The sequence below is a fragment of the Paenibacillus sp. GQ49 genome (genome assembly GCF_059759055.1).
The window spans coordinates 57,672-113,266 of record NZ_JCAXEL010000022.1 but is presented as its reverse complement, the minus strand read 5'-3'; the positions used below and the strand labels follow the sequence as shown (position 1 = coordinate 113,266).

Below are 55,595 nucleotides of genomic sequence, written 5' to 3'. Positions count from 1 at the left end.
AAAGCCGCTATAATAGCGGCTCTGTTTCGTTCATTTCATTTAGCTTACGTGAAGCTTGGCATAAGTTATAATATATTTCGCTCCATTTGTTGCATTAATTGCCTCAATATCAGCCGATCTTCCGAAGAAATGGATTGAAGTAGTTTCTCTTGCTGCTCTCTCCATTTATACTCAACCGGTTTTTCTAATTCTTTGCCCTTATCGGTTAGAAAGATACGCATGATCCTTGCATCCTGTACATCACGTTTGCGATATATAAATCCGTTCTGCTCCAGTGATTTGACCATGTTCGTAACCGTTGGTGGTTCGCATTTCATATGTTCACTTAGTTGCATCTGTGTTACCCCATCACCCAACCACAGCCGATACAACAAATTATCTTGTCCTACATAGAGATTAAGTTCCCGAAGAGATTCACTATAATTTCGACGCATTTGGGAGGAAATTCGATCTAAAGACTGTCGAATTTCACAATCTACTGTATCTGTCATGAACGATCCCTCCCTAACATCCGAATTATATTTAGCAGACTAAATGTATCATGGAGATATACAGGTGTCAATTCACCTATGGTAACGATGAAACCAAGAGTCTTGGAAGGATGAAATTAATGCTCTGTTGTTGCTTGGCTCGCCATATCGTTAAGTTGCGTTACAAAGGCTCCTTCATTCGGACCTTGATTATCACGAATCATTTTCGCTTGTTCCACGAGAACTTCTTCAGCATCCGTACCGAGTAATCGTATGGTTTCTTTAATGAATGCTTCAAGTGGCATCGCATGTGGATCGTCACTAAGATCTGCCATGAGTTCTGTTTGAACCCCAGGTGGTATAATTTCTAATACTTTTACTGTTGTATTTTTAAGCAAATAACGTTGTGATAAGGTATAAGAATGGAGCGCTGCTTTGGTCGCGGAATACACTGCAGTCGCTGCGTACGGAATAAACCCGATTGAAGAAGTCGTATTAATGATCACAGCTTCTTCTTTAGACTTCAAATGTTCAATTAATGAAGATGTCATTCGAATGGGTCCAAGCAAGTTTGTTGAGACCGTTGAAACCAGAATCTCTTCGTCAATCACACCCGTAGCCTCATCGAAAAGCATGATGCCGGCGTTATTAACTAAGACATTCAAATCAGGGAAGTCCCGAATAAGTTGCTTAGCCGTTGCCTCAATACTGGAAAGATCCTGTATGTCCAGTTCAACTGCAGACATTCCGGGATTAGCACTAAGTACTTCCTCCAGACGCTCTTTTCTTCTACCCGAGATGATTACTTTGTTTCCAAGCTTGTGTAAAGCTTCTGCCAATGCACGTCCAATTCCTGAGCCGCCACCTGTAATGAAGATCGTGTTTCCTGTAAGTTTCATTTTAAAATCCCTCCAATATTTAGTTTTCTTAATCACTTTGTAGTTTTATTATTTACACTGTTAGATGAAATCGTTACTTACTATTAACCTTGCACTTTAAAGTTTCTGAATGTACTAACCACCTTCTTAGTATTATACTATTACAACAATAGTTGCTTTAGTAGTTCAATTGTATCCGGAACATCATTGAGGAACAACCAACAATGCGAGTCTTTTGTTGGTTTAAAAAAGGGAGATAGATTCATGGGACTTAAAGTAAGAAATATTCGTACAACTCGAACAAGAGAATCCATTTTCGAGGCGCTTTTCGAACTGATGGAAGAAAAAGATTTTGATAAAATCACCATACAAAACTTAACGGAACGGGCCCAAATCAATAGGGCAACATTCTATGCTCATTTCCAGGATAAATATGAATTGTTGGATGAGATTATAAAAAAATCAGCAGAAGAACTTATTCAACAACATACTAATGGTGTGTGTGCATTTACCAAAGACAATATGATGCACTTGGTATTCGCAGCATTTGAGTATCATCAACAAGTCAAAAAGAAATGTCGACGGAACTATAATAAAATTATTCCTCTTCTCTCTTCAAAATTAGTCATTGCACTTAAGCGGTATTTGGATCTTTGTATGCAGGACATAAACTCTGATGAACGTACTTTGTACGCACAAATCTATGCAAACATGATTAATGAAGCAGTTACTCTGCATACTGCGGAACAAACTAAACTAACAGAACGAAGTATAGCAGAGCATATTGTTCGAATGATGCACCAAAACTAAACGATAAAATGAGAGCAACATCAGTAGCCACTGTTACTAATGTTGCTCTCATTTCATCTCATAGTTTTGAAGAGGCATCAAACCAAGGAATTTTAGGTCTGCACGGTTTCAGCCTACAATAGCTTTTCGTCAAGTATTCACACTATAATTCTGACTCATATCGAGGAAAGCAGATCGAAAGAATGTGAACAACTCTAAAGTTCAGGAAGATTGGATTTATCGTAAAGCTTATTTTTTGGCAAAACCTTGCTTGTTCAAATAGTCCATCATCTGCGGCTGAATACTTCTCTGTAGATGATCCTGGATATGGTCACTCCATCCTTTTACTTTTTTCACAGTGAAAGGGGCTCTCGTCGGTCGATTTTCATAATACTTCAACATCGTTTCATCATAGATAGCTAATTTCTCTTGATCAAGAGATTGATACTGATTCTCAAGTAAAACCATGGATTGAGGCAGCCGAGGTTTAAGCTCAGGTTTATCTCCATCTGGATGACCGATGCACAGCCCCACTAAAGGAATGACATACTTGGGTAAACCCAATACGTCGGATAGTTCGCTAATATTAGCTCTGACCGCACCAATGAACACTCCGCCAAGTCCCAGCGATTCAGCCGCGGTTAACGCATTTTGTGCCATCAGGCCAGCATCGAATGAACCAATCAACAGAAATTCAATATATTCAATATCCACATCCGGAGCGATTTCATGATTTCGGTTGAAATCTGCACAGAAGATCCAGAATTCTGCCGCTTCTTCAATATAGGGTTGATCGACACACAGATGTCTGACTTTTTTTCGAAGAACTGGATCTGTGATGCGAATAATGGATACCGCCTGCAGAAGACTGAACGATGAAGTTTGATTCGCTGCCTGAAATATTGCATCTATTTGTTCCTCAGTCAGGGGTTGAGATGTGTAAGAACGAAACGATGTATGATTATGAAGCAATTCGAGTGTGTTATTCATTAAAAACCTCTCCTTTATTCTTTGATTCCATATTCTCTCGTAATATTTTCCTTCATATTCTTTTTGGTTAGGATTAGAAATATTGACGTTCACCTGTCTGTGCTGATTTTTCGACGGCATCCAGTAACTGATGTAGTTTCACCGCATCCGCGAAAGTAGGTGCTAAGGTAGTGCCTTCCTGAATATCTTGGGCGAACTTACGATAAGCCTGAGCCATGTTCAGAACAAATCCGGAGTCGTTATATAGAGAATGTGGAGCCGAGTAATAGGCATCGGGAATGGTTAGTTCGCGAAGCTCGTTGTCCGTAGATCCTGCACCGCGTAATTGATGTGATCCGAATTGAATGGATGCGGGGGCGCTCAGAACAATCGTGCCGTTGTCTCCGAAGATTCCAAGTGTAAGTCCTGTCTGATGTTTAACTCCACCTTGAATATGGACACTGGCTGCTGCCCCATTAGTCAATTTCCCTGTAATCATGATCTGATCATCCGTTGTTTTCTTGATGACTTTCTGAATATCAACCAATTCAACTTCTGGAAACTGTTGAGCTGTGGTAGCAGACAATTCTGTAAAGTCCCCAAGCATGTAAGTGAAGGCATCCAGATTATGGCCCCCTACAATGGTCAGCAAGTTCCCTCCAACTTTTCGGTCATACAAATACGCAGTCGACTTGTCACCAACGCCACCCATGCCATCTATAGCGATCTTCAGGTTGGCAGATAACACTTTACCGATATAACCTTCTGTCAATAAATCTTTTACATATTGAATGGCCGGGGCTTGTCTAGCCTGTAATCCAATCGCATTTGGCAGTTGGGCAGATGATACCCATTCCTGCATTTCAAGCGCTTCCTCTGTATTCGAACCCAAAGGCCATTCACAATAGATTGGTTTGCCAGCAGGCACGACGGCTTTAACGGCGTTATAATGTTCCTTGACGTTAATACTTACAACAACCATATCCACATCAGGGTGCTGAGCCAACTCCTCCATATTATCAAAGCCATGATCTGCCCGGAAAGCTTCTGCGCTTTTCTTCGCACTAGCCATATTGCTTGTCCCCACTGCTGTAAGCTCAAACTCATCCAAATGCTCAATAGCTGGAATGTGTGTACCACTCGCCCACCCATTATTAATGGAAGCCCCTATGATTCCTGTACGAATTTTCTTACTCAATGTATAACATCTCCTTTATTTTAAATAACAAATTTCTGATTGTTACTTCGTGTATTGATTTTCAGGGTAAGGTAGACCTAAATTCCCCCGAAGTGTGTCATCCTCATATTCCTTGCGGAATATGCCTTTATCTTGCAAGATGGGAACAACCAATTTAATAAAGTCTTTAAATCCTGCTGGATGATCTTGTCTAATGAGCAAGATATCCATGACGCCTGCTCTATACCAATGTTCGATTTGTTCGGCAACGTGATCCGCCGATCCTATTAACCCAGGTTTCGGCATTCGATAACCTTGTGGCATCCATGATTCGATTTCCCTTAGCTTTTCGAGAGCCTCTTTCTCCGTTTTACCAACGATCGGGTTGTGAGAAGGCATCATCAACAGATCATGTGGTGAACGCCCTTGATTTTGAACTTTACGTGTCAGTTCAGCAGTGAATGCCTTGAGGTATTCCAGATCATGTCCAGGTGCCATGATGACTTCAGCATGCTGTGCAGCAATATCCATGAACTCCGGGGAAGTGCCGGCTTGAAAGACCACCGGTCTGCCTTGCTTCGATCGACTGATATTTAAAGGACCCTCCACGGAGAAGTAATTCCCGTTATAATGTAGAGGATGCATCTTACGCGGATCATAAAATACCCCACGTTCCTTATCACGTATAAAGGCATCGTCTTCATACGAATCCCAAAGGCCTTCAACAATTTCCAAAAACTCTTTTTTCATGGGATAAAGATCTGCTTTTCTTAAATGGGACCGACTGTAATTGGCTAACCCTCCCGGATTCGAGGTGATCGCATTCCACCCTGCTCTGCCCTTGCTAATCTTATCGAGTGAGGCGATTTGCCTGGCAACTGTAAAGGGATCAGCATATGAAGTCGCTATGGTTGCAGCCAAGCCAATGGAATGTGTTACCATACTTAGTGCAGACAAAATGGATACGCCCTCAAACATACTTAGATAGTGTGGGATCATGCCAGGTCCAATATGACTTACGTCTGCCAAAAAGATGAGATCGAACTTTGCCTGTTCAAGTTGTATGGCTTTCTGTACGTAATACTCAATATTTTCACTGGCATCTGCTGGAATAGCGGGGTGTTTCCAACCCGTGTGATTCCAACCCACGCCATCAATAATTCCCCCTAATTTAAGCTTTCTTTCTTCCATAGTTGAATGATCTCCTTTTCACGAGTTCACTTATTCCCCTGTGATAAACCTAATTCTTTTGCCAATAATTCATGGCCTTTCTTGCGGCTCTCTTGATTCGGATAAAAGTCTGCAATCATAATTTCGTCCACTAAACTTGCTTTCGCAAGCTGCCAAAGGTGCTCCGCAACTTGTTCGACACTTCCAATCACAAAGCGATCTTTATTACGTTCCCTGGCCAGCTCTTCATGAGGCGTATAGGTGTGATTTTTGGCTTCTTCCGGTGTAGGGAAAGTAAGGTATCTCGTCCCCGTACTCATTTGTGCCCACATTAACTCAGCTGGTCCTGCGATATATTTAGCCTCTTCTTCCGTTTCGGCTGTAATAACGATTGTCGCTAACATACTTTGAGGTTCCGTAAAATAAGACGAAGGCTTAAAATTCGCATGATAAGCTCTCAACACAGGAATAGTCAGTTGCGGTGCCAAATGTGCAGCAAATACAAACCCTAATCCTTTTTCCAAGGCAAAATGTAATCCACCCTCGCTAGATCCTAGCATAAACAGATCTGGAACCATGGAATGATCTCCCGGAGGATGGATGGAACTAAACGGGTGGTTTTCTTTGAAGTCACGGGCAAAGAAAGAAAGCAGGTTATCTAATTGCTCTGGAAAATCATTCACTTCCATTAATTCTTGAGACCTCAACAATGCCAACATGGTTCTGCCATCCGTGCCTGAAGCTCGTCCAATCCCGAGGTCAATCCGCCCTGGATATAATCCTTCGAGGAGCGTAAAGTTTTCCATCACTTTCAAGGCACTGTGATTCGGCAACATGATGCCACCTGAGCCTACTCGAATGCTTTTGGTATGAGCTGCCGCATGCAAGCTCAGTAAATCTGGTGAGGTACTCATCAAGTTTTTGGTGTTATGGTGTTCTGTAAACCAATATCTGTTAAACCCCCACTGTTCTGCGAATTGAACCATTTCTGTCACGTTCTGAAGGCTTTCTGAAGCCTCAGATCCTGCATAGATATGAACAAATTCCAAAATCGAAAGTTTTAGTCCATTTGCTGTATTCACATCGGATACACCTTTCTGAGTTATATTTATTATTTAGCTTGCTAACTATAGGATTAAAAAATATAATAATTACTTAGCCTACTAACTATAAAACCAAATGAGTTTATATTTTTACACTTTAGTCAAACTAAAATGGTTTTGTTTTGATTCTTGAACCAATCATAAGTGTATTCGTTTCGTTTGCAAAGAAGGCAATTTAAATGAACATAGTACATCTTTTTGTACCTTTGGATCAGGAGTGATATGAATGAGAGTTTGCAATGAAGGATTTGAACAAGAGTTTATAGATGGAAAAAGTGACATGTACGCCATTGCTTTTACTCAGAATGTCCTTTCTGGGCGTTGGAAATATTTTATCTTATGGTACCTAAAAGACGAAACACGGCGATATACGGATATCAAAAAATTCCTTGGAGATCTGTCTCAAGGCTCCCTCACAAAGCAGCTTAAAGAGTTAGAGAATGATGGTGTTATTCAACGCGATGTATATCCGGAAGTTCCTCCGCGAGTTGAGTATTCGTTAACAGACAAGGGAATGAAGTTACTACCGATCCTTGAAAAGATGGAGGACTTTGGCAAAGAATACGGCTAAGCATTTAAACTAGGCTTCCATATTACTTATCTTTGTTAAAGGGGGGATGATATGTTTTTCTTCTTTTTTTTCCCCTTGCTTTTGGTACTGTTCTGACTATTGCCTCTGTTCGACTTCTCCTTATAGACAAATAAAGTTGCTATTATAGCAACTTTATTAAAAGACATTTTTAGATTTCTTAAGTATTTTCAGGGTCATAAATTCCGTAACCATTCTTGCCATTCTTTTTAATCTTGTACATGGCTCCATCCGCATGTCTCAGAAGTTCGGAAGGCTCCTGTCCATGCTTGGGAAATAGGCTGATACCAATACTCATCGAAAGGTTGATATAGTTTCCGGCAATTTTGAAATGGGTACTGAATGCAGCTTCCAATCTTTTGGCGATGACTTCAGCATCGTGATCATCTTTCAGATGGCTTAAAATGATGAATTCGTCCCCGCCAAGCCGAGCTACAGTGTCCGCACTTGGAATTGTTTCACTTAATCGCTTTGCCATTTCCAGCAATACTTGATCGCCAACATGGTGTCCATATGTATCATTCACTTGTTTAAACCCATCAGCATCCACAAACATGACGGCTAGTTTGTTATGGTTTCTTTGGGCATTACTGATGGCCCAGGCAAGACGGTCATTATAAGCAAGACGATTAGGCAGACCTGTAAGTGGATCATGCAAAGACAAATGCTTGCTGATTTTCTCGGAGATTTTGATTTTGGCGTACTCCGTCTCCAGTTCTTTGATCAGATTTTTAAGTTTATATACCCTGGTATTGGTGTTAGTCATGTCAGTAATCTGAATAAGGGCATAACTCCGATCTTCATGATAGAGCGGTTCAACATGCATATTTTGTCTGAATAATTGTTCATCCTCTCCTTCATTAGGAAGAATGAATGCCTTATGTAACGCGCTTGAGCAAAATCTGCTCTGTCCATGATACAGCGCATTTTGCAAAATATTTAAATACATGTTCGACTTAAACCGTGGGCAGACCTCAAGCAGATTCAAGCCTACTACCTCTTCTACATTCTTGCCCGTAAAGCGCTCCAACCAGGCATTCCACACAACAATTTTCAAATGCCTGTCCACGATCATTATTCCCATATGGGCTTTGTTCAAAGCTTGTGAAATAAGATTATCCATTGCCCGCCTCCAACAAAGCGTCCATTTTGGCCAGCAGGCTCGATATGGAGTTCATACTCAGTGCTATGACAATGATACCTGTCACATCCGTATCGGCAAGTAAAAACGAGGTATGTAAAACCAGGACATAAACTTCATTCTGAAGCAATATTTGTTGATCGGAATTAGTGACATAGATCAGTTCAATATCAGGCAGGACGTATTCCAGTTTGATCTCCAGGAAATTACCGAATTCTCCAATAATGGCGTTAAGCAGGACATTGCTAACTTCCTTCAAAACGTCCAAATCCGTGTCCATCAGGTTCGGATCGTTCGGTATAATGCTCTCACCCAGTTCTCCAAGACAGATGTTTGCCAATACTTTAGCCTGCTCAACAGGAAACATCAGAAATGCTTTTCCCTGAAATTCGTATCCAAACTGTAAGGATGACCTAAACAGGTGACCTTCACTGAAGAAAATGTTGTATCTTCGATCTCCAGGATCAACATCGGATATGGAGATTAGTTCCACTTCCGGAATATTCAAAACGATACGCTTATCTACAATCTCTGACAACATGTTAGCCGCTTGTCCCACGTAAACGTTCACTAGTTCAGTAAGCAAATCCTTCTGTAAATCATTCAGCATGATAGGCCGCCTGAATCAGTTGAATCATAGTAGTTGCCTTCTCGGCGGTTAAAGGTTTATTCAAAAAACCAGAAATGCCTAACATTTCAACTTCATCCCTAGTTGTCTTCTGAATATCTGCAGATAAGATAATAATTTTGACATTGCTATCCGTTTCTCGAATCATACGAAGCATTTCTTGTCCGTTCAAACCAGGCATCAGCAGGTCAGTGGTTATAAAATCAGGTTGAAATTCCTTAAATAGGTTGTATCCTTGCTCTCCATTGTTAGCAATCTGAATCTCGCATTCTGGAATATGATCAACAATCAGCTTTGTAAGCAATTTCTGTACGAAAATGGAGTCTTCCACGATTAATACTTTCATTTTCTCTTCAGTCTCCTTGATAAAATGGTAAGAGCTCGGGATGGTCAGGCGCTGTGGACAGTTCTTGATATAGGGCTTTCGCGCGCAGTGGCACCCTGAAAAGAGACTGACAGGTGAATCAAGTAAATATAAATTATAGTAACTTTAATTTAATTGTCAACAACATTATTGAATAAGTTAGATTCGTGTGCAATTGACATACTACGGCCCATCGTTAAAAAAACATAAAAAAACGGTCACCTAGTGACCGTTTTTGATCGGTTATCTGGAACTGCATTAAGTTTACTCTTTTACCCCTCCAAGCTGCAAGCCATGAACGAAATACTTCTGCAAAAATGGATATACGACTAAGATGGGCAATGCGGCAACAATCGTAATCGCTGCCCGAATAGATACAGGTGTGACCATGTTGCGCGCAGCGCCAAGATCTGCACCATTGGCAACGGCTGCACTGCTGTTGGAATTCATAGAAGATGATAATAGTTTCATCAACTCATATTGCAGCGTGCTGAGGTTTTGTTTGGAAGATGCATACAGAAACGTATCAAACCAAGAGTTCCATTGACCGACTGCAATGAACAGTGCAACAGTAGCCAGAACCGGTTGGCACAGTGGTAGAATAATGGAAATGAATGTTCTGAAATCTCCAGCACCATCAATTTTGGCGGATTCTATCAATCCCTCGGGTAGTGTCTGGATATAGGTACGAATAACAATCATATTAAAGGCACTGATCAGCCCAGGAATAATGTACACCAGGAAGTTGTTTAACAAATGCAAATCTTTCATTAGGAAGTAAGTTGGAATAAGACCTGCACTAAAATACATCGTAAGAACAACTGTAATGGTAATGGGCTTTCGTAATATATAATCTTTTCGGCTTAGTGTGTAAGCCAGCATGGAGGTTAAGAATAGACTTAAAACTGTCCCCAAAACCGTTCTCGCCACAGATATACCAAAGGCGCTGAAGATGGTCCCTCCTGCAAATACTGCTCTGTAGTTTTGATCTGTCCATACCCGAGGCCACAGATAAATCCCACCCCGGATGGTGTCATTACCGGCATTGAATGATACGGCGAGTGTATTCACAAACGGATACAGGGTAACAATCGCGATTGCGATCATCAGTATACCATTTAACGTATGGAAGACAATCGGTTCAAGCCGAGATTTATTGATTCCCATCTCTAGTCCCCCTTATATTAATCGGTCTTCCCCGAGCCGTTTGGAAATTGAATTCGCCGCAAAGATCAGCGTGATACTTACTACTGTTTTGAAGATACCTGCCGCAGTAGCCAGTGAATAATTCCCGATCTGTAGTCCGTATTTCAGGACAAATATATCTATCGTCTGTGACCAGTCAACAACCACACCATTACCTAACAGATACTGAACCTCGAATCCAGCTTCCAAAATCCAGCCCATATTCATGATCAGCAAAATGATAACAATGGATTTGATTCCGGGTAAGGTCACATACAGCATTTTCTTATATCGGTTCGCACCATCAATCTCTGCCGCTTCATAGAGGGAAGGATCGATAGACGTGATGGCCGCCAAATAAATAATGGCATTCCAGCCAACTTCTTTCCATACATGGGATGCGCCTACAATGCCCCAGAAGTATTCCGGAACGCTAAGCCACATGATGGGTTCTTGAATGATATGCAGCTTCATGAGTACCACATTCACAATACCACCATCTACAGATAGTGAACTTGCTACGATACCTGTCACAATAATCCATGAGAGAAAGTGAGGTAAATACGATATTGTTTGAATGGTTCGTTTATAAAACTTATGTTTGATCTCATTAAGTAAAATGGCAAATATAATTGCTGTCGCAAATCCGAGCACCATATTGATGACGCTCATCGCAATGGTATTACGAAGCACGTTAAGAAATGCATCGTCTGTTAACAAAAACTTAAAGTGTTTGAGCCCGACCCATTCCTGCTGCGTGAAACTCTTGGCAGGACTGTAATTCTGAAAGGCCATAACCCAGCCCCAAATGGGATAATACGAGAATACGAGAATGTACGCAACGATGGGCAATGACATGAACATGAGTTGTCTTTGTCCGCGCAATCGTTTTAACAGTGGTGTTTTGGGAACGACTGTACGGGTGGTTTGCTCTGGTATGGCTCCAGGCGTGTTCGCCATCTTTCACTCCTCCTATTGGCTTGCAGCGACTTTAAGCATGATGTCTCGGAAGGCACTCGCCTGAGTAATCCTTTGGTTGATACCTTCCGAGAGAATCATTGCCGCATTTTTTTATTTAACAGACCAGTTCTCGATTCTCCATTTCAGTTGTTCATTAATCCGGTCTTCATAGGATTTGACATCGATTTTCTTGTAAGCGTCTACATATTCAGTCCAAATGTTATCGAACTCATCCGGTCTTGACATGATCGCCTTAGGCAAGAATTTCAACGAAGTGTCTGTCATTTGTTTGTTCGCTACCGCAGCATCAGAGCCTTCTTTCAGATCGACCTGCCATGCTGGATAGTACACTGGATTTTCTGGTGCAGGAGAGAAGAAGTCACTCCACGTTTTGAAGCCATAAGCATCAAGAAGTTCTTTGTCTTCCGGTTTGAGGTTGTCATAGAATTCCTCAGGTTGGTTGATCGCTCCAATCGCATTGCCATCTTCAAATGTTCCTTCGAGCTTCGGTGCAGCAGCGTAGAAACCTTCAGCTTTGTTAACCAATCTCCATGCCGGATCATCCTGCTCTGTCCGTTGCTCTGGTGTACGATAGAATCTTCCCTCTTCATTCACTTGATAGTCTACACCCTCTTCACCCCATGACAAGAGCTTCTGGTACTTCTCGTCCATAAGCTTATCGAGGAATTTGATGAGTGCGACAGGATCTTCAGCATCTTTACTGATACCAAAACCATTGTTCAAGTTAATGACCGGACGATCCAGATAATGATCTGTGATACTTGTATCATAGACTAGCGGGAAGCCTACGTATGTCTGACCAATTTTCCCCTGTGCGACGAGTGGGTCTTCACCAGCTTGGAAATTCCAGTGCTGGTCGAACATACTAAGCACACGTCCCGAAGAAATTTTGGCCAGATATTGATCGTAGTTCTGAACAAAGGCTTCTTTATCCAGCAATCCCTCGTTGTACAGATTGTTTAGTTCTTTATAATACCGTTTGGAGATATCTTTGTCGGCAAAAACGGTTGCGACTCCACTATCATCTACGACTACGCCCCCGTCGTTGGGGTGACCCGTAAGATGTTCAGGTGGGTTAAGCAAAGGGAACGTACGCCAGTCTGAAGCCAATGTAGTGAAACCAATCGTCGGTTGACCATCAATCGTTGGATTCTTGGCTGCATAATCACGGATCAACTTTGTGAAATCATCCAACGTTTTAGGAGTGGGGTATCCGGCATCCTTCAGTATGGATTTTTGAATCCAGAATGCAGGACCAGAATAATAGTTACTAATAAACTCCCCTGTATACACTCCATAGTTAGGCAACCAGTAAATATGTCCATCACTGGAGTCTTTCATCCGGTTCCAGTCTTTACCGAAATGTTTCTTCAGATTAGGTGCATGCTCTTCAATGAGATCTTCGAGCGGAATAACCGCACCGGCTGAGACCAATTTGGTGTCTGCTGTGATCAAGTCAGGGAAATCGCCACCGGCAATCATAACGCCGAGCTTCTGTTGAAGATCACCCACAAGAAACTCCATCTCAAGATTGACGCCGAGTTCATCCTGGATCTTCTTGTAGATTCGGTTATCTTTAGCTGGCGCCTGATTTGGCGTTCCGATAAAGGCCGTGATGTTCAGTACCTCTTTCCCATCCTTTGTAGTCGCTTTCTCATTGTCACCGCTGCATCCTGCAAGTGCCAAACTCAAAGCCAGAACGAGTGATACGGAACCCCAAAGCTTCTTTTTCTTAAGTCCCCCCATGTACTTGCCCTCCTTGGAAGTGGTATGTCTTACTGTTTTTAGTATGAAGAAATGTATGCGGTTACAAAATATATACATTTAAGGTCTACCCCCCTGTAATTGTAGGTCTTATTCAGGAGGGGTTCTTCTTTTTCATGGATCAATTCGCATACTTTTGCCTGTATTCTACTGGTTTCATGGCTGTTCGTTTTTCGAAGTGTCTGAGAAAATGCTGGTAACTGCGGTACCCAACTTGCTCTGCAATCGCACTGGATGTTTGATTCGTCTGCTGGAGCAGACGCTTCGCTTCTTCCATTCTTAGATCATGTACTACCTCAATTACACCCTTACCATACTTTCGCAAAAAGGATTGCCCTAAATGGACAGGATTCACGTAGAATCGTTCTGCGAGCTCCTGGATCGTAAATGTCTCTCTGTAATGCATCTGCACATATTCAGCAACCGTCGCCTGTATGCCACCCATTTGCCTCTCCCTGAAAACAGCCAGTTCTGACTTGCATTGCAAACAGAAATGTTCCAGATTGTTAGCAACCTCTTCTATATTTCGATGGCCCTTCTCCAGAATTCCGCTCGCCAATTCGTTCATTAGAGCATTAGGTTCTCCTCCTAGTTCTCTACACAGGGACAGTCCGCGGAATATAATGTGGGTAGAGAAAATATGTACAATCTCTGGCGCAGCCTTCATCTGTACAAACAGTTCAAAAGCACTCCGAATTGCAGACGAGAGTTCCTCTACAGAACCGTTTTCAAGCAGATCGCAAATGTGGTCCACTTCTGATAGCGTTTCCGGATCAAACTGCCAATTCTCCAGCTGGATATCTTCGGCAAACAAAAGACGCTCTTGATTAAAAAACAAATAACGCCCAACTTCCTGAGCAGAACGGAAGGATTCAGATAAATGCTCCAGTTTGTTGACCGTTAATCCAACCGCGATATGAATATCTTCGCAGCCGTTATGTTGCATGTTGTTCATCAAACGCTGGGTAAAAACTTTAATTGCTTCAAATGTCTCATTTCTATCATTCGTTTCCTCCCCCCATACAACTCCCAACGAGTCTCTTGTTCTATCTATCACATAACAGCAAGTTGTTTCTTCAGCCGTTTGTTCAACTACTGAACAGACTTCCTGAATATCTCCCTGAAAGGCTATCCGCAGGTATGCCCAATGGGACTTGTTTAAACGAAGAAGGAACTCCGACATCTCCTCCTCCGATATATTTTGCTTATCCTTAATCAGTGCAGTCAAAAACGCTTTGATCCTTTGCTCGGTTGCATGTTCTCTTATACGCTCCTGGGTTTCACGCTCCTGCAATTGCATACGGAGACGGACCAACATATCCTCTGCTTCTGTACTGTCAACCGGTTTGGTTAAATAATTGGATACACCTAATCGAATAGCTTGTCTGGCATAATTAAAGTCACTGTATCCACTCGTGATGACAAACAGCACAGACTCATGTTCCAATCGTCGTGCTTCTTCTACAAGTTCCAGCCCATTCATCACAGGCATACGAATGTCTGTCACCACGAGATCAGGTCGATCTTGTTCCATCATCCGAATGGCTTCCTCCCCGTTGGCGCACACGCCTTTGATTTCAAAACCATACTTTTCCCAATTGATCAGAAGCTGTAAACCTTCAATGGCATACGGTTCATCATCGACTAACAGTACTTTGTACATGAGAGTTTACCTCCTATTTCCTCTGTTCCAGCTTGGAGATCGGTATACGGTACCCTGCAATGGTTTCCTTTCCAGGTACACTGCTTAGATCAAATATTGCATTTCCTTCATAAAAGAGTTCCAACCTGCGGTAGACATTACGAAGTCCTACATGCTCGCCGTTCCGAGGTCTTTCAGAACGAATATCTCGCAGGAGCTCGGTTAGTCTCCCTGCATCCATACCGATTCCATTATCGATCACCTGAATAACCAGTTCAGAAGCGTTTCGTCTCGCCGTTATCTTGATCTCTCTTCCATTTTTTCGCGCCTGCAAGCCGTGTTTACAGGCATTTTCGACGAGCGGTTGAATACTCATTCGGGGAATGAGCAATGAAGCTGCATCAGGATCAACCTCGAAGGTGTAATCAAACAGCTCTCCAAAGCGAAACTTCTCAATCTGGAGATAAAGATTCGTAAATTGCAGCTCTTCTTGCAAAGGAATCAGATTGTCAGAATGACTGAGCAACTGTCTCATCAGCTTGGACAGACTTTTGATAATCTCAATTACTTCTGTATATCCATTCTTTGTACTAACGACCAGCAAGGCATTCAATGTGTTAAATAAAAAATGGGGATTCATCTGACTCTGGAGCATGGACAATTCAGTCCTCACTTGATCCAGCTCCAGATCTTTTTGACGGATTTCCAGTTTATATACGTCATTAATCAGCGTATGAATTTTACCAATCATGATGTTAAATGTACGAATAAGCCCGCCAATTTCGTCGCGGCCTTCGTGAATTTCAATCAGATCGAATCGTTCGTTACGAACCTTCTCCATATGTCTGGATAATTTGCGAATCCGATAGTGGTAGGAACGCAAAATAATATAGATCAATACAGAGGGGACCACGATACTTAATGCGAGCAACCCCAGAATTGACTTAAAGGCTTCTTGCAGCAGATGGTCAAGGTGACGTGTATCGGCAACTCCAATCAATTTCCAACCCTTTAGGTAGGCTAGATTCCCCAACGATTTTTCGAGCGTGTAAGCAGAATCCCCAGATTCCTTGAGCATTGATTCATTATCAGGTGGGTATAAGTCGGTTTCGCTGAATTCCCCACTTGAAACGACAGTTCGATTGTTGCTGTCCACCAGACGCAGCTGAAGGCTGTCTGATTCACGATTTAAAATGCTATACACCCGGTTAACTTCCAGATCAATCTTGGAATACTTCGCATAATTCGCATACGAGGTATACGTATCCATTTTGCCAATCACACTGATCCTTCTTCCCGCGTTAAATCCGGATGGCTCAATATAATCAACGACAAGAATGCCTCCACTGGTGGATTTCAGCTGTTTCAATCCAGGGAGTACATTCTTGTCTTTCATCACGATATAATGACTGCCCGTCTGAATGGTATCGTTATCCGTATAGATACGCACCTCCAGAATATTCGCTGACATATACCGTGTTAATTTATCTCGCAGGAATGCATGGTACACGTTGTAATAATCAACGGGGGAGTGATAGGTCCGATCCAGTGCCTCATAGAGCGAATCGTCTGCTGCAATAATTCGGCTCAGAGCAACGCTCTCATCAATCATGCCAAGCAGTTCCCCCGCAGCCCTGTCGATGGATTTACGCAGATTTTCCTGTTCTCTAATCTTGATATCCGCAGAGGTACGTTGATAAAAGAAGATATTAATCGTTATTACAGGAAGGAGAATACTAAGTACATAAATAAGCAGAAATTTGGAGCGGAGAGGAATATCATTAACCTTACGGAACATCCAGAATTTATGACGCATATGATCACCCTTGGTTTTTGTTTTTATAGACTGACGGAAGCTCCCCTGTATGCGCTCTGAACTTTTGGGTGAAATATTCAGCATCATGATATCCTAGCCTGAATGCAATGTCAGTGATCTTCATATTGGTACGTCGCAGGAGTTTACGGGCCTCCTCAACACGAAGCTGGTGCACATAGTCACTGAAACTGACCCCCATCTCCCGCTTGAACTGTTGACCCAGATAGGCAGAATTCACGTGAATACGATTAGCTACATCTTGTAATTTAATTTTACTTCGATAGTGCTGCTTCAATTCATTCACTGCTTCTGCAACCAGCACTCCCATACCCGTCTTTTGCTTCAATTCAGACTGGGAAAGTTGCTTGGACAGTCGAGCACACAGGTCTTGCAATGTGCCGGAAGACCAACTCGCAGCCTCATGCCATTCTTTTTCACATAGTATTTCTCTACAACCCTCTCTTTTTCCATATTTTCGTAGCAACTCCCCATGAATATATCGAATGACATGATGTATCCATTCCAACGATACCTCTGCTTTCTCACTCTTCTCTAACAGTGCACTCACTGCAATATCGATGGAATACGTGTTTTCTGCTTCAATCAACGCCAAGATCTCTTTGGAGATGTTCATCATTTGCTCTAAATTATATTCTTCGCTTGTCCGATATTCATTAAGATGATTGTCATAGACTTCATCTGTAACCATGACTCCATTTTGCTGTTTTTCCTCATTTCTGCGTTTGTCCAGAGGTTCAATCATTTCCATAAGGATTTGATGAATTTCCTCGGGAACAAGAGGTTTAAGCACATACTGATCGACCTGATACCGTATGGCTTGCTTCGCGTAATTAAAATCCGAGTATCCTGTAACGATAACGATTTTAGAGGTATAGGCGAGATCTTCTCGCAAGGTGTGAATCAAACCAAGACCATCCATAACAGGCATTTGAATATCAGTGACGACAAGGTCCGGTTCAACCGAGTTGAATAAAGCAAGTGCTTCCTCCCCATCCGTTGCCGTTCCGCAAAGTTCATATCCACAAGCTTGCCAGTCAATCATCGTTCTCCATCCTTCTAGCATAAACGGCTCATCATCCGCGACAATGACCTTGTACATTAGCTCACCTCACTTTTATCCTTGATCAGCTGCATGTATTTTATCTATATCAATAGGCAGATTCCAGTTGTTCTGAAAACGCTAAACAGCAGAACAACAGCAGGATTGTTGTCTGCTCGCACAACTTGGAGAACAAAATTCCTACCAGTCTCATCGTCATTAATCAATAACATAGAAATGGTTCCATCGGACCGTACTATATGAACGCTCCGATTGTAGCGAAGCGCCGGGAGAACAATTCAAGTGTAACGCTTACATTTTGGTACAACAACCTGTTAAACTATAGGTTTTCACCCGACAAAGTATAGGTTTAGCTCAGAAGTAATCTATTGTCAGGAAAAAGAGTTTTCATTCTCCACGCACAATACGGAATCCTTGATCGGGACCAAAACCATTTGCATCAAATTTGCCTCGAAATGATATTTCATTGTTATTGACACCGCCGATCCAGCCTCCGCCTTTCACAACTCGCCAAGTTTGATTTGGACTCTCCGAATCGCTGTACCAGTCCCAGCACCATTCTCTCACATTCCCAGACATATCATAGATTCCTAACTCATTCGCCTTCTGAGTTCCGACTTTTTTGGTTTGATTACGATTGCTCTCAATAGCGGGCCAGCTCCAGTCACCCGTCAGAATGTTCTCGCCGGCATTTACCCAGTACCAAGCAACTTCATCAGGATTGTTACTTCCGCTGTATGTGTAATTTAAGCTCTTTTGACCTCCGCTTGCAGCGTATTCCCATTCTGCCTCTGTGGGTAAACGGTAACCGTTGGCGTCCTCGTTGATCGTTACATTCCATTTTATAGTGTCGTTTTCATTGTGATTATTCGTGTCCTGGTTGTCTTTATCTATATTGTAATAAGGTTTCAGGTTTTCTTTTATACTTTTTTGATTACAGTATTCCACTGCGTCATACCAGCTGACCATTTCAACAGGCAGGTCATCTCCCTTGAAGCCAGAAGGGTTTTCCCCCATAACCTCCATCCATTCTTTTTGAGTTACTTCGTATTTGCCAATATAGAAGGAATCCAGCGTTTCATTCCTATCAATCTGACTCGGCTTACTGCTCTTGAAGGCTCCCCCTTCGACAAATACCAAGTCATCGTTTACTGTGGTATTACTTGCTGAACAAGCACTCAGACTAACAACTATAGCGATTAAAGTTAACCATACCATCTTCATTCAATTATTCTCCTTTACTAGCTTAAATCCGGCAACGTCGAGGTCCGTTAGTCTGGAGAATAACGTTACTCAACGCTACCGGAAAATTGAATTTAAATACAGGTGCAGAAGTTAAACTGCATCACATCATTTTTACCAAACCGTCACGTTTGCGCTTCCGCTACTTTGATAACCTTCCGTTGCCATCACCTGATAGGACCAGCTGTTGCCTAAGTACATCCCTTTGCTCGCCCATGCATTCACATGATTACTGAACGTGATGGTAGAATTGACTCCGGTCGGTCTCTTGGACTGTCTAACACTCCAATATTGAGGGAAAGTCTGAGTACCATCAATGGAAGGTGCATTGTATCTCATCGTTGTATAGATGTCATATGTGCCGCCATCACTAGTCATCGAGCCCTTATACGTTCCGGTAGGACGATACGTTCCCCAGCTATCCACCACGTAATATTCAATTAGAGCGTTTCTAGTCCAACCATAGAAGGTGAGATAGCCGTTACCTGAAGGAGAGAATACGCCGGCATTATAATTGACCACTCGATTAGGCGTACCGTATGTCCACCCTTTCCCGACAACAAAGTTCCCGGTATTTTGCCAATTCACGCTGTAATTCCCGCCCGATCCATTCACGGCGTTGACCGTTCCTCCACCATCTGTCCAATTTTGCCAATAATCTGTTGCTGCGCTCGATGTGGCTGCGAAGACACCAAAACTCATGGCAGATGCGAGAACAACGGTTAACAATTTTTTGCTAAATTTAAACATAGATTATACCTCCTGATATTTTAATAGATTTGGTTGATGCTACAATCCGATATGAATGTTCTTCAGCAAATTCACTTGAAAAGACGTTGCGAAAACAGATACAGATCGTTCTTCCACACGGGCCAATCATGTCCTCCACTTTCCTCATGCCAAATATGAGGTACTCCGTGTTGCGCCAGATATTGGTGAACCCCAAGACTAATCTCTATAAGATTGTCCTGTTCACCGCAAGAGATCCATAACAGCGAGAGTAATGAAGGCGCTTTCGAAAGATCAGGGACAAGTAGCTCCGGACTTCTGGTATTTGGGGCTGCGGAGAAAGCACCGATCCATGCAAAATGGTCTAGATTACTTAATCCGATATTTAAGGATTGACCTCCGCCCATGGATAAACCAGCAATCGCCCTTTTGTCCCGGCTTTTATGCAAAGGGTAGTTCGACTCCATGTAAGGTATCAAATCGTTGAGCAGATCGGATTCAAACCGTTTAAATGCTTTGATTTTCTCAGGTTCAAACAGGTCTCCTTCGGCTCGGTCATTCGACATTGCGCGACCGTTGGGGAAAACAATAACCATCGGCTCAAGCAAATTATCGTTGTACAGATTATCGAGAATAATTTGCGGAGAACCATGAGTATGCCATTCGGTTTCGTCTCCACCAATACCATGCAAAAGAAAAAGTACAGGATACATCGTTGTCGAAGAAAATTCTGGTGGGGTGTACACCATCGCTTTACGGGAATTGCCAACCGTGGTGGAAGGATACTCTACCGTCTCCATGACTCCACGTGGTATATTCTCCCGATACTGGTCATATCCCGTTACTGCTGGTGAGATCAATTCCATTCTCTTTTCCTCCGAACATATGAGTGACTATCAGTCTTCAGTTAATCCACATAGCCAAAACCCAGAATAGTGAAGCATTTATGTTCATGACCTTCCGCCATTTCGATCTCGATGGAGTGTTCCCCCACATGCTCTTCGTTAAGCAGAAGTGTGGCATGGCAATGGGTCCAGTTCACTTGACGCGGATCGACTTTTTGGACGAATACCCCATCTACCTTGATATGTGCAGTTCCGAATTCGTCGTTACCCGAATCCTTGAAGATCAGAATGAGGCTTTTACACTGCAAACTTATCCGAAAGCTGCTCTGATCCTCTTTCCCCTCTCCTGTACGCATCCAGTTGTTGGGGAACTGAGGTGTACCATAGTCATGAGCATCCATCTCAGCCATCTGCAGATCCGTGTCGGTTTTACAAAAAGAGCCTGCATCAATTCGGGCAATGTGATTGCCGTTTTTCCGATCCAACAGCTTCACATTAACAAATTCATTTCCAATTAGCGGAGCTTTTTCAATATCATGATCTTTCTCATCCCACTCAGAACGATTCGTCACGTCGAACAAATATTCCAAACAATCGGCCATTATTCGATGCCCTATGTTAGTTGGATGATATATATCATGGAAAAATTGTTTTTTGGAAATAACGTTCCCTTCACCTTTTGTCTTGTTGAACTGATCTACGACAGCATCTTTCACACTTACCATTGGCAGATCATAATGCCAGCCTACCGGAGCGAGACGATCCTGTAGATTCCAGTCATTTTCGAATACACTGAATAACAAGATGACCGCTGGCTTGTTATCGGCAGTAAGTGCTTTGAGTACCAGACTCTCGTAACATTTACCTTGGGTTTCATCATCTGCGTCATTAACTGCGAATTCGATTATGACAATATCCGGCTGAACGGCACCTCCCCTCAGCACATCACGATCATAACGTACAATCCCCAGTTCTGAAGGCGTTCCGCCCACACCTGCTTTAATCAGATGAATGGGACTATTTTTTGAAAGCGCAAACATAAACTTGAACGACTCATACGACCGATAAGCGTAACTATGGAGATGAATAGGTACTGCACCAGCACCATGGGTAATGGAGCCTCCAATATAAGCGATAACGACAGGTTCGCCGTTTTTTGCCTTCTCAATGGCTCGTTTTAATCTGACATTATTCCCTTTGTTCAGAAGAGATCGGCCAATCATGTCGCGATATCCATGTGACTCAAAATCAATTGCGGGCTTGACTGCCGACGCTGTCACTCCAACTGGATCGCGCGGTGCAGTGAATTCTGTGTTTTCACCTGCATCTCCTGAATCCTGGAGCATAGATCACCATCACATCCTTCCGGTTAGATTCTGACCATCCTCAAACAACATTTAAAGAATCACAGCTTGTATTAATAGATCAGATGTGATCCTTCTCCCAAAGTGTATCCCTTACATAATTTTACAACAACCTGACAAAGTATAGGATTTTAACCAATATATCATTTTAATTTGAGTACAATCACATGCAGATCAGAACACCTATAATTTTTCATGTAAACGCTTTAATTTGTATACTATTTCCATGTTATAATTTTGAAAAACCGCATTGATGAAGGAGGATACTCATGAATATCACGGGTCAAGGCGCGTGGGATACGGGTACATATACAAATCTGTTTTTGAAGCTAGGTTACGATGAGAATGAGATCACGAACAGATTGGAAGAAACATGGAACGTGCTGTTTTATGGCGATGAAAATACTCGAATATATTACCCCATGGGTGAGGACAAGGGTTATTTGCTGGACACCGGTAATCTCGATGTTCGCTCCGAGGGCATGTCCTATGGCATGATGATGGCTGTTCAGATGGACAAAAAGGAAGAATTTGATCGACTCTGGAATTTCTCACACACGTTTATGCAACATAAAGCGGGACGTTATAAAGATTATTTTGCCTGGCATTGCAAACCTGATGGAACCCGACTCTCACAAGGTCCTGCTCCTGATGGTGAGGAGTTTTTTGCCCTGGCACTTTTTTTTGCCTCCAACCGCTGGGGCGATGGCACTGAACCTTACGATTACAAGGCACAAGCCCGCAAAATCCTTCGTGCATGTATACATCAAGGCGAAGACGGCGAAGGCGATCCCATGTGGGACCCGGAAACAAAACTGATCAAATTCATACCAGAAACACCGTTTAGCGACCCATCCTACCATCTGCCTCATTTTTATGAGCTATTCGCGAAATATGCGGATGAAGAAGATCAGAACTTCTGGAAAGAAGCGGCGGCCGCTAGTCGGGCTTACCTTCATACAGCCTGCCATCCCGTAACCGGACTATCACCTGAATATGCGAACTATGACGGCTCTCCGGCTCCAATACAGCCGCATGGTGATTTCAGACATTTTTACAGTGATGCCTACCGTGTTGCTGCAAATATAGCGCTGGACTGGGAATGGTTCCGCAAGGATCACTGGCAGATCGAACAATCCAATCGGATTCAATCCTTCTTCAGTGATATTGAAATGTCGGATTATCGTCGTTATACAATAGAAGGGGAACCTTTCGACGAACCTTCACTGCATCCTGTAGGTTTGCTGGCTACCAATGCCATGGCTTCACTGGCTGCGGACGGTCCACATGCTGACACATTCGTTCGCAAGTTCTGGAACACCCCTCTGCGTCAAGGAGAGCGACGTTATTACGACAATTGCCTGTATTTTTTCAGCATGATCGCTCTAAGCGGAAGATATCGCATGTACTAAAGTAAGGGAATGTGCATGAGCCGTTGAATCTGTCCTGTGAACGTTTGGCTTGCAGGACAGGTTCAATCACAGAATTTTCAGAAGGATGCAATGAAATTTACGATTTAATCTATATCAATAAAAAACGTTCCCGGCTCGCATATGTTGACTGCGAACCGGAAACGTTTGGTTGTGCAAATACAGGCAGTAACTTTTCCCGCTCTGTATGATTCAGATACTTTAATTATTTGGAAACAGAAGAAGTATCATAGGAAGACTGCATAATCTCCAGATATCGATTCATGTTCAGTCCCTCCAGGCCTTTCACATATTCATCCCAATCCTTATCCAGACTTTTGGCGCCTGTAATAAATTGCAGGGCGTTCTGATCGATGTAATCCTTGAGATTGGTCTGCATCATGCTGGCTTCATCAGCTTGGGACGGATCTACCCACAATGCCCAATGAGGGAAAATCTCTTTTGGTTCCTTGCCCTCCATTAACAATGTCGCCTCATAGAGACGTCGCTCACCACCATCATTGGCATAGATGTCTGTCCCCTGTACTTCGGAGTCCCGATATGCCTGATAATGATTGTACTGACTCAATGCAGCCCAACTGTCATTACGAGGTTCTTCTCCAGGAGGAAGCGGAATGGCTTTATATAGCGGCTCAATCTGATCATTGAGCGCCACTTCTCCTTCTTGTGGTTTGCGCCAGCTTACGCCCTCTTCTCCCAGATATGATGCCATGGTTCCTTCCTGGGTATAGAGATAATCCAGCAGCTTTATGGCCGCGATCTGCGTTTCCTCACTGGCTTTGTTTGTCAGTACAAAAGACGCTCCGGGATCAATCGGATAGTTGTACGTAGCATAAGCAGCATGGGGTCCCTTCAATGGAGGGATGGGATTGTAATCATTCCCGTAAGGAGAACCTTCGGCAGTGGTTACGAATAACGATGGATGCATCGCTGCTCCCGCACCGAGAAGCTGTGCATCAGCGTTATCTCCAATTTTTTTGAAGGCCCCGACGTTTTGGGTAAATGCCCCTGGATCAATCAACCCTTCATCGTACAGGGATTTAATATAGGCAAGCCCTTCTTTCCACTCCGGTTTGTTCACTACGGTCTCCACTTTCCCCTGATTGACAATGAGATAATTCCGATCGTCGTCATAGATAAAACCGTTCATCAAGTACGGAATAATGTGCACACCGAAATTTTCAGTCGAACCGCTTAGCGGTACTTCGTCGGCTTTGCCGTTCCCGTTCGGGTCTTTCGTTTTAAATGCCCGAAGCATTTCCTTAAATTCTTCTGTCGTCGTGGGTTCGGTCAGGCCCAGTTGTTCCATCCATTTGGTGTTGACCCACATCTTGTTTGGATATGAACAGTGAAAACATTCATTCAGACCCGTCAGACCATAGATATTTCCGTCAGGAGCAGTGTTCATGGCCCGATAATAGTCATTGCTTTCAAGCACTTTTTTAATATTGGGAGCATGCTCCTCAATCAGATCATTCAGCGGCAAAATAACCCCCTGCTGACCAAACTTTAACAAGTCTGTCTGGGAGAAACGATCTACCCAAGGGATGAGCAGATACAAGTCCGGGTAATCACCGGAAGCCAGTGAAATCTGTCTTTTCTCCGCTGCACCGTCGAATGGAACCGTGGTCCAGTTGAACTGAATATCAAACTTCTCTTCCATTTTCTTCGTGAATTTGTTAGTGGACAGGTTCGTATCCGAACCCTGGTGGGCAAACACATTAATGGCCGTCTTGCCTGATGGATCGCTGCCTTCCCCGTTCCCCTTATCAGAACTTGAACATCCGGCAAGTACCAACGAGGTAAACAGCATACAGGCAAGAATGATGAATCCCGCTTTTTTCAATACAATCCTCTCCTTCATGAATAATAGAAAATATGAACTTATCCTTTAACTGAGCCAATCAGCATACCTTGCACGAAATACCGTTGAACAAAAGGATAGATGATTAGCACCGGCAAGCTGGCCATCACAATTAATGAGTACTTCATGAGTTCAGCCATCTGCTGCTGTTTAATCATTTCCGATGCATCCATGCTCCCCGTACTGCTGTTCAGAATAAGAATGCTGCGCAATATCAGCTGTAGCGGATAGAGCGACTGTGATTTTAAGTAAATGAGGGCGTCAAAGTATGCATTCCACTGACCGACAGCGTACATAAGTGACAACACGGCAATAATCGGTTTGGCGAGTGGCAGGATAATACTGAAGATAAACCGGATGTCACTGCAGCCATCGATGTCTGCTGCTTCGGACAATTCTTCCGGTATCGAATTCTGAAAAAAGGTACGGGCAATGATGACTTGCCATACCCAGACGGCATTGGGAATCAGCAACGCCCAGCGGGTATCAATCAGTCCCATGGTTTTGACCACCAGATAGGTAGGGATCAAACCGCCTGAGAACAGCATGGTGAAGGTGATAAACATCATTAACGAGCTGCGGCCAACAAACGTTTTTTTGGATAATGGATAAGCAATCATAATGGTCAGTGCCACGCTGATGAAGGTGCCGCAGGCTGTATAGAAAAGGGAATTGGCATACCCGGTAAGGACTTGATCATTCCGCAATACAGACTTGTAACCGTCAAACGTCAGGTCAATGGGCCACAACCAGACTTTTCCCGAGGAGACGGCAGCTGGGCTACTGAGCGAAGAACTCACAATATATATCAAGGGATACAGCACGGCAATCAGCACCACTGTCAACATGAAGTAAACAACCGTTATAAATACGCGGTCTCCCCAGGATTCACGAATCGTACTGCTGTTCTTGATCCGCGAACGAGCTGCATTTGTCTGTGTGTTAGGCATGGGTTGGTTCTCCTCCTTTCGCTCCCGTTACCATAAGCTTGTATTGGACAGTCGCTTGGCGACCGCGTTTACGATTAATAACAGAATCAGGTTAATCACTGAGTTGAACAGGCCAACCGCAGTAGCGAAGCTGTAATTGGCATTCAGCAATCCTATTTTATAGACATACGTGGAGATGATCTCCGAAGCAGACAGGTTGAGTGGATTTTGCAGCAAATATATTTTTTCGAACCCAACAGCCATGATATTCCCTACACTCAGGATCAGAATGATGACGGCTGCCGGAAGTAGTCCAGGCAGATCAACATTAATGATTTTCTGTATTCGGTTGGCTCCGTCCACTTTGGCGGCTTCATACAGGGATGGATCAACACCTGCCAGAGCAGCCAGATATATCACAGCGGAGTACCCCATTCCCTGCCACACATCGGAAAATACGTAGATGGATCGAAACAGTCCAGGCTCACCGAGAAAATTCACCGCTTCGAAACCAAGGGCGCCTGCAATCGTGTTGACAATACCCAGCCTAGGAGACAGAAAGAGCATAATGATGGAGACCATAACAACGGTAGAGATGAAATATGGAGCATACGTCACCATTTGTACTGTTTTTTTGAATCGTATGTTTTTGATTTCGTTCAGCGCGAGCGCCAGTAATATAGGAATCGGGAAACCAACGATCAGGCTGTAAAACGAAATGTAAAGCGTGTTCTTGATCAGCGTGACAAACGCCGGATTTTTGAAAAGTAACTCGAAATACTTGGTTCCGGCCCACGGACTGCCCCAGATCCCCTTGATGACGTTGTAATCTTTAAAAGCCAGGACCGCATTCACCATGGGTACATACTTGAAAATAATAAAGTAAGCAATCGGTGGCAGGATCAGCAGATACAGCTGCCAATGTCGCCTCCAGCTTCTGGATAATGCTTGTTTCAAGGCAAACGGTTTACTCGGTTTCTCCACGGACTTTGATTCACTGGTCATTGTGGTTCTCAGAATCATCCCCCCATTCTTGGCTCCAAATCGTGCTGAACTGCAACTCGACTTGGTAGCGCTTACTTTTTTGAGTAATCATAAGATTGCGCTGGGGATGCGTAAAGGTACAGTTACGCTGAGAAAGTACAAAAAGCGAATATAGTTCCCGAGAAACAGCCTACATTAACCGCTATGAACGTCCATTTTCCGAAACACACTCGGAGAAATGCCGCGTACCCGCTTGAAAGCTCGGCGGAATGAATGTGCACTGTTATACCCGGTGGCCTCCGCGATCTCGTCAATGGTCTGACCGGTGGAGTGCAACAAGTTAGAGGCAGCATCAATGCGTACCCGTTCTACATAATCGGAAAGATTCTCTCCCGTATGTTCTTTGAATAGTTGGGATATAAACTTCTCGGACTTGCTCATGTGCTCCGCAATCCGATAGATCGTCAAGTTTGCATCCCCATAATGTTGTTGGATAAAACAAATCATTTCGTTTACAGTATCCGCATGTGCTCCTGCTCTTCTTCTCTGGAAATCACCGCAGATGTCTTCTGTTAACCGTTTGAATTTTGCCCGCAGCGAAGTGATCGTTTCTGTCATCTGAATGGATGTCACCCGGGTTTTGTATTCCTCCAGCAGGGAGGCATCCAACTTGAATTTTGGTTCGTCCAGCTTCAGAAAAGTCCCCTTCAGCTCCATGATGAACTGCTGTGTCATCTCGTAGGACAGTTCCCGCTCCTCTAAATTACGAAGAAACAATTGCTCCAGAATACGTACCGCCTCTTCAGGCTCCCCGACTTTGATTGTGTTCAGCAGGCGCTGTTCAGACTCAATCGGATAATAGAACATTTCATTTTCCTTCATCGTATCTTCAAATCTCACCAGATGATCTGTTCCCATATGAATGGCATAATCCAGAGCTTGTTTGGCTTCGTCAAAGGAACGCCCTGCATCATTCCAGACCTCGTAAGCTGCACCTGTGCCAATGGCTGTGGATATCCGATGCTCCCGGTAGATCACTTCCATCAAGGTGTTCAGCTCTTTTTCACATCTCCCTATAGCTTCATTCAGTTGGTTCTCATCCAATGGACAGGCAAAAGCGATCTGGTCTGTTCCCCAATCCGTGATCAGCAGCTGTGCATTCCACTCTGTAAGTACCTGTTTGATGAGCAGCCTTGCGACACCCAGTTCATGGATCGTTTCTTCACTGTCCGGATTGGCATATCCGTTTACCTTCACTAAGCCTGCCAAGCCCTTGCTGCTATGAAGAGAAATGTGCGCCTGGGATGAGATAACCTCCAACTCAAGTGAGGTATAGACTTCTCCCGTTAACAAACGTTTGATAAAACCGTCTCTCAATAACGGAATCTGCTCATTCATGGCGTTTTTAAGTGAGTCATTATTAGCAATGAGATTGTTAATATGGCTTGCCAAAAAATCATATTCATTGCCCCGTCTGCCTGGGGAATCGGTAATTTGTTCCCTAAAAGAGGCCAACAATCTGTATACGGGTGCACTATTCCGATAGGCCAGAACCAGCCCGAATAACAGTCCCAAGGCAATGGTTGCCAAAGTAAAGACCAGCGTGACTTGTTTGATTTGGTCCGCTTTTGTCATGAGTGCTTTCTCCGGAATCCCTGCCATGTAATTCCATCCATTTTGACTGGACTGCATCGATATCAGCAGCCGACCATCACTTCCAGGCTGTACATTCTGCACGTTCAGCTCCGTTTCCGCAGCGTTATCTTCTCTCTGGCGACTCTGTGCCATTTGCTCGGCTTCGGCTTGTTCAATGCCATGGGAGAAAATGATCTGTCCTTCCGCATCAGTGACGAGAGTCCAGCCGCCATATTGATCCACAATATGTTGAGTAAGGCTGGCCATCTGATCCTGATCAATCATGACACCAATCGTCGCTTGCGGTTTGTTGAAGCTGTTCAAAGGCAGAGATTGCAGAAACGTAATGGCGGGAACATCTGCAAGCACAGTGCCGAGTATTTCACGTTTATAGTTTCGAAGCGGTATGATTTCATTAAAGTGTGGTTGTTTGAGAATTTGGTCATGCCATTGATCAAACGACATACCGTCCAGCTGATTGGCAGCATAATAATGCTCTGGACGATAATACACCGTTCTTGGTGTGATGATGGCATTGTAGTTCGGAATGTGAATGAAGAAATGGGACAAGTAATCATTGGTACTGCTGTACATGGAGAGGCTCCGCTGCATACGGTTCATACCGTAGACATTGTAGAGATCATGCGGCTTTGGGCCAGCAATTAAATTTTGCAAATCGGGATTGACAGCAAGCTGTCTGGTAAAAGCTTCGACTTGAAGAAGATTTCGCTCAATGATCTCTTTCCCGAGACTCAGCGACTTCAAGCTGTTTTCAATGGAGCTGGAACGGGCCGCTTCAATAGAAGCTCGGTAAGAGGCATATCCCGCAATTTGAGGAATCATCAGAATGACAAGATACGAAATGAGGAATCGGCGGAACACGGGTGAAAATTTGGACCATAGGAGCTGCATATGTACCCTCCCTTTTTTATCAAGCGCTTACATTTCTCTGTGATAAGGTAGCTGTTCAATGATACACCGGGCATTTCTTCCTGGTGAAGGTACAACTTCTTCCTTATGGTACATTTACATACTGTAGCGTACAATGCTTGCATGAAAATAATTGTCACTCTGCGGGTTAGCGCACAAATATAGTTGTATTTTACCTTCGCATGGGCTCATTCTCAAAGTATCAAAAATAAACGCAAAAAACCTCCCCAAGACATGAAATGACTTGGGGAGGTTTTGTTTAACGTTGTGCTATTAGTTGCTAACGGCTACAAATTTCCATTGTTGGTTTGTAGCACCCGTGTAGGTGTTCTGCTGCAGCTTGGCTCCATCCGAAGTGGAAGCGTTTGCCACTTCAATCGCTTTATTGCTGTTCACGTTGATGATACTCCAGTACCCGTTACCAAGATCGTTGACCTTAAAATGCTGAGCAGTTGTGTTCAGATTGCTCATGAGCTGGACCACTTCCCCATTGGTGTTGGTACCGTTGCGAATGTCGATGACTTTGTCCGGTGAGTTCACACTTGTCAAAGTATAGTTACCGTTGCCGATCGAGGTCAGAACCCACTTCTGAGGGTTGCCGCCCAGATCACTCCACTGCTGGAGCTGAAGATTGTTTTCGTTTAGACCACCTGGGACATCAATAACCTTGTTGGAATGCCGGGCTACAATTTTATAGGTTGCACCGGATACAAGACCTGTTGTTGGTCCACCTGGTCCACTGCCAGGGTAAGTCTGAGCACGTTCATGGTACCAGTTAAACAGGAATCGTCCCATGGCACTCCGTGAAGCATCTCCATCCCATTTCAGCCCAGCCGTTGGGTCGGCAAAGGAGCTTCGTGGTCCTTCACTTAGAATGAATCCGTTCATATGAGCTGCAATGCTGACATTGCCTGCTGCGTTGAAGATCGTTTTGGTATTGGTGCCAAACCCTTCATTGCTGCCATTAAACAAGTTCCAATAGGCCGAATCGCCAGGTTTGTTTTTGAACCAGGTTACCTCGGTAATATTAATCGGATATTTGTCAGCGGCTGCCTTCACGTTGGTATTCCACTGATCTTGCAGGATAGAGAAGTTGTCATATGCGCCATAACCAGGGTACCAGTGAACCGCATATCCATAGTTATTGAGCGGATCAGTCAATGGATGGCTTGCCGTCAAGCTGTAAAATTGGTTGTATCCCAGACCTGCCGCCCAGATGACATTGTCCGCACCTTTGCTGCGAATTGTTGAAATCATGGAATTTTGGAAATTACGCAAGTCATTCCAGTGATCCACAAAGTCATTTTCCCCGTTGTATCCACCCCAATGTCCATTGGCATAGGATTTCACCGGTTCGTTGATCAGTTCGAAGTGAACGTTGTCTGCACTTTTGATCTCCGGGCGTGAAGCGAGATAACCCCAGATTTCGTTGAATTTTTGCAGGTTTGCAGGTGTTGTTGCCTGATCATCCTTCAATGTGAAGTCCAGTCCCAGGACAACATAGACACCTTTTGTTTTGGCATATTGAATGTACGGAATAATTACATTTTGCGTAACTGTCTGCACACCGGCAAAGTTATATGTACCAGCAGCCACATCTCCCATGTCCTGACGATCGATGAACAGACGTACCTGATTCATATTCCAGCCATGATTGCTTCCGTACTTCGCGCTGGTGTCAGCAAAAGTATCGGTAATGTCTTTCAGATACGCCAGTGTAGCTGCATGACGGTTATTACCGTGCAGATTGAGATAATAATTGCTGTCCTGATATGTCCAGTAGGCACCTGAGGGTTGATGCCAACCGTTCAGAAGCACAGGCTGATTGTTGCTGTTCACCAGGTTTTTGCCGTTTACGTGAAGCTTGCCCATCGGCATGCCCACCCATGCTTCGGCACGGCTGCCTCCCCATGGAGCAATTGTGATCAATAAAGCCAGAATGAGTACAAGTTTACAAGATGTCATGAACTTCTTCACTTTAATTCCTCCTGATCTGATATATTGCCTTGCAATAATGCGAGGTAAGCTCCGTCAGAGTATCTCTGATCAAACAGAATCGCTCAGGTCGGCGCCCGCTCACGCAGCCCGTTCCACACCAGCAGGGGGATCCTGCGCAGGGAAGGATCGCGGTTCTGCTGTGAGCAGACGTTCATGAGATCGTTACATGCCCCCTTTTCACAGATGGAATGTTGCATGAAGTTCCTCCTCCCTCTTCCAGTCTGATCCCACTCCAAACGTACAGAAGAACTTACTTAACCGACGATTCCCGTACGCTCTACACTCTCTACGAAATATCGTTGCACAAACAAATAGATGATGATCAAAGGCAGAATGGCAAGAAGAATTCCTGTATCCTGGATCATACTCAGATAGAACGGATCAGCTTGGGAAGCTGCCCCGTCAGTAACCTGCTGGGCCAGATTATACGGAAGGGACGATAACTGAGTCGACATGACTTTACTTGAAGTCAGATAAGTCGTCGTATAGAAGCTGTCGTTCCACTGCCATACGAAGGAAAACAGCATGACTGTTACCATGGACGGAATGGCATTGGGCAGCATGATTCTTGAAAATGTTCGTCCGATGCCCGCGCCGTCTACATAGGCCGCCTCCTCCACTTCCTTCGGAATACCTCTGAAAAATTGCCGGAAGATAAAGATGTACAAGCCGGCCTTAAGTGAATTGGCCGTAATCGCCGTCAGAATAAACGGCCAATAGGTATTAAGCAAATTAACAGGTTTGCCGGCTATAAGCGTCATAAGCCCCATCAGGTCAAAGCTTTTCAGATTCAGGTATACCGGAATGAGAATAGTCGTTGGTGGTACAAGAATCGTCAGAATTACACCGGCAAACAGCCAGTTGCTTCCCCTGAATTTCAGTCTGGCGAATCCGTATCCTGCAAGTGCACAGGATGCTGTAGTCAGCAGTGTAGTCGTTGCAGACAGGGCAAACGTATTAAACAGCGTTGCCCAGTAATCCATTACGCGTATCGCCTCTTTAAAATTGTCGATGGAGAAGTTCTGTGGAATCCACACCACCACTGCCGAATACAGATCACCTTTAGCTTTGATGGATGTGGAAACCTTCTGAAATATGGGAAACAGGATAACGAAGGAAAGCCCGGTAATCAGAACGAATCGGATCATGGCCCACAGCCAGCCTTTCCAATGCTCCAGCGATAATAATCGTGATGTTGTCACGTGGGACACCCTCCTTTCTAATCTTGATAGAAGACTCGCTTCGAGAAAATGATGTTTACGATAACCAGAATGATGGCAATGGCCAGAAAGTAGACCCATGCCATGGCAGAACTTAATCCAAAGTCAAATTTGACGAAGCCGGTATCCCGGATCAGTTCCGTCATGGCGTTATTGGCAAACGAATCAATGATTGTATAGATCGCATTGACAAAAATAAGCGGGCTGACCATTGGGAACGTAATTTTCCAAAAGGCTTCATAACCCGTTGCCCCTTCCATCTTCGAAGCCTCATACAGTTGAGGGGAAATCGTCTGGATCCCTGCCAAAAAGATCAAAATCTGTACACCGGATTGACTGACGATCTGATAGATCCGATCTACGGCGCTGCTCAGATACGTGACGATCCAATCGCTCACTCCGGCGTTAACCATCAGATTTTCGAGTTCAAATGTCCCGAGTGAGCTTCCACCTGTGCTGCTCTGATTAACCGCTTCAATCAGGCTGGTGCTCTCCAGTGTCATAATCACTCCCGATGCCAGAATAACGGGCAGGAAAAAGATCGACCGTGCTACAGCCCTGCCCCTGAACTTCTGATTCAGGATGACCGCAAGGAACAGACTGAATATAACGATAAGTGGTACGTTGATGAGTACGTCTGTGATCGCCTCAATTAACGCACGGTTAAAGCTTGTATTGACGGTGAGCGCCTGAATGTAATTGGCAACCCCGTTGAATTGAATCGCTATGCCTTCCGCGTTAGCTTGAATTGTACTCATGCTGTATCGCAGAGAGGCTAACAGCGGAATGAAGAAAAACAACACAAAACCAATGAGCCAGGGAAGCACGTAGATTACGCCCCACATGGCTTTCTGCTGAGCATACGTACGACTTCCCCATTTCCATTTCAGGAGCGTCTTCAGAGCTGCTCACCACCAGTCACATAGCTTTGGGCTTCCACTGTATCGTTGTCAACTTCTACAGGGAAGTCGTTATAATTGACGATTACGAACCCGCCACCTTCATATGTTGTCCGGAAGACGCCCTCCTCCAGGGATTCATGGGATATCATGGAACGTCCGGCAAATGGTTGGTTCACCTGGTTCACCTCGTTGTAGATCTCGGCAGCCAGATCGATCCATTGTTCATAATTCGCCGCGTAGAGATCATCATAATCCGTTTCTTTCACAACATGGTTTGGCGCATTGAACCATGCAAAGTAAGGACTGGCTCCATATTCAATCAGCTTCAGCACATATTGCCTTGCATTGGTAAATGTGGAGAGATTGTATGGCGTACCCGTATAACCGATGCTGCCGTGTACAACGAGCTGATAGAACGGAATCTCTTCATCCTCCAGCTTGAAACGACTGCTGGTCATCGGCGCATCTGTCAGACCAGTTACATACGGCAGGGCATAAGCGTTCCCGCCTTCAGCAACAAGCGAGCCAGCCTGCTGCCCGATCTGTTCAAGTGCCTTCTTTACGGAGCCAAGCGCTTGTGTTCGGTCCACCAGCTTTTTCGGATTCATATCGCTGTTTAACTGAGCTGCCAGATCATTCAGGCTTAGTGACAGTCCATCCTTTTGAAGGGACCTCAGCTCATCTAACATGTCTGCCGTCACGTCCTCCAGCATGTTGGGCGAAAGCACATAGGATGGTGAACGATCCCGGTCCCGCCGCTGGATGGCCTGGTTCATCGGATACAAGACCGCCGGTTCCTGAGTTAATGTGCGTGAAGCTTCTTTGGACGGTTTAAATCCTTTTTTGGATTGCACATTCAGCAGAGCGATATCGGGATAGAAACCGATACCCGCTTCTTGTGTGTATGCGCTGAAATCCCGCAATCCCTTTTTCCCGCCTACCGCGCCGTCTACTTGGATGGAATCCGGCAGTCGATGATGAAGTCCGCCGTTAAGCCATCCCGCATAGCGCACCTGAATATTGGATACCTTCTTCTCCGTCAAGGCGGAGAGAATGTTTTTGGCTTCATCAAACGTGGTCAAAGCCTCCGTTGAATCATACGGTATGCCCAGCATATGCTGCCTTGTTGTCATGCCACCGAACAGTTGCAGATAAAAGGGAACGTTATTCTGCTCCTTGCTGGCGTTCAACTCGGGAAGTCCGCCGTTTTGCATCAGATAATCCCGATAGAGAGATGCAAGCCCTGAGTACGAGGCTTTATCCGCCCCCACAAAAGCATATCGAACGACGAAGTCGGACACAGTCGGGTTCTTCTGGAATTTCGGAAGTGTACGAACCATATCACTTGCCTGAAGCGTCACATCGCTCTTGTTCACTACATAGAAGCTGGGATATACGTTGTTGTAACTGTTCAGCTTACCGCTGATATCGGCATTCACAACTGCGACGGCATCCCCTTGTTCAATAATGCCCAGGAAAGCCCCCTCTTTCCGAATTAGTCCAAATACCGGCAACCTGGCTCTGGCTTCATTCGAACTTGCTTCCCGCAGTTTCATGGTCATATCCGGTCCGTATATATCTTGTTGATAGGCAGGATACTGCAGCTTGCCATTGTTAAAATGGATCAGCGCTCCCGAACCATCCGGCACCAGTATGGAGCCCTCTTCTTCTGAACCCCCGGCCCCGAAGTAATCCATTACAGATATGCTGTTGATCGGATATTCCTCCGGAAAATGAATGCCTGAGGACGGAACACGCACGAGCAGATCCTCTCCATCCAGCTCATATTCCATCGTAAGCATAAACAGCCGTGGTCCACTTCGTTCCTCTTCAATGCCAAACTCGGCATGATCCTGAGCCAGATCCTCCGATGTGTAACCGGCCGTGTCAAAAGCCTTCAAGGCCCGGGACAATTGCAATCCTTGCATCGCCTTATCAATCCGGACGTAAGCGTCCTCATCCTTGTCTTCCGCATAGCCGACCTTCAAGGCCCGTTGCCCGGCCTTGTCTAGCTGTGCAAGTATCTTTTGTTCGAACCGCTCCTTGCTGATCTTCATCGGCAAGTCTTCTATGGATCGCTCAGTGCTTCCAAACTGGTAGTGGACCCGCACGCCGCTTGGCAGCACCTCGTAGCTTATCTGCTTGTGTGCAACACTATCCGTGAAGGAATTCACGGTGCTGCTCTGTCCAAGGCTGTTGAAGAAGCTGAGCTTTGTTTGTGATGACAAAAGGTCTTTGTTTATCCCGGCAGCAACCCCATCCTGCTCACGATCTGCAGGATTGCTGCGCCAGATCTGCCCGCTCTGCGTGTGAATCACTGCAATCTCGGCAGTCTCTTCGTGAATGAACAACTGCAGCGCAGCATTCTGCGCAATACCTACCATGCCGGGAAGGCGGACATCGCTGAACGATGATTTCAGTTTCTCTCCGGGAGGCAGGGAGGGAAAGTCCGTCTGATCAGCGGCAGTCACTGTCTCGTGAGCGAGCGGTGTTGGCGAGAATTGACAACCGCCAAGAAGCAGACTGCCCGCGAGCAGCATTCCTGTTATTTTTTTGGCTACGGTATAATTCATAACGATTTCCTCCTCCCTTAGCCCCGAAGCACTAATTCCTGATAGATGGTTACGACAAACGATACAATCTGCTGTACAAGACTGAAGAATAACAGGCACAGAAATGCCATAAACGCCATCGCCACAAGTGTCAGCAGCATCGTGAGCACCGTTTTGGCTGGTGTGTACTGATGAACCGTCATATTCCCCACAAATAACAGATATACCGTCCACGCAACGGCGAGTGCATTGGAGAAATAATAAAAGGCAGTTTCCTGCGCAGAGATCACAAGACTCAGCCAGATCCATGGAAAATGAATGAGTAACAACGGTACCAGTGCAAAGCACGTTGACATGAAAATCTCGGAGAACTTGCCTTCCCCGTCCATCAATGTGGTTAACGACCAATTAGCCACACACCAAAACAGTACCGGTATAATGACATATAACATTTCGAGCAGACTGTTCAGGTACTTTGGATTACTGAGATTAATGAGAAAACCGCTGTACTGGGCATGCAAAATTTTGGTGATGACCAGAAGCACCAGGATCATGAAAGCAATCAGCAGTGAGTTTCTCTGGTTCCGTTCATATTTCAATTCCCAGTATCCGTCAAACGGATGAAAAATCAGATGCAGCGGGTACTGGTATAGTTGCTTACTTGATGCCTGCATTCGTAGTCCTCCTTTTCTGCCTGCGAACGATGATGACGGTGACAATCGCAGCGACAGCCAGGAATATACCGGACATCATCCATGAAAAATGCTCACGCATCAGCTCTTTGCGGTACAAAAGAAAAGCTTTGGAATACCCTTTGGGCTCCATGCTGCGCTTGAAATATTTCGCAGACTCGGCGTATTCCTTCTGACGAAGCAATGCTTTGCCAATTCCCGCATACGCATATTCCAAGTTAGCGTTCATCTCGGCAGCTTGGGCAAACAGCACCGAAGATTGATCTTCATCACCGTTATAGTAGCTGCGCACCGCTTCGTGGAGTGTACGTCCGTATTCAGTTGTTTGAAAGACGGTGATTTCACCCAGCGCTTTATCCAGAACTAACATCCGGTCTCCCGCACGTTCCAGGGCAACAGGTGTATTAAATTGGCCCAGCCGGTTCCCGATGCCGCCATAAATATGGAGCAGGTATCCGTCTCCATTGTAGGTGAAGATTCGGCCCTTGCTGGAATCCAGTACGGAATACATGTCACTGTCACCCACATCCACATCAATCAGGCGGGATGGCCCTGCTTCCTGGGTATACAGCAAATCACCCTGCGGAGTCTGATAGCCTTCTCTGCGCAAAATGTCTGTACCCTGGGCATTCAGCTTTTTGACCGGATCCTTGCCGCGATCCCCGCTAGTGGCGTAGATGAAGCCCTCTTCATCCATATCCAGATTGGTAAATTCCGTTGGAGTGAACATCACCATCTGGCTCCGCTGCTCCCGTGTTGCAAACCGTTTCCAAAGATATTCCACCGGGTCCACCTGAACTCTGTTCGCTCCAATGAAGGAAGAGAACGTACCATCGGCGCTGAACTCCATGAATCCATCAAATACGCCTTCGGCCATGACGTAGATACGCTCCCCTTTGTCCATAACAATCCGCATCGGTTTAAACTGGAAGTCTTCTTTAAGCAGATCCGATTTTGGTTCAGACACGATCTTGACCAGCTTCCCCTGTTCATCCAGATGCACCACCCGGTGATTATCCGAATCAGCAACCAGCAGATGGCCTTTTTCCGTGACGTACAATCCCTGTGGATTTTTAAAATGATCTTCCTTGCCTTCCTGCTCAAATGAATCAATCGTCCGTACCAGCTTGAAGTTGCGATCCATCTCAATGATGCGGCCATTGCCCGAATCGAGCACAAAGACGTGCTGATTGGCGGTAACATGCATGTCGCTTGGCTCTTTCATAGGAGTTGTGTTCAACTTCTTGCCGGTGATAATGGTTGTTGCCTCATATGCCGCGGGTGAAGGAACTGCGTCACCCCAGAAGGAATAATGATACGCATCCGTTTTACCGTCTGCACTCACATAGGGCGCCTCTTGAACGAACAACAGGAGGCAGATCATGCCCATGATGATCGATTTACGTTTTTTCCATGTGCTTCTCCGCACCTCGCTGCCTCCTTTCTATTCTTTCATGCCCGAAGTGGCCATCGTCTGCATAACACTGCTCTGAGAGATGATAAACAGAGTGATCGGTACAATCATCAGCAGCAAAGCAACAGCCGCACCTACACCAGCTCTTGCAATCCCTCCCTGCACAATCTGACTGAGCGCATAATGCAGCGTTTTGAGATTTTCACTGTAAATGAAACTCCCGCCATCCGTTCCCCATAACGCTGGAAACTGCAGAATCATGAGCGTGAGCCATGCCGGCTTCACATTGGGCATCACGATGCTCCAGAATATCCGGTATTCATTGGCTCCGTCGATTTTGGCTGCCTCCAGCAAAGCATCAGGAATCTGCTCCATGAACTGTTTCATCAGGAAAAGTCCCAGCGAGAACGCAAGTGATGGCACAATAATGGACGCATGAGTGTTAATCCAGCCAAGCCAGGACATGACCATGTAGTTCGGAATCGCCGTAACATGCGGCGAGAACATCAGGGACAGAATGACAATGGTGAACAACACTTTTGAACCCGGAAAACGATACTTCGCCAGCGGATAAGCTGCTGCAGATGCAAGCAGGATATGCCCCGCTGTGCCAAGTATCGTAATGAGCAATGTGTTGGCAATATAGCGGGATAACGGCACCCACGAATTACCCATGAGATTGATCAGATCGGCAAAATTCTCCGTTGTCGGATTGTTCACCCAGAAGCGCGGCGGGAAAATAAACAGCTCATCCAGCGGCTTGAATGCATTGTTGACAGCATAGATGAGCGGAAGCACCATAAAGGAGCCGAACACGCCCAGCAATGCAAATAACATCAGGCTGACGGTAAATGACCGATTAAGCCTTTTTGGCATGCCAAACACGGCACGTACTTTGCTGGTCATCGTCATTCACCTATCTTTCTAAGCATTTTTTGCGTGAAAACGTTTGTACCGAGCATCAGGGCAAACAGGACCGTTGCAATGGCCGAGGCATACCCCATCTCGAAACGAATGGTTCCGAAGTCCATCAGATGTGTGACAACTGTGTGTGCCGCATAGTTTACGCTCGGGAAACCTGCCAGTGCGATGGAAATCTCAGCTACGGCGAAGGAAGCGGTAATCTGCATTACCGCACCAAACATCAGCTGCGGTCTCATCGAAGGCAAGGTGATGTACCAGAGCTCCTGCCAGCGGTTTTTGATCCCGTCTACGGTTCCTGCTTCAACCAGAGAACGATCAATGGTTTGCAGTCCTGCAATAAAAGCCAGGAAGCTGGTTCCCAGGCTCAGCCACAGCTGTACAATAATGACGATTGCCAGGACATACTTCTCGTCTGCGAGCCATTGGATTGGTTCCAGCACGACGCCAAGGCGCATCAGGAAGCCGTTCATATACCCGTAGCTGTCACCCGAGAAGATGATCAGCCAGATGAAAAAGACGTTGCCCGATATGGATGGGGCATAGAAAACCAGCGTCATGACCGCCCGAATTTTAGGAGACAACTCATTGATGATCCACGCAAACAAAAAGCAGGCAATATAACTGAGTGGGCCTGTAATTACGGCAAAAAGCAGCGTGTTTTTGAGCGCGATCAGAAATACGTCATCGTTCAGGAAAAGCCGGGAATAGTTCTGCCAGCCGACAAATCGCGGCAGCTCCAGCATATTGAAGTGAAAAAAGCTGAGCCCAAGTGAAATGCCGACCGGAATGACAGTAAACATGAAAAAAATCAGCATAAACGGTGCCATCAATACATAATAATGCCTGCTGAGATACAGATCCCGCTTCAATAGGGACCACCAGCCGACCTGGCGGGTATGGACGGCAGGAGCGGCGGCTGTCTTGGTAGTTTTAGCTTGCAACCGTTACCCTCCCTTTCCTCTATTTCAGATTAAATTCCTTGCGTTTCAACTCTATTTCATCATCAATGTACAACACATAGTCCGATAAGGCTTCACGCGGATTTTCATTTGCATTGACCACCTTACGGAAGGCGTTGTCCAGATGTCGTCCCGTGAAATAACCTCCAGGAAGCTGCGGGATTCCCTGTACCCATTCCCATTGTTTCTCGAGATTTTGATAATCCTTCACAGGCCAAGGCAATTGCTTCAAGGCTTCGATATTGGCCGTCGGGTAACGGGCAGCCGCTCCCATAAGACCTTCCATTTCTCTCCCGTATTCAATCTGGGTCTCCTCATCAGTCCACCACTTCATGAACTTCCACGCCGCTTCCTTGTTGTCGGCATTTTCGAGCATCATCACCGCGCTCGTAGCGCTGGCCACTTCATGCCGTATGGACCCATCCGGAAGCTGTGTACCCGGAACAATCGTAAAGTCCCAGAGATTGCGGATTTCCGGAGCCATAACCGTCAGCATGTTATACGTGGTGTAATCAGCAATTCCGATCGGCATTTCCCCGGTACGGAAGCGGTTCGGAAAGTCGGCTTTGAGCGGAAACTTGTAATTGGTATAAAATTGCGTCCAACGTTTGAACGCGTCCATTGAAATCTCCGAATCCAGTGCACTTTTCTTCTGGTCTTCGGTGTAGAACGTTCCGTCATTCTGATATAACAACATCGCAAAGGTTGAATTCGGAACCAGGTTCGCATTGTTCAGCGTATCCTCAATCGGCAGATAAAACTCCATGTTATGCTTCTGCAGCACGGCGATGGCGTTATATACGTCTTGCCACGTTTTTGGCGGTTCGAGGCCCAGTTCATTCAGAATATCTTTGCGGTAAAAGAGCATTGGAAAATGCTGCTGCTCCGGAAGGGCATATACCCCGTCGTTGTATCGGTAAGGCGTCAATCCGCTTTCACGGAACCTGCCCGAAATTTCCTCGAAATCGGGGAACTGGCTCAGATCCGCTGTTGCATTCCTCATCGCATAGTTCACCGGAATGTCTTCGCCCATCTGCATGGCTACATCCGGTCCTTCCCCCGAGAGTGTTGCGGGCAGCAAAATATTAGGCGGAACGAGACGTAACTGCACGGACACATCCGTATCCGGGGTAAACGAATCGTCGATCATGCCTTTCAGTACTTGGGCCTGATCTCGTCCAGTCGTGATCCATACGGTGATGGCATCCTTCTTTTGTTCCACGTTACCAATACTGTCGTAATCTTCGGTATACGAGGCAACATATGCGCCCAGTTCGTGCTTCACCTGCTGGACGGTGCTCGCTTCCGCTTTTGGCAGCGATTCACCCGGCGGAGATACGACAAGGTAATCCAACGTAATCGGCTGTTCACGTACCGATAGAATCCATGTGCCGAGACCACCTACGTTAATTTTGAACGTATCCAGCCGTTTGGGAACCGTCTCTGGTCTGGCCGCCATATCTTCAAGCTGCAATACCATGGCGTGAAGTACGGCCACTTTGTCACTTTGTTCACCCGTGGCCTTTTCCAGGTAATCTGCAACCGAGCGCAAGGTGTCAGCTTGTCGTTCAAACACCTCCGTCATCTCCGGAATACGCCGTTCCAGTTGGTAATCCCGCAGTGGGTCCGGACTGTTGGAGGTGATCATTAATATTTTGCGATACATCTCATTCAGTTCCAGCACGCTGGATTCCACGGTCCGAAGCAGCGGAGCGATGTCGCCAAGTGTAACTGTCATTCGGATTCGGTGTTTCCCTTTTTCAAGATGAAACTGATATGGCTTATCCTCTCCCGAACCCAACACCTGAGTTTGCCAGGCCGGGCTGTAGTTAAATCGAATGCGTTTCAATTCCTTAAACGGAACTTCGCCGTTAATCGTCAGACTGCGGGTGGCATAGATGCCACGCAATTGATCCTGCTTTACCTTAAGCGCCAGTTGATACAGTCCGTCTTCAGGCACGTCAATTTCCCATTCAATCCATTCGCCCGGCAGTTTCCAGTTAATGCCCCCGATGGCGTTCATCCGAATTTTCGATACATTATAAGGCTCGAGTGAAGGACTTGATCGGTCCGAGATTGGTGCCAGTGTAGGAGATGATTTGCTAACAGCTTCCTCCCCCTGAACTTTCAGCATGACAGGAGCTGATTGTTTCAAGCCGAGTGAGCCATAGGTCTGCTCCAGCTCTGCATAGGAAGGAACTTCGCTTTCTTGGTACAGCTCGATATAATCGATTGCCATGCTTTCTCTTAATGAAGTAAGCGATAACTTCTGACTGCCTTTTTCAAAATAAAATTGAAACGGTTCCTCGAAGTACCCTGCGCTGTCCTTGAAGGAAGTCAGTTGCCATTCAGGCTGTTCCACTTGTCTTGGTCTAAGCTCGTTGCCACGATCGTCCTGCCGGACGTTGTCCTCGCGATTCCCCCATACCCTGTCAAACAGAAGAATATCGGCCCCTCTGAACGGGACCTTACCATTAAGCTCAAACCTGCGTTCGATCCCGGAGCTTTTGCCTTCTACGGGATAATAGTGAATGCGAATGTTGTACAAACCGCTCACTTGAACGGGAACATCCCAGCGAATGGTTCCAGTTTCCGGCGTAATTACGGCATTTCCGTCTAATCCGGCGTACCCTTGCACAACCTCGAATTCCCCATCCTCTGCCTGAACATAAGATTCGCCTTCGATGCGTACAACTTCATCCGGTTTGGCCGTATTGTCATGAGCAGTCAGATAATGCTCATAACTGAATGAATCCTCGGTTCCCGATACCGCCTCAAAGTCCTCAAGCGCATGTACCGTTCCCGGATTACGATCCCGCGATGGATATAGTGTCCATATGGAGAGCACCAAGGCCAGGACAAGCACCAGGATTAGTCCCTTTTTCTTACGTGACCGCATGTTTGAATGTATCCCCTTTCCTGTAAGCGTTGAGAGAACTGAACGATTGACTAACCCGGACAGACCGCACCTTCACTGGTGCGTTCTGCCCGTGTAACGTGATACTTATTTGTAAACCTCATCAATCGCAGCCTGGAAAGGAGCCTTGTATTTCTCGATCAGCGTGGATACGGATACCCCTTCTTTGAGTTCCCCATCAAAATCCCAGAACGGCAAGGACGGGAATGTGTTATGGTCGAGAACCAACATACCTTCCGCAACCTCTCTGGCGTTGTTGATATCTGCTTCATCGGTCAGATGTGTCTCCAGTGTGGATTGTCCCGGATACTCATAGATCGACTCGATCTCGTTAATTTTCTCCCAGATGTACATCAGTTGTTCCGGATTCTCTACCGCTTTTGGAATTGTTATCGCTTGGTAACGTGACTCACCGGAGTGATACGCTGATGCACTTGGACCTTTTGGAAACGGTACAAAACCAATATCGTAGTCCTGCATATCCGTCATAATGCCTTCGACTTCGTACATGGCACCTGAATACATCAAGGTGTTACCTTGACGGAAGAATGTGGATGGCTCTGTCCAATCGCCGCCCTCAGAAGCTCTGCCGACCTTCTCGGTAGCCAGTTTGGACAGGAAGTTCAACGCTTCTTTCGTTTTTGGATCTTCCAGGTTCTGCTTATCCTCTTTGGTCAGAGAAGCCTCGTTGGAATACAGAATCGGTTCCAGCAAGCCCGTTTGAGCGAGTCCCCAAGTGTCTAGCTTGCCATCATTGTTTCTATCCTTGTTCGCTTGCTTGGCAACACTGATGAAGGTATCCCAGTTCCACTCATCGGCATCCACATACTCTTGAAGTGGCTTCAAGCCGAGCTCTTGCATGAGTGTGCGATTATAGAAAATTCCGTTGATAAACGAGGACTGGTCCTCGGTAAAGCCGTAACCTTTGCCTTCATACTGCATGTATTCCTTGGTAGTTTTCTGGTTGAATACCTTGTCGTTTTTAATATAATCATCCACCGGCCATAACAGATCCTGTTTGGTCAATGCCGGGATGGCATAGTTTTTGCCCAGTCTCACCAGATCGCCAAGCGGTTCACCGGCCATCAGGGAAGCAACTACTTTTTCCTGATATTCACCGAAATCGATGGAAACATATTCAATATTAAAGTTGTGTTTTTTCTTCAGCGCTTCGAGATTCTCAAGGCGTTGAATGTTGTCCGGGTTGTTCCCCTGTATTTCCATGTCCCACCAAGCAACAACCTTGATGGTTCTGCCGCCCATGTCAAAATCCATTTCTGGCGTGGAGTTTTCATTCTTGGGTTCGGTTTCCGCGGGTTTTTGTTCCTCCTGTGGTGTTGTCTTTTCCGGCTCGGGTTGAGCGGTAGGTGCAGAACTGCATGCAGCAATCACCAACAAGACCGCAAATACCAGGCTCAGTAGCATGAACTTGTTTTTTCTCATCGTCTTCCCCCCTGATTGTCGTTTGCTATCACAGTGTATCGTCCAAATGAAAGCGCAAACAACCTGCCGAAATATTGATGTTTACCCGGGCTGAATATAGATTTGCGTAATTTTGCACGAGCAAAGTGCATTATAGGTTTTAATTGGTAAAGAAATGCACTGTCTACAAAAATATGCACATTGTATGCGCTTTCTTTTATTACCATAATGAAATTAAGTCAAATTTCAGTTAATCTAGCGCATTACAATTCAGCAGAAGGTGAGGTATTGCTTCATGTATGATATTTTACTTGTGGATTTCAGCCGTCGTTTGTGCGGGGAGTTGCAACAGATGTTGCTACGGAGCAAAGCTCAATATACTATCGCAAATTGTGTGTTCTCATCGGCCGAGGCTTTGACCGCATTGTCAGAACGAGACTTTTCCCTTGTTATGGTACATACAGAGAGGTTTGATACCGCGGGGCTCTGGTTATGCAACGACATTCGAAAAAAAAGTCAGATACCCATCCTCCTTATGGGTGGAAGAGATCACTTCAGGTTCGTACGCAAAGCCCTGACGTATCAGGTAAATGATTATCTCCCGTATCCTGTTAGTCCCTCTTCTTTACTTAACAGTCTGCATGCACTTAGATCTCACCTTGAAACCGACCCGGCACACAAAACGTCGTCGTTCTTCAAAACACCCGTTCAAATGAATGGTAAACCCATGCACTCCAGTCATGTTATTCGTATCGTGAAGGCCTATGTACGGGATCATCTGAGTGATGAAATCACGCTGAAGAAGATCTCTGACATGCTTCATTTTAACTGTGCGTACCTTGGACAGAAGTTCAAGCTGGAAGAGAAGATGTCTTTCAATGATTATATGCTCCAGCAACGTATGGAAAAGGCACAGCAGTTGTTGTCTTCCACGAATTTGCGCATATATGAGATTGCTATTGAGGTAGGTTATAAGGATATAGATTGGTTCTATAAAAAGTTCAAAGCGTATGCCGGATCGAGTCCCAATGCTTATAGAAGACAAAAAATCCACACGGCCTAAAGGTGGATTGCCCAATCGGTTTGTTTATCAATTAGATAATAACCACAAAAAAACGCAGGAAGAAGAATACATTCTGCGTTTTTTTGTGGTTATTTGGGTTTGGTCAATTCCAGAGGATTCACCATTAACGTACCAAAAGGGATTCCCGGTATTCTTGGGGAGTCATTCCCGTTATTTTCTTAAAAAGTCGGGTAAACGAATGGGCAGCCTCGTACCCCACTTGAAGTGCGACCTCACGTACCATAAGATTTGTGTTCTGAAGCAATTCTTTGGCTTTCCGTATTCGGCAGTCGTCAATGAACTCTGACACGTTTATTCCCATTTCCTGCTTAAAGAATCGCGACAGATAGGATGGATTAAAATGATGAAGTTCTGCCAATCTCACCAGAGAAAGGTCTTTCTCCAGATTCTCCTTAACATAACTGCATAAGGAATGAATGACAACGTTAGCGCGTTCCTGTTCATTTGATCTTTTGTAGCGGACCAATTCATCGGCAGCACGATATAGAAATTGTACTGCATCCTTCATGCATGTATACTCCCCTAAGTGCAGCAAGCTTCGTTGATCCGGGATTTTCTGTTGAAGACCCCAGCGATTGATCGTTGAATGCAATAATAAGGCCAGATTGTAGTATGTCTCCATGGCACGTTCCATCGTAATTTCCTGTTGCAGCAGTTCTCCTGCAAGCTCCTCAAATATATCGTAAAATGGCTGAATTCGTCCCGTTTCCAAATATCCTGACATAATCTCGATCCGGTTTGAGATTCGCATGGATTCTTTGGGTACATCAGATGAGAGATCGTTGCGATGATCCGTGAGGACCATGGATACACCATCCCCAATTTTCATCCACTGGAGTAATCGCAGACGTTCATATTGTTTGGTTAACTCGGACCAATTGCAGCTTCGACTGCTTAATGAAAAAGCAATGGATACGCCGAGTGATACCATACATGCTTCCTGTACCAGTTCCAGGGTACCTTCTAGAAATCGCACAAGTTTATCATTAGTCATCTCTTCCTCCTGCTTCGGCTGAAGCAGCCAGATCGTATCCCCATAATGGTCCGTTACACTTGCGCACACTGTACGCTCATTCATTAGAGAAGAGCCGATAATGCGAACAGATTCTTGAACTTGTGTGAGGTCCGAACCTTTTTCTGGCAGATTATTGAACCGACCCAGTATGAGATAAACTGGCAAGTTGATCTGTAATCTTATATCTCGTTTGGATAATTCGTCCTGCATATCCACAGTAGATTCTATAACCGCTGTACAGTCTTGAAGTAGCTTCCGCAAATACTCTTTTTGCTGAATCAGTGCAAGCTGTGAATTGACTTTGTGAGAATGTTCCAACAACTCAACCATGCTGTGACTTCGCCGGATCTCTTCCGTCACATCTTCTACAACAGACATCACCTTGTCATAACCTTCCGTTTTGAGCAAGTAACGCACATTAGCCATCTGAAAAGCTTGATATGCATAATCAAAATCGCTATGTCCTGTCAGAAAAATGACGCGACAATTCGGCCAACTGGCTTGAATCCGCTCTGTCAGTTCCAAGCCACTCATGCCCGGCATGCGGATGTCCGTTAGAACAATGTCAATTCTCGAACGCTGCATCCACGACAATGCTTCTGTTGCAGAGTAGGCTTTACATACATCAAGCTGTTCGGGTATATGTCTGGCGAACGTTTCATAGAGACTATCCGTAATAATCTCCTCGTCATCTACAATCAAAAGTCGATACATTCGTTTTCCCCCTCTTTCCACTGGATTCGAATTGTGACTTTTAACCCTTGCAGTTCACTTCTGGATAGAAAAAGCCCACTTCCTTCTCCATACGTCAGGACCAGACGTCGATGAATATTTATTAACGCGGTCATTTCGTCTGTACCTCCGTCCTTATGCAAACGTTGTTGAAGAGTTTGAATGTGTTGCTCTTCCAACTCATTACCATTATCCTCTACGGTGATCTCGGCATATGAACCTTCCATAGTAAACCCAATAATTAGAAGGCCGGAGTCCGTATTCTTTTCAAGACTGTGTTCGTAGGCATTCTCAATAATAGGTTGAATAATGAGTCTGGGAACTTTAATATGTTCCATCTCAGCAGGTAGTGACCCAAAATCAACTTTGATTCGTCTGGAGAATCGTAATTGTTGAATCTCTGTATAGATTCGTGAATGCTCAACTTCCACTTTCAACTTCACATGATCTGTTTCATTCCGGGTAATGAACCTGAAATACTCTCCAAGCATGTTCGTGAATTGCTCAATACGTTCGGTTTCTCCTGTCCTTGCCAGTGAATTCAGAATAAAGAAGCTATTGTACAGAAAATGAGGATTAATCTGCGATTGGAGCTGTTTCAACTCGGCCCGCTGCATCATCAGTGTTTTCTTGAAATCACGGTCGATCAGGGATTGAAGATTTTCAATCATTAGATTGAAACGGGTGTAGAGGAAGCCAAATTCATCCTTTCGGTTATGCGCAATGGGGACATCAAGCATGCCTCCCTCCATTTTTTTGAATCTTTTCACCAACAACAGTAACGGGATATGAATCAACTTGTAACTTGAATAGAGATATGCCGTGATGGCAACAAATGATGTAATTGCAAACAGCCAAGCCCAATGATAGAACTTGCTTAGTGGCTTGGTAACAATTGCCTCAGGTAGATAGGTGGCTACGGATAGGCCAAGGGAGTCCATATGCAACTGACTAACATGGTACATGGTGTCCCCCACTTTCATCCGAAAGCCATCAAGAGTACCCTTTACACTGTGCTCACGGTAATTCGCGAGAATAACACCAGCTTGATGTTTATCTGTGATGGCATGCCCCGTTTTGTCCTCAATCAGAAACGTTGAACTCTCCGGGTACAAATTAAGCCGTGTGAGTTCATTCTGAAAATGGTGTGTATCCAGTTCCACCTGAATGACAAAAAGCGGGGGTTCTCCTCTCGTGCCTGTTAGCCTGACGGCACTTAAGTTCAAGGCGTCCTCTTTCACCGTGAAACGTGTACCTTTTCCTTGCAGGCCTGAACTGAAATATAGATAAGAACTTTTATCAAAATCATCGATGCCTTGGATCGCGGATATACTCTTGCCAACAGAAGGGATATGTACATGTACGTTTTTGATATAAGCAGTGCTATTCTTGAATGAAGCGAGTCGTTCAGTCAGGTAATTTAATGTATCACGCCGCTCAACCTGATCCATCATGTCCCAGAGAATCGCCAGACGATTGAGTTTTCGATCCTCAACGATATCAAACTGCTGTAATTCCATCCATTCTATCTCTCTGTTCAATTCCACCACATATTGGTTCAACCGTCTCTCCGTTGACAACGATATTTCCTGGCTTGCATTGTCATAACTCCAATGATACAGATACACGCCAAGAAGAATAAGGGGGAGCACAAATACCAGATAGGTGATTATTAATCGCGCAAATATACTGTTAAACCATGATTTAGCAGGGATCTTGATCAATGCATTCACCTCCAATGCCAAAGGCTGAGTGGGTTCCTTGTATGAATAAAGTGAACATTAGTGCTCCTTTGGCTTGCTGGCGCGAAACCACGCGTTAACCTCCGATGTGATCTGATCTCCCCCCAGCTTGCGCCAGTTCTCAACGAATTGATCAAACTCATCTATCGACCTGCCTAGAATAATGTTCATATAGGCTTCAAGCTGAAGATCCCGAAGAATAATTTGTCGATCAACCATCGTGTCCGTAATTCCGCCCGTGAATTGATCATAGAGAAGTTGGCCGTTCTTCTCGTAAGAATCTGCAATGCTAAAAGCACCCGAAGGCCCATAGGTTTGTTTCCAGCCCCAGCCGCTCTCTACATCTTCCAATTCATAGGCCACAATGCGTTTGTGAATGGCGAGAGCTTCATTCTGCAGAGCCGAGAAGTCTCCTGTACTTCTGGCATCCCGAATTTGTTTGTATGCATCTATATTTTTATTACCTGGAAAAGGAGTTACCGGTGAAAGCATCCACACAGCTCGAGAGTCGTCATTGTAGTATGTTTCATACTGTGCCTGATCCCCCCAGTTGATGTCCAGATGCAGATTCATGAGCTTTACAACAACTTCCGGATTAGAGAAGCCCTTTTTTACAGCAAAGTATTGCCCAGTGTTGGAACGTAGCGGTACGAACAGACTCCGGTCCGACTTGGCAACAATCGGATATGCCTGCCATTCTACATCTATACCTGTATTTGTATCTGTATCACGGGTGCTCTGAAGCATAAAGGATGTCCACTGTTCGCCGTAAAGCATCCCTATTTTTCCATCTTGAACCAGACGAAACGCCTTGTTTCCACTTTTATAACCGAAATCCGGATCAAGTTGGCCTTCACGATACAACGTTTGCAGTGCTTTCAGAGCCTCCCGAACTTCAGGCTGTATACCTCCATAAGTGAGGTTTCCTTCTGCATCTTTAACCCATATATTAGGGTAGGCACCGTAGCCGGACATCAACCCTGCAGCTCCCATAACTGGATCCCATAGATGGTTTGTTAGCGCAAGTCCGTACGTATCATGCTCTCCGTTCCCGTCGGGGTCCTCCTCTGTAAACGCTTTCGAAACCTGGAGAAGCTCTTCCATCGTTTCAGGCGGCCGTAGCCCCAGTTGCTCCAACCAATCGGTTCTAATCCACAGGTACTGCGCTGTCTCAATGGAGGAAGATGATTCGGGAATAGCCATGAGTTTGCCATCAATGGTTGCCGCATCAAATGCGCCTCTTCCCTCCGCCTCCAATATACTCTTTGTAAGTGGGGAAGCATACTCTTGGTACATATGGGTTAAATCTTCGATCATTCCAGCGTTGCTCAGTTGTCTAAGTTGATATGGATTAACTTTCACCACATCTGGAAAACGTCCTGCAGCAAGGGATACACCCAACTTCTGATTGTATACATCTCCATTAGCAATCCAGTCATAGTGAATTTGAATACCTAGCTCTTTCTCGTACAAACGAGTCCAGCGATTATCCAGTATCGTCTCACCAGATAACTGACTAATCATGCGCTCAAGGTCATCTCCAGTTTCCCTGACAAAAGAGACCACGATGGGAGGAGAATACCTCTCAAACGTAGCGGGAAGTTGAATCTGCTGCCCATCTTGCTGCGGATGATGTTGTTTGCTATTACCTTCGGTATGACCTGCTGGTATGGATACAGCAAGGAACAGAATGAAGGTCCATCTTGTTATGTCCAGACATCTCTTATACATGACGACATGCCCCCAGTTCGGTTTGAACAACTCTCTTCTCTCTGTCAACTTTAATCCATATCATTGTACAACAACTTGTACTCATTGAATACGAAAAGCCGCCATTGGGCGGCTTTTCGTATTTTTATTGTTACTCAACAGGATTAATCACACGATATTCGAAATTCGAAAAGTCAGCTGTTCCTCCAACTATTTCCGTTGAATATACAAACAACCCCGTCCGGCAACCCATAAAATGATCCAGTTTATATATCATTTTGTGGACAATCCCTATATCTCTCCATTCAACCCCATCGAAATAGGCAAAAGAGCACTCATCCAGATTGTTCTCAAAATTTCCGAATGCTTTTAGTTTAACTACTGGATCTGATACCGGGATACGTTCATGTTCAGTGGCTGGCTTCTGGTCGATCAGATTGCCAAATATGGTGGAATCCTCACTATCTCTGGCATGCATGACCAAGTAAAACTTGCTATCCTGCTTCGTGAGAGCGATCATACCGTACGAACCGATCAGAAAGCACAACCCGGCATAATCCCCATCATTCAGACGACTGCCGTCAAGCGTAACCATTGCTTCGCAAGCGGGCCCCATTGAACGCTGGGTTAGTGTGTTGACCGCAAACGTCAGATTTGGGCTGATCTGTCCCGTTCGAACACGATACACCCCCGATTTCTCTGTAACGGACCAAAGTTCATGATTAGGTGTATGATTCCATTGCCAAAAATCACGGATGCGGATGCTTCCATCTTCTTCGGGTTCATAATTGAAACTGTCGCTACCCACTAACGGGTTATAACGGTGCTCTGGTCTCGTGCTCGGGATATCAATCTGCTTCGGCGCTTTGCTTGCAAAGACCGGTATACCTTGATCAAAGTGTAGCGGAACCAAAACAGGAACCCGGCCAACAGCCCCATGATCCTGAAACAGCATTGCATACCATACTCCATCCGGCGTATCCACGATACCGCCCTGAGCAACACCTGAATTGAAATAATCCATATCGTCATTGAATACTTCTCCACCAGTGAAGACATCTTCCAGAGAGTCTGCCATATAAAACGCCTGTGTTCTACGTCCGGAAGCTTTCGTGATATGAATCAGGAACACAATATATTTACCATTGATCTTGTAAAAATGTGCTCCTTCATAACCAAGGTGATGAGGCTGCTCGTCTTTTACAATCAAGCGATGCACTCCACCAGGTTTGGGACCGGACAGATCAGAGCTTAATTCGGTCAGATAGATCTCGGTATTACCGTACACGAGATATGCTCGTTCATCATCGTCAAAAAATAAGGAGCAATCATGGTAAAACCCTTCCACGATCTGCTTCTTCCAAACTCCCGAGATGGTGGGGGACGTATACAAGTATGTCTTTCGGGTATCATTTGCAACAAAGATCACATAGAACATCCCTTGATGATAGCGGAGCGATGCAGCCCACATGCCTTTGCTATAAATGTGCTGACCATCCACCAGCCGTTGTGCAGGTGTATCGTCCAATGTGTCGTATACATATGTGGCTACTTCCCAATGGATCAGATCATATGAGCGCAGGATGACACATCCCGGCATCATGTGCATGGTTGTACTGACCATATAATATGTGTCCTCTACACGAATAACGTCAAGATCGGGGTAATCGGCCCAAATAATCGGATTCGGAGACATGCTTTAATTACACCTCATTTTGTCTGTTAAACTTCCATTCTCTCAAAAGGATGGTTGAGCTGTCTGTTGAACTTTTAAACTTAATATACAAGTCTTGCACACCTTTCGCACCCGTAACATTAGTTGTTAGTTCCATCCATTGAAGCGATCCGGTCGCAGGCGGAACAATGATTTCTCCAATTAACGGTCCATCTGCACGATCAAGTCGAAGTTCCAACGTACCTTCGGTTCCTTGATTCGCAATCGTGGCTGTGAAGTTTGTGGGTCCCTCACTTTCAAAGTCGACCTTAGATATAGCTATCCAGCTGTCATTTTGCAGCTTAGCGGAGATCATATTCGAATCTGATGCAGACATCTCACCAGAGTCAAGATATTGCTCTGTTGATACTCTGCTACTCCATCCAATCGTCGAACCGCTTACCCACCCATAGGGATCGAAGCACTTGATTTGATCTACGCCCTGATAATCTGCATGTACCTTCTTGATCTTACCCGTGGCCTCATCATGCTCGACTCGATTCAGATGTGTTGAACGGTAACCTTCGGGGATATTCATGGCTTGGCATAATGTCTGAGCATGATAGGCAATGTACCACTGATCCGATAGTTGAAATATAGCATGGTGATTGTTGCCGCCAACATCAAAAAAGTGGCCCGGATTCTGGAGCAACGTTCCCTGATATGTCCATGGCCCCATTGGCTGAACACTGGTCATATATGCAATTTCACCAGGTGGTGGGCTGCCCTCTGGCCGATCACCCTCAACAAAATTGGAACAATACGTAAAGTAATAACTATTATTATATTTATGTATCCCTGAATCTTCAAACATATAAGGCGCCTGAATAACCTTCGCTTTGCCAACAACGCTGATCATATCTTCTCCCAATCGCATAACTCTTGCCGTATCCGGTCTTTCTGCTTTCCCCTGTGGAATACCACCACCGAAATATATATAGGCCTGATGATCATCATCTACAATGACAGCCGGATCGAATAGCCAGGTTACTTCCTCCACTCCCGGCGTCTCTCTTGTAATAAGTGCCTTTCCTATAGGGTCTATCCATGGACCTACAGGTGTGGGGGCAGACAGTACACCTATTCCACTGGCATTGTTGGCGAAATAAAGAAAGAAACAGTCCTTGCCATCCAAGATTCGATGAGCAGCTGCCGGGGCCCAGGATTGTGAAGCCCATGTTGCTGCGCCTTGAGGTCCAGCCACTCTGATCTCTCCATGATCGGTCCAGTTGATTAAGTCATCCGAAGAAATGACCGTAATCCGGTTGATTGAACTGTAGCTGTTTTTCTGAGGAAGACCGTCCTTATCATATTCCAGCTTATCACTAGTCATATATAAGTAGACTCGATTGTTAAATACCAAAGCATAGGGATCGGCTCCGAATTTGTGGGCCACCAGAGGGTTACCGTTGGGACGAAGCTTTCCAATCTCCCCTGGAATACGCTCCATATTGGCAGCTTGATCTTGCTTTTGCTCACCAGCTTGTGGTGTAGAATGATGATTCATCAACAGAATCCCCCTATAATTGTTTTTAGTTGTGCCTTTTTACGAGAAAGCGTTTGCAATACAAAAGGTATCGTGATAGGATGATTACATTTTAAGGTAAGCTGAGTACAATTTCATTGCGTTAACCGCTGTATTTATTGCGTGAAATGACGGGAGGTACTTCATGAGTGGATCCTCTGAGTGTTTTTATGATCCCATCCAGCCTGAGCTCTTATATCTGCACAGCATAACGAAGTATAAGCTGGAAACGATCTATCATCGCCATAATGCATACGAAATCTACCTGTTTCTTCGTGGAAACGTTCACTTTTATGTAGATAATCGATGTTACCATGTACAGCCTGGTGATCTGCTTGTGATGTCACCCGAGGAGATGCACCGAGCCTTTATTCTGGATGAATCTGATTATGAGCGAATTACAATCAATCTCAAAAAAACATATCTATTTCAGCTTTCCACACCATCAACCAATCTATCGTCATGTTTTGACCATCGCCCCAAAGGTACAGGAAACATAGTACATTTAGACGACTATAACTTGAAGCAGATGCTGCAATGTACGAACGAACTGGAAGGATTGCTTGCTTCTGATGCTTATGGCACCGATATCAAAATAAATGCAGCCGTAGCCCAATTGTTGGTCATGATTAACGTCTGGTTTCATAACAATTCCTTTGTTCCCAATGACATTATGCCTGAACTGGTTCGTGAAACCATGGATTATATTGAAACACATCTGAATCAAGATATTACACTTCGCAAACTTGCCGAAGTGTTCTACATGAACAGTACTTATATCAGCCGCCAGTTCAAAAAGCATACTGGATTAACCATCCGTTCCTACATTTTGGGTCGTCGTATTGAACGGGCCAAATTCCACCTGTCTGAAGGAATGAGTATTACGGATGCATGCTTTCAATCAGGATTCAGTGACTATGCCAATTTTATTCGCAGTTTTACCAAAATGGTCGGTATCTCCCCCGGTAGATATATCAAACAAAGACGTGATGCAATGGAAGCACTGCCAAGATAATGATGAGCTCATTCAATGTAAACTAAAAAACATCAAACCATCCTGCATGGCTCGATGTTTTTTAGTTCTTGATATGCTTCGGATCTGCAAACAATTCATTATTGTGATTATATCCGCAAGTTAATTGATCTCTTTTCCCGTCCACAATCGAACGCGATCTTTAATCCACTCCGTATACTGCTGTTCCATGGCTACTGCACCTGCATTATCAAGTTCGGCAATCATATTGTCATATATGCCTTCAAAGGCACTTGGAGAGGATGTAATCGCTTCGGCGATCCGTTTCTGAATAATATCCTGCGTTTTCTGATACACAACGTTATAATCCCCGCTATCCGAAGGAATCGGCATATTGTAAG

45 protein-coding genes (1 of these 45 only partly in view) are annotated in these 55,595 nt (G+C 45.0%); 5 read left to right on the top strand and 40 right to left on the bottom strand.

The features are described 5' to 3' along the window. Nucleotides 1-65 precede the first annotated feature (65 nt). Both AC6CIF_RS27155 and AC6CIF_RS27150 read right to left on the bottom strand, forming a co-directional pair. Nucleotides 66-491 carry a MarR family winged helix-turn-helix transcriptional regulator gene (locus AC6CIF_RS27155; protein ID WP_498202244.1) on the bottom strand — a complete coding sequence of 142 codons (426 nt, stop codon included), beginning with the start codon at nucleotides 489-491 and terminating at the stop codon, nucleotides 66-68. Between the two features lie 116 nt (nucleotides 492-607). Further along, a complete protein-coding gene (locus AC6CIF_RS27150) occupies nucleotides 608-1,369 on the bottom strand; it encodes an SDR family oxidoreductase (protein ID WP_498202243.1) in 762 nt (253 codons plus the stop codon). Nucleotides 1,370-1,612: 243 nt separating this feature from the next. Between AC6CIF_RS27150 and AC6CIF_RS27145 the strand changes: the two genes are divergently transcribed. After that, nucleotides 1,613-2,158 (top strand): TetR/AcrR family transcriptional regulator, encoded by a 546-nt coding sequence (locus AC6CIF_RS27145; RefSeq protein ID WP_498202242.1) that lies wholly within the window; start codon nucleotides 1,613-1,615, stop codon nucleotides 2,156-2,158. 228 nt (nucleotides 2,159-2,386) lie between these two features. Here the strand turns inward: AC6CIF_RS27145 and nfsA are convergent, their stop codons facing one another. The 4 genes from nfsA to AC6CIF_RS27125 form a co-directional block, all read right to left on the bottom strand. Beyond that, entirely contained in the window at nucleotides 2,387-3,127 is a 741-nt protein-coding gene (gene nfsA, locus AC6CIF_RS27140; RefSeq protein ID WP_498202241.1) for an oxygen-insensitive NADPH nitroreductase, read from the bottom strand. A 73-nt stretch (nucleotides 3,128-3,200) separates the two neighbouring features. Beyond that, on the bottom strand, nucleotides 3,201-4,304 hold the full coding sequence (locus AC6CIF_RS27135; protein WP_498202240.1) for a Gfo/Idh/MocA family protein: 1,104 nt from the start codon (nucleotides 4,302-4,304) through the stop codon (nucleotides 3,201-3,203). Between the two features lie 42 nt (nucleotides 4,305-4,346). Beyond that, the gene (locus tag AC6CIF_RS27130) at nucleotides 4,347-5,474 is read right to left on the bottom strand and encodes an NtaA/DmoA family FMN-dependent monooxygenase (RefSeq protein ID WP_498202239.1); all 1,128 of its coding nucleotides are present in this window, start codon (nucleotides 5,472-5,474) and stop codon (nucleotides 4,347-4,349) included. 26 nt (nucleotides 5,475-5,500) lie between these two features. Continuing rightward, complete coding sequence (locus AC6CIF_RS27125; protein ID WP_498202238.1) at nucleotides 5,501-6,535, bottom strand: LLM class flavin-dependent oxidoreductase; 1,035 nt, start codon at nucleotides 6,533-6,535, stop codon at nucleotides 5,501-5,503. Nucleotides 6,536-6,782: 247 nt separating this feature from the next. Between AC6CIF_RS27125 and AC6CIF_RS27120 the strand changes: the two genes are divergently transcribed. Next, nucleotides 6,783-7,127 (top strand): winged helix-turn-helix transcriptional regulator, encoded by a 345-nt coding sequence (locus AC6CIF_RS27120; RefSeq protein ID WP_074095086.1) that lies wholly within the window; start codon nucleotides 6,783-6,785, stop codon nucleotides 7,125-7,127. Between the two features lie 178 nt (nucleotides 7,128-7,305). Here AC6CIF_RS27120 and AC6CIF_RS27115 read toward each other — a convergent pair whose 3' ends face one another. The 13 genes from AC6CIF_RS27115 to AC6CIF_RS27055 form a co-directional block, all read right to left on the bottom strand. Continuing rightward, on the bottom strand, nucleotides 7,306-8,268 hold the full coding sequence (locus tag AC6CIF_RS27115; RefSeq protein WP_498202237.1) for a diguanylate cyclase domain-containing protein: 963 nt from the start codon (nucleotides 8,266-8,268) through the stop codon (nucleotides 7,306-7,308). Then, nucleotides 8,261-8,896, bottom strand: coding sequence for a chemotaxis protein CheC (locus AC6CIF_RS27110; RefSeq protein WP_498202236.1), 636 nt, complete (start codon nucleotides 8,894-8,896; stop codon nucleotides 8,261-8,263). The genes AC6CIF_RS27115 and AC6CIF_RS27110 overlap by 8 nt, the downstream gene beginning before the upstream one ends. Continuing rightward, nucleotides 8,886-9,260, bottom strand: coding sequence for a response regulator transcription factor (locus AC6CIF_RS27105; RefSeq protein ID WP_036615858.1), 375 nt, complete (start codon nucleotides 9,258-9,260; stop codon nucleotides 8,886-8,888). The genes AC6CIF_RS27110 and AC6CIF_RS27105 overlap by 11 nt, the downstream gene beginning before the upstream one ends. 282 nt (nucleotides 9,261-9,542) lie before the next feature. After that, nucleotides 9,543-10,445, bottom strand: coding sequence for a carbohydrate ABC transporter permease (locus AC6CIF_RS27100; protein ID WP_017688457.1), 903 nt, complete (start codon nucleotides 10,443-10,445; stop codon nucleotides 9,543-9,545). 12 nt (nucleotides 10,446-10,457) lie between these two features. Beyond that, nucleotides 10,458-11,423 (bottom strand): ABC transporter permease, encoded by a 966-nt coding sequence (locus AC6CIF_RS27095; RefSeq protein ID WP_498202235.1) that lies wholly within the window; start codon nucleotides 11,421-11,423, stop codon nucleotides 10,458-10,460. A gap of 111 nt (nucleotides 11,424-11,534) precedes the next feature. Then, nucleotides 11,535-13,190 (bottom strand): type 2 periplasmic-binding domain-containing protein, encoded by a 1,656-nt coding sequence (locus tag AC6CIF_RS27090; RefSeq protein ID WP_498202234.1) that lies wholly within the window; start codon nucleotides 13,188-13,190, stop codon nucleotides 11,535-11,537. A 139-nt stretch (nucleotides 13,191-13,329) separates the two neighbouring features. Next, on the bottom strand, nucleotides 13,330-14,871 hold the full coding sequence (locus tag AC6CIF_RS27085) for a response regulator (RefSeq protein WP_498202233.1): 1,542 nt from the start codon (nucleotides 14,869-14,871) through the stop codon (nucleotides 13,330-13,332). 13 nt (nucleotides 14,872-14,884) lie between these two features. After that, the gene (locus AC6CIF_RS27080) at nucleotides 14,885-16,666 is read right to left on the bottom strand and encodes a sensor histidine kinase (protein WP_498202232.1); all 1,782 of its coding nucleotides are present in this window, start codon (nucleotides 16,664-16,666) and stop codon (nucleotides 14,885-14,887) included. Nucleotides 16,667-16,670: 4 nt separating this feature from the next. Then, nucleotides 16,671-17,786 carry a response regulator transcription factor gene (locus AC6CIF_RS27075; RefSeq protein ID WP_498202231.1) on the bottom strand — a complete coding sequence of 372 codons (1,116 nt, stop codon included), beginning with the start codon at nucleotides 17,784-17,786 and terminating at the stop codon, nucleotides 16,671-16,673. Nucleotides 17,787-18,134: 348 nt separating this feature from the next. After that, on the bottom strand, nucleotides 18,135-18,971 hold the full coding sequence (locus AC6CIF_RS27070) for a formylglycine-generating enzyme family protein (protein WP_498202230.1): 837 nt from the start codon (nucleotides 18,969-18,971) through the stop codon (nucleotides 18,135-18,137). A 132-nt stretch (nucleotides 18,972-19,103) separates the two neighbouring features. Further along, entirely contained in the window at nucleotides 19,104-19,739 is a 636-nt protein-coding gene (xynA, locus tag AC6CIF_RS27065; protein WP_076210846.1) for an endo-1,4-beta-xylanase XynA, read from the bottom strand. Between the two features lie 71 nt (nucleotides 19,740-19,810). Next, nucleotides 19,811-20,584: an alpha/beta hydrolase gene (locus AC6CIF_RS27060; protein WP_074095076.1), complete on the bottom strand. Its 774-nt coding sequence runs from the start codon at nucleotides 20,582-20,584 to the stop codon at nucleotides 19,811-19,813. Nucleotides 20,585-20,625: 41 nt separating this feature from the next. Further along, complete coding sequence (locus tag AC6CIF_RS27055; protein WP_498202228.1) at nucleotides 20,626-21,909, bottom strand: SGNH/GDSL hydrolase family protein; 1,284 nt, start codon at nucleotides 21,907-21,909, stop codon at nucleotides 20,626-20,628. 287 nt (nucleotides 21,910-22,196) lie between these two features. Between AC6CIF_RS27055 and AC6CIF_RS27050 the strand changes: the two genes are divergently transcribed. Next, nucleotides 22,197-23,339 (top strand): family 8 glycosyl hydrolase, encoded by a 1,143-nt coding sequence (locus AC6CIF_RS27050; RefSeq protein WP_498202227.1) that lies wholly within the window; start codon nucleotides 22,197-22,199, stop codon nucleotides 23,337-23,339. A gap of 223 nt (nucleotides 23,340-23,562) precedes the next feature. Here AC6CIF_RS27050 and AC6CIF_RS27045 read toward each other — a convergent pair whose 3' ends face one another. The 15 genes from AC6CIF_RS27045 to AC6CIF_RS26975 form a co-directional block, all read right to left on the bottom strand. Continuing rightward, nucleotides 23,563-25,221 carry an ABC transporter substrate-binding protein gene (locus tag AC6CIF_RS27045; protein ID WP_498202226.1) on the bottom strand — a complete coding sequence of 553 codons (1,659 nt, stop codon included), beginning with the start codon at nucleotides 25,219-25,221 and terminating at the stop codon, nucleotides 23,563-23,565. A gap of 20 nt (nucleotides 25,222-25,241) precedes the next feature. Then, complete coding sequence (locus AC6CIF_RS27040; RefSeq protein ID WP_498202225.1) at nucleotides 25,242-26,171, bottom strand: carbohydrate ABC transporter permease; 930 nt, start codon at nucleotides 26,169-26,171, stop codon at nucleotides 25,242-25,244. Nucleotides 26,172-26,198: 27 nt separating this feature from the next. Beyond that, complete coding sequence (locus tag AC6CIF_RS27035; protein WP_339301796.1) at nucleotides 26,199-27,053, bottom strand: ABC transporter permease; 855 nt, start codon at nucleotides 27,051-27,053, stop codon at nucleotides 26,199-26,201. Nucleotides 27,054-27,329: 276 nt separating this feature from the next. Continuing rightward, nucleotides 27,330-29,681 carry a helix-turn-helix domain-containing protein gene (locus AC6CIF_RS27030; RefSeq protein WP_498202224.1) on the bottom strand — a complete coding sequence of 784 codons (2,352 nt, stop codon included), beginning with the start codon at nucleotides 29,679-29,681 and terminating at the stop codon, nucleotides 27,330-27,332. Nucleotides 29,682-29,972: 291 nt separating this feature from the next. Continuing rightward, a complete protein-coding gene (locus tag AC6CIF_RS27025; RefSeq protein ID WP_498202223.1) occupies nucleotides 29,973-31,676 on the bottom strand; it encodes an RICIN domain-containing protein in 1,704 nt (567 codons plus the stop codon). 83 nt (nucleotides 31,677-31,759) lie between these two features. After that, entirely contained in the window at nucleotides 31,760-31,894 is a 135-nt protein-coding gene (locus AC6CIF_RS27020) for a hypothetical protein (RefSeq protein ID WP_256704251.1), read from the bottom strand. 57 nt (nucleotides 31,895-31,951) lie between these two features. Then, nucleotides 31,952-32,899, bottom strand: a complete 948-nt coding sequence (locus AC6CIF_RS27015; RefSeq protein ID WP_036615897.1) for a carbohydrate ABC transporter permease — start codon at nucleotides 32,897-32,899, stop codon at nucleotides 31,952-31,954. A gap of 17 nt (nucleotides 32,900-32,916) precedes the next feature. Next, nucleotides 32,917-33,762 carry a carbohydrate ABC transporter permease gene (locus AC6CIF_RS27010; protein ID WP_082219083.1) on the bottom strand — a complete coding sequence of 282 codons (846 nt, stop codon included), beginning with the start codon at nucleotides 33,760-33,762 and terminating at the stop codon, nucleotides 32,917-32,919. Between the two features lie 53 nt (nucleotides 33,763-33,815). After that, on the bottom strand, nucleotides 33,816-36,392 hold the full coding sequence (locus AC6CIF_RS27005; RefSeq protein ID WP_498202222.1) for a DUF5696 domain-containing protein: 2,577 nt from the start codon (nucleotides 36,390-36,392) through the stop codon (nucleotides 33,816-33,818). Nucleotides 36,393-36,409: 17 nt separating this feature from the next. After that, nucleotides 36,410-37,045 (bottom strand): YIP1 family protein, encoded by a 636-nt coding sequence (locus AC6CIF_RS27000; RefSeq protein ID WP_036670948.1) that lies wholly within the window; start codon nucleotides 37,043-37,045, stop codon nucleotides 36,410-36,412. Continuing rightward, nucleotides 37,029-38,492, bottom strand: a complete 1,464-nt coding sequence (locus AC6CIF_RS26995; protein ID WP_076253037.1) for an NHL repeat-containing protein — start codon at nucleotides 38,490-38,492, stop codon at nucleotides 37,029-37,031. Before AC6CIF_RS26995 ends, AC6CIF_RS27000 begins: the two co-directional genes overlap by 17 nt. 15 nt (nucleotides 38,493-38,507) lie before the next feature. Next, entirely contained in the window at nucleotides 38,508-39,383 is an 876-nt protein-coding gene (locus AC6CIF_RS26990; protein ID WP_026081082.1) for a carbohydrate ABC transporter permease, read from the bottom strand. A gap of 2 nt (nucleotides 39,384-39,385) precedes the next feature. Continuing rightward, a complete protein-coding gene (locus AC6CIF_RS26985; protein ID WP_036615906.1) occupies nucleotides 39,386-40,342 on the bottom strand; it encodes a carbohydrate ABC transporter permease in 957 nt (318 codons plus the stop codon). 19 nt (nucleotides 40,343-40,361) lie between these two features. Then, nucleotides 40,362-43,259 (bottom strand): extracellular solute-binding protein, encoded by a 2,898-nt coding sequence (locus tag AC6CIF_RS26980; RefSeq protein ID WP_498202221.1) that lies wholly within the window; start codon nucleotides 43,257-43,259, stop codon nucleotides 40,362-40,364. Nucleotides 43,260-43,364: 105 nt separating this feature from the next. After that, on the bottom strand, nucleotides 43,365-44,720 hold the full coding sequence (locus AC6CIF_RS26975; RefSeq protein ID WP_076212107.1) for an ABC transporter substrate-binding protein: 1,356 nt from the start codon (nucleotides 44,718-44,720) through the stop codon (nucleotides 43,365-43,367). A gap of 274 nt (nucleotides 44,721-44,994) precedes the next feature. Here AC6CIF_RS26975 and AC6CIF_RS26970 point away from each other — a divergent pair, with 274 nt between their 5' ends. Then, nucleotides 44,995-45,762, top strand: coding sequence for a helix-turn-helix domain-containing protein (locus tag AC6CIF_RS26970; RefSeq protein ID WP_036670943.1), 768 nt, complete (start codon nucleotides 44,995-44,997; stop codon nucleotides 45,760-45,762). A 124-nt stretch (nucleotides 45,763-45,886) separates the two neighbouring features. On the opposite strand, the gene AC6CIF_RS26965 is transcribed toward AC6CIF_RS26970, so the two are convergent. From AC6CIF_RS26965 to AC6CIF_RS26945, 5 genes are all read right to left on the bottom strand, one after another. Next, nucleotides 45,887-47,512: a response regulator gene (locus AC6CIF_RS26965; protein WP_498202220.1), complete on the bottom strand. Its 1,626-nt coding sequence runs from the start codon at nucleotides 47,510-47,512 to the stop codon at nucleotides 45,887-45,889. Next, complete coding sequence (locus AC6CIF_RS26960) at nucleotides 47,497-49,263, bottom strand: sensor histidine kinase (RefSeq protein ID WP_498202245.1); 1,767 nt, start codon at nucleotides 49,261-49,263, stop codon at nucleotides 47,497-47,499. The genes AC6CIF_RS26965 and AC6CIF_RS26960 overlap by 16 nt, the downstream gene beginning before the upstream one ends. 48 nt (nucleotides 49,264-49,311) lie before the next feature. Then, nucleotides 49,312-51,003, bottom strand: coding sequence for an extracellular solute-binding protein (locus AC6CIF_RS26955; RefSeq protein WP_498202219.1), 1,692 nt, complete (start codon nucleotides 51,001-51,003; stop codon nucleotides 49,312-49,314). 130 nt (nucleotides 51,004-51,133) lie between these two features. Further along, the gene (locus AC6CIF_RS26950) at nucleotides 51,134-52,678 is read right to left on the bottom strand and encodes a glycoside hydrolase family 43 protein (protein ID WP_498202218.1); all 1,545 of its coding nucleotides are present in this window, start codon (nucleotides 52,676-52,678) and stop codon (nucleotides 51,134-51,136) included. 7 nt (nucleotides 52,679-52,685) lie between these two features. Then, nucleotides 52,686-54,203 (bottom strand): glycoside hydrolase family 43 protein, encoded by a 1,518-nt coding sequence (locus AC6CIF_RS26945; protein WP_498202217.1) that lies wholly within the window; start codon nucleotides 54,201-54,203, stop codon nucleotides 52,686-52,688. Nucleotides 54,204-54,366: 163 nt separating this feature from the next. Here AC6CIF_RS26945 and AC6CIF_RS26940 point away from each other — a divergent pair, with 163 nt between their 5' ends. Beyond that, nucleotides 54,367-55,236 (top strand): AraC family transcriptional regulator, encoded by an 870-nt coding sequence (locus AC6CIF_RS26940; protein ID WP_498202216.1) that lies wholly within the window; start codon nucleotides 54,367-54,369, stop codon nucleotides 55,234-55,236. A 120-nt stretch (nucleotides 55,237-55,356) separates the two neighbouring features. Here AC6CIF_RS26940 and AC6CIF_RS26935 read toward each other — a convergent pair whose 3' ends face one another. Further along, a protein-coding gene (locus AC6CIF_RS26935; protein WP_498202215.1) for an ABC transporter substrate-binding protein crosses the window boundary here: on the bottom strand, nucleotides 55,357-55,595 show its 3' end. The gene runs 1,456 nt beyond the window's last position; the window shows 239 of its 1,695 coding nt (coding positions 1,457-1,695); the start codon falls outside the window, past its right edge; it ends in the stop codon at nucleotides 55,357-55,359.

Bases quoted from the DNA above. Each gene is read 5' to 3' on its own strand.
- AC6CIF_RS27145 (WP_498202242.1), top strand. From the start codon at position 1,613: ATGGGACTTAAAGTAAGAAATATTCGTACAACTCGAACAAGAGAATCC.
- AC6CIF_RS27155 (WP_498202244.1), bottom strand. From the start codon at position 491: ATGACAGATACAGTAGATTGTGAAATTCGACAGTCTTTAGATCGAATT.
- AC6CIF_RS27060 (WP_074095076.1), bottom strand. From the start codon at position 20,584: ATGGAATTGATCTCACCAGCAGTAACGGGATATGACCAGTATCGGGAG.
- AC6CIF_RS26965 (WP_498202220.1), bottom strand. From the start codon at position 47,512: ATGTATCGACTTTTGATTGTAGATGACGAGGAGATTATTACGGATAGT.
- AC6CIF_RS27075 (WP_498202231.1), bottom strand. From the start codon at position 17,786: ATGTACAAGGTCATTGTCGCGGATGATGAGCCGTTTATGCTAGAAGGA.
- AC6CIF_RS27150 (WP_498202243.1), bottom strand. From the start codon at position 1,369: ATGAAACTTACAGGAAACACGATCTTCATTACAGGTGGCGGCTCAGGA.
- AC6CIF_RS27095 (WP_498202235.1), bottom strand. From the start codon at position 11,423: ATGGCGAACACGCCTGGAGCCATACCAGAGCAAACCACCCGTACAGTC.
- AC6CIF_RS27110 (WP_498202236.1), bottom strand. From the start codon at position 8,896: ATGCTGAATGATTTACAGAAGGATTTGCTTACTGAACTAGTGAACGTT.
- xynA (WP_076210846.1), bottom strand. From the start codon at position 19,739: ATGTTTAAATTTAGCAAAAAATTGTTAACCGTTGTTCTCGCATCTGCC.
- AC6CIF_RS27005 (WP_498202222.1), bottom strand. From the start codon at position 36,392: ATGAATTATACCGTAGCCAAAAAAATAACAGGAATGCTGCTCGCGGGC.
- AC6CIF_RS27020 (WP_256704251.1), bottom strand. From the start codon at position 31,894: ATGCAACATTCCATCTGTGAAAAGGGGGCATGTAACGATCTCATGAAC.
- AC6CIF_RS26955 (WP_498202219.1), bottom strand. From the start codon at position 51,003: ATGTATAAGAGATGTCTGGACATAACAAGATGGACCTTCATTCTGTTC.
- nfsA (WP_498202241.1), bottom strand. From the start codon at position 3,127: ATGAATAACACACTCGAATTGCTTCATAATCATACATCGTTTCGTTCT.
- AC6CIF_RS27045 (WP_498202226.1), bottom strand. From the start codon at position 25,221: ATGAAGGAGAGGATTGTATTGAAAAAAGCGGGATTCATCATTCTTGCC.
- AC6CIF_RS27105 (WP_036615858.1), bottom strand. From the start codon at position 9,260: ATGAAAGTATTAATCGTGGAAGACTCCATTTTCGTACAGAAATTGCTT.
- AC6CIF_RS27085 (WP_498202233.1), bottom strand. From the start codon at position 14,871: ATGTACAAAGTACTGTTAGTCGATGATGAACCGTATGCCATTGAAGGT.
- AC6CIF_RS27010 (WP_082219083.1), bottom strand. From the start codon at position 33,762: ATGTGGGGCGTAATCTACGTGCTTCCCTGGCTCATTGGTTTTGTGTTG.
- AC6CIF_RS27100 (WP_017688457.1), bottom strand. From the start codon at position 10,445: ATGGGAATCAATAAATCTCGGCTTGAACCGATTGTCTTCCATACGTTA.
- AC6CIF_RS26940 (WP_498202216.1), top strand. From the start codon at position 54,367: ATGAGTGGATCCTCTGAGTGTTTTTATGATCCCATCCAGCCTGAGCTC.
- AC6CIF_RS27055 (WP_498202228.1), bottom strand. From the start codon at position 21,909: ATGCTCCAGGATTCAGGAGATGCAGGTGAAAACACAGAATTCACTGCA.
- AC6CIF_RS26950 (WP_498202218.1), bottom strand. From the start codon at position 52,678: ATGTCTCCGAATCCGATTATTTGGGCCGATTACCCCGATCTTGACGTT.
- AC6CIF_RS26980 (WP_498202221.1), bottom strand. From the start codon at position 43,259: ATGCGGTCACGTAAGAAAAAGGGACTAATCCTGGTGCTTGTCCTGGCC.
- AC6CIF_RS26990 (WP_026081082.1), bottom strand. From the start codon at position 39,383: ATGACCAGCAAAGTACGTGCCGTGTTTGGCATGCCAAAAAGGCTTAAT.
- AC6CIF_RS27090 (WP_498202234.1), bottom strand. From the start codon at position 13,190: ATGGGGGGACTTAAGAAAAAGAAGCTTTGGGGTTCCGTATCACTCGTT.
- AC6CIF_RS27080 (WP_498202232.1), bottom strand. From the start codon at position 16,666: ATGCGTCATAAATTCTGGATGTTCCGTAAGGTTAATGATATTCCTCTC.
- AC6CIF_RS26970 (WP_036670943.1), top strand. From the start codon at position 44,995: ATGTATGATATTTTACTTGTGGATTTCAGCCGTCGTTTGTGCGGGGAG.
- AC6CIF_RS26975 (WP_076212107.1), bottom strand. From the start codon at position 44,720: ATGAGAAAAAACAAGTTCATGCTACTGAGCCTGGTATTTGCGGTCTTG.
- AC6CIF_RS27120 (WP_074095086.1), top strand. From the start codon at position 6,783: ATGAGAGTTTGCAATGAAGGATTTGAACAAGAGTTTATAGATGGAAAA.
- AC6CIF_RS27130 (WP_498202239.1), bottom strand. From the start codon at position 5,474: ATGGAAGAAAGAAAGCTTAAATTAGGGGGAATTATTGATGGCGTGGGT.
- AC6CIF_RS27050 (WP_498202227.1), top strand. From the start codon at position 22,197: ATGAATATCACGGGTCAAGGCGCGTGGGATACGGGTACATATACAAAT.
- AC6CIF_RS27000 (WP_036670948.1), bottom strand. From the start codon at position 37,045: ATGCAGGCATCAAGTAAGCAACTATACCAGTACCCGCTGCATCTGATT.
- AC6CIF_RS27040 (WP_498202225.1), bottom strand. From the start codon at position 26,171: ATGCCTAACACACAGACAAATGCAGCTCGTTCGCGGATCAAGAACAGC.
- AC6CIF_RS27030 (WP_498202224.1), bottom strand. From the start codon at position 29,681: ATGCAGCTCCTATGGTCCAAATTTTCACCCGTGTTCCGCCGATTCCTC.
- AC6CIF_RS26945 (WP_498202217.1), bottom strand. From the start codon at position 54,203: ATGAATCATCATTCTACACCACAAGCTGGTGAGCAAAAGCAAGATCAA.
- AC6CIF_RS27115 (WP_498202237.1), bottom strand. From the start codon at position 8,268: ATGGATAATCTTATTTCACAAGCTTTGAACAAAGCCCATATGGGAATA.
- AC6CIF_RS27070 (WP_498202230.1), bottom strand. From the start codon at position 18,971: ATGAAGATGGTATGGTTAACTTTAATCGCTATAGTTGTTAGTCTGAGT.